General features: G+C 64.6%; 51 protein-coding genes and 1 pseudogene (1 of these 52 only partly in view). 24 read left to right on the top strand and 28 right to left on the bottom strand.

Annotated elements, in window-relative coordinates; all coding sequences use genetic code 11:
• Positions 1-207 (top strand): gamma-glutamyl-gamma-aminobutyrate hydrolase family protein (locus NDO48_RS22980; RefSeq protein WP_267322418.1); only part of this gene is annotated, 207 nt, incomplete at its 5' end.
• A 132-nt stretch (positions 208-339) separates the two neighbouring features.
• Here the strand turns inward: NDO48_RS22980 and NDO48_RS22985 are convergent.
• The 4 genes and pseudogenes from NDO48_RS22985 to NDO48_RS23000 form a co-directional block, all read right to left on the bottom strand.
• Positions 340-1,374, bottom strand: a complete 1,035-nt coding sequence (locus NDO48_RS22985; protein ID WP_018429432.1) for a LacI family DNA-binding transcriptional regulator — start codon at positions 1,372-1,374, stop codon at positions 340-342.
• Between the two features lie 64 nt (positions 1,375-1,438).
• Positions 1,439-2,378, bottom strand: a pseudogene (locus NDO48_RS22990) (DMT family transporter).
• Between the two features lie 179 nt (positions 2,379-2,557).
• Positions 2,558-3,073: a MarR family winged helix-turn-helix transcriptional regulator gene (locus NDO48_RS22995; protein WP_018429434.1), complete on the bottom strand. Its 516-nt coding sequence runs from the start codon at positions 3,071-3,073 to the stop codon at positions 2,558-2,560.
• Between the two features lie 194 nt (positions 3,074-3,267).
• Positions 3,268-3,996, bottom strand: coding sequence for an intradiol ring-cleavage dioxygenase (locus NDO48_RS23000; RefSeq protein WP_018429435.1), 729 nt, complete (start codon positions 3,994-3,996; stop codon positions 3,268-3,270).
• Between the two features lie 182 nt (positions 3,997-4,178).
• Here NDO48_RS23000 and NDO48_RS23005 point away from each other — a divergent pair, with 182 nt between their 5' ends.
• Both NDO48_RS23005 and NDO48_RS23010 read left to right on the top strand, forming a co-directional pair.
• Positions 4,179-5,288: a CobW family GTP-binding protein gene (locus NDO48_RS23005; protein WP_018429436.1), complete on the top strand. Its 1,110-nt coding sequence runs from the start codon at positions 4,179-4,181 to the stop codon at positions 5,286-5,288.
• 218 nt (positions 5,289-5,506) lie between these two features.
• Positions 5,507-6,481, top strand: a complete 975-nt coding sequence (locus NDO48_RS23010; protein WP_018429437.1) for a WD40 repeat domain-containing protein — start codon at positions 5,507-5,509, stop codon at positions 6,479-6,481.
• Between the two features lie 2 nt (positions 6,482-6,483).
• On the opposite strand, the gene NDO48_RS23015 is transcribed toward NDO48_RS23010, so the two are convergent.
• Entirely contained in the window at positions 6,484-6,936 is a 453-nt protein-coding gene (locus tag NDO48_RS23015; RefSeq protein ID WP_040456954.1) for a hypothetical protein, read from the bottom strand.
• Between the two features lie 75 nt (positions 6,937-7,011).
• Here NDO48_RS23015 and NDO48_RS23020 point away from each other — a divergent pair, with 75 nt between their 5' ends.
• A complete protein-coding gene (locus NDO48_RS23020; RefSeq protein WP_018429439.1) occupies positions 7,012-7,443 on the top strand; it encodes a MarR family winged helix-turn-helix transcriptional regulator in 432 nt (143 codons plus the stop codon).
• Positions 7,444-7,469: 26 nt separating this feature from the next.
• Here the strand turns inward: NDO48_RS23020 and NDO48_RS23025 are convergent, their stop codons facing one another.
• Positions 7,470-7,829, bottom strand: coding sequence for a hypothetical protein (locus NDO48_RS23025; protein ID WP_157632786.1), 360 nt, complete (start codon positions 7,827-7,829; stop codon positions 7,470-7,472).
• A 245-nt stretch (positions 7,830-8,074) separates the two neighbouring features.
• On the opposite strand from NDO48_RS23025, the gene NDO48_RS23030 reads away from it, so the two are divergent.
• From NDO48_RS23030 to NDO48_RS23045, 4 genes are all read left to right on the top strand, one after another.
• Positions 8,075-9,457 (top strand): aspartate aminotransferase family protein, encoded by a 1,383-nt coding sequence (locus tag NDO48_RS23030; protein WP_026227507.1) that lies wholly within the window; start codon positions 8,075-8,077, stop codon positions 9,455-9,457.
• A gap of 30 nt (positions 9,458-9,487) precedes the next feature.
• Positions 9,488-10,876: a glutamine synthetase family protein gene (locus NDO48_RS23035; protein ID WP_267322419.1), complete on the top strand. Its 1,389-nt coding sequence runs from the start codon at positions 9,488-9,490 to the stop codon at positions 10,874-10,876.
• Between the two features lie 113 nt (positions 10,877-10,989).
• A complete protein-coding gene (locus NDO48_RS23040; RefSeq protein ID WP_018429443.1) occupies positions 10,990-12,228 on the top strand; it encodes a putative DNA modification/repair radical SAM protein in 1,239 nt (412 codons plus the stop codon).
• Positions 12,225-13,676, top strand: coding sequence for a UdgX family uracil-DNA binding protein (locus tag NDO48_RS23045; RefSeq protein ID WP_018429444.1), 1,452 nt, complete (start codon positions 12,225-12,227; stop codon positions 13,674-13,676). Before NDO48_RS23040 ends, NDO48_RS23045 begins: the two co-directional genes overlap by 4 nt.
• Before the next feature lie 92 nt (positions 13,677-13,768).
• Here the strand turns inward: NDO48_RS23045 and NDO48_RS23050 are convergent, their stop codons facing one another.
• From NDO48_RS23050 to NDO48_RS23065, 4 genes are all read right to left on the bottom strand, one after another.
• Positions 13,769-15,034 carry a glycerate kinase type-2 family protein gene (locus tag NDO48_RS23050; protein ID WP_018429445.1) on the bottom strand — a complete coding sequence of 422 codons (1,266 nt, stop codon included), beginning with the start codon at positions 15,032-15,034 and terminating at the stop codon, positions 13,769-13,771.
• Positions 15,035-15,201: 167 nt separating this feature from the next.
• Positions 15,202-15,699: a heme-degrading domain-containing protein gene (locus tag NDO48_RS23055; RefSeq protein WP_018429446.1), complete on the bottom strand. Its 498-nt coding sequence runs from the start codon at positions 15,697-15,699 to the stop codon at positions 15,202-15,204.
• A gap of 58 nt (positions 15,700-15,757) precedes the next feature.
• Positions 15,758-17,077, bottom strand: coding sequence for a guanine deaminase (gene guaD, locus NDO48_RS23060; protein ID WP_267322420.1), 1,320 nt, complete (start codon positions 17,075-17,077; stop codon positions 15,758-15,760).
• Between the two features lie 87 nt (positions 17,078-17,164).
• On the bottom strand, positions 17,165-18,388 hold the full coding sequence (locus NDO48_RS23065; RefSeq protein WP_018429448.1) for a urate hydroxylase PuuD: 1,224 nt from the start codon (positions 18,386-18,388) through the stop codon (positions 17,165-17,167).
• A 145-nt stretch (positions 18,389-18,533) separates the two neighbouring features.
• Between NDO48_RS23065 and NDO48_RS23070 the strand changes: the two genes are divergently transcribed.
• The gene (locus NDO48_RS23070) at positions 18,534-19,454 is read left to right on the top strand and encodes a LysR family transcriptional regulator (RefSeq protein WP_018429449.1); all 921 of its coding nucleotides are present in this window, start codon (positions 18,534-18,536) and stop codon (positions 19,452-19,454) included.
• 17 nt (positions 19,455-19,471) lie between these two features.
• On the opposite strand, the gene NDO48_RS23075 is transcribed toward NDO48_RS23070, so the two are convergent.
• Positions 19,472-20,809: a serine hydrolase domain-containing protein gene (locus NDO48_RS23075; protein ID WP_198292865.1), complete on the bottom strand. Its 1,338-nt coding sequence runs from the start codon at positions 20,807-20,809 to the stop codon at positions 19,472-19,474.
• A 128-nt stretch (positions 20,810-20,937) separates the two neighbouring features.
• Between NDO48_RS23075 and NDO48_RS23080 the strand changes: the two genes are divergently transcribed.
• Positions 20,938-21,453, top strand: coding sequence for a winged helix-turn-helix transcriptional regulator (locus tag NDO48_RS23080; RefSeq protein ID WP_018429451.1), 516 nt, complete (start codon positions 20,938-20,940; stop codon positions 21,451-21,453).
• A gap of 121 nt (positions 21,454-21,574) precedes the next feature.
• Complete coding sequence (gene dps, locus NDO48_RS23085) at positions 21,575-22,063, top strand: DNA starvation/stationary phase protection protein Dps (RefSeq protein ID WP_267322421.1); 489 nt, start codon at positions 21,575-21,577, stop codon at positions 22,061-22,063.
• Between the two features lie 12 nt (positions 22,064-22,075).
• Here dps and xdhC read toward each other — a convergent pair whose 3' ends face one another.
• Genes xdhC through uraH form a run of 4 tightly spaced genes read right to left on the bottom strand, consistent with a single transcriptional unit; the run spans position 22,076 to position 27,178 of the window.
• Positions 22,076-22,969: a xanthine dehydrogenase accessory protein XdhC gene (xdhC, locus tag NDO48_RS23090; protein WP_018429453.1), complete on the bottom strand. Its 894-nt coding sequence runs from the start codon at positions 22,967-22,969 to the stop codon at positions 22,076-22,078.
• Entirely contained in the window at positions 22,966-25,326 is a 2,361-nt protein-coding gene (gene xdhB, locus NDO48_RS23095; RefSeq protein WP_018429454.1) for a xanthine dehydrogenase molybdopterin binding subunit, read from the bottom strand. Before xdhB ends, xdhC begins: the two co-directional genes overlap by 4 nt.
• A 1-nt stretch (position 25,327) precedes the next feature.
• Positions 25,328-26,809: a xanthine dehydrogenase small subunit gene (gene xdhA / locus NDO48_RS23100; protein WP_018429455.1), complete on the bottom strand. Its 1,482-nt coding sequence runs from the start codon at positions 26,807-26,809 to the stop codon at positions 25,328-25,330.
• 3 nt (positions 26,810-26,812) lie between these two features.
• A complete protein-coding gene (gene uraH, locus NDO48_RS23105; protein ID WP_018429456.1) occupies positions 26,813-27,178 on the bottom strand; it encodes a hydroxyisourate hydrolase in 366 nt (121 codons plus the stop codon).
• A gap of 179 nt (positions 27,179-27,357) precedes the next feature.
• Here uraH and puuE point away from each other — a divergent pair, with 179 nt between their 5' ends.
• From puuE to NDO48_RS23150, 9 genes are all read left to right on the top strand, one after another.
• Positions 27,358-28,791, top strand: a complete 1,434-nt coding sequence (gene puuE / locus NDO48_RS23110) for an allantoinase PuuE (RefSeq protein ID WP_026227509.1) — start codon at positions 27,358-27,360, stop codon at positions 28,789-28,791.
• A 17-nt stretch (positions 28,792-28,808) separates the two neighbouring features.
• On the top strand, positions 28,809-29,654 hold the full coding sequence (locus tag NDO48_RS23115; RefSeq protein ID WP_018429458.1) for a bifunctional allantoicase/(S)-ureidoglycine aminohydrolase: 846 nt from the start codon (positions 28,809-28,811) through the stop codon (positions 29,652-29,654).
• Positions 29,655-29,675: 21 nt separating this feature from the next.
• Positions 29,676-30,176, top strand: coding sequence for an ureidoglycolate lyase (locus NDO48_RS23120; protein ID WP_026227510.1), 501 nt, complete (start codon positions 29,676-29,678; stop codon positions 30,174-30,176).
• A 3-nt stretch (positions 30,177-30,179) separates the two neighbouring features.
• Entirely contained in the window at positions 30,180-30,773 is a 594-nt protein-coding gene (locus NDO48_RS23125) for a nucleoside deaminase (protein ID WP_018429460.1), read from the top strand.
• 190 nt (positions 30,774-30,963) lie between these two features.
• Positions 30,964-32,964, top strand: coding sequence for a CocE/NonD family hydrolase (locus NDO48_RS23130; RefSeq protein WP_018429461.1), 2,001 nt, complete (start codon positions 30,964-30,966; stop codon positions 32,962-32,964).
• 140 nt (positions 32,965-33,104) lie between these two features.
• Complete coding sequence (locus NDO48_RS23135) at positions 33,105-34,688, top strand: ABC transporter substrate-binding protein (protein WP_018429462.1); 1,584 nt, start codon at positions 33,105-33,107, stop codon at positions 34,686-34,688.
• 16 nt (positions 34,689-34,704) lie between these two features.
• A complete protein-coding gene (locus NDO48_RS23140; RefSeq protein ID WP_267322422.1) occupies positions 34,705-35,664 on the top strand; it encodes an ABC transporter permease in 960 nt (319 codons plus the stop codon).
• Between the two features lie 9 nt (positions 35,665-35,673).
• Entirely contained in the window at positions 35,674-36,504 is an 831-nt protein-coding gene (locus tag NDO48_RS23145) for an ABC transporter permease (protein WP_018429464.1), read from the top strand.
• Positions 36,497-38,179, top strand: coding sequence for an ABC transporter ATP-binding protein (locus tag NDO48_RS23150; RefSeq protein ID WP_026227511.1), 1,683 nt, complete (start codon positions 36,497-36,499; stop codon positions 38,177-38,179). Before NDO48_RS23145 ends, NDO48_RS23150 begins: the two co-directional genes overlap by 8 nt.
• Before the next feature lie 314 nt (positions 38,180-38,493).
• Here the strand turns inward: NDO48_RS23150 and NDO48_RS23155 are convergent, their stop codons facing one another.
• From NDO48_RS23155 to NDO48_RS23180, 6 genes are all read right to left on the bottom strand, one after another.
• Positions 38,494-39,435: an alpha/beta hydrolase gene (locus NDO48_RS23155; protein WP_267322423.1), complete on the bottom strand. Its 942-nt coding sequence runs from the start codon at positions 39,433-39,435 to the stop codon at positions 38,494-38,496.
• A 262-nt stretch (positions 39,436-39,697) separates the two neighbouring features.
• Positions 39,698-40,480: a carnitinyl-CoA dehydratase gene (locus tag NDO48_RS23160; RefSeq protein WP_267322424.1), complete on the bottom strand. Its 783-nt coding sequence runs from the start codon at positions 40,478-40,480 to the stop codon at positions 39,698-39,700.
• A 114-nt stretch (positions 40,481-40,594) separates the two neighbouring features.
• Complete coding sequence (locus NDO48_RS23165) at positions 40,595-42,781, bottom strand: acetate--CoA ligase family protein (RefSeq protein WP_267322425.1); 2,187 nt, start codon at positions 42,779-42,781, stop codon at positions 40,595-40,597.
• Between the two features lie 81 nt (positions 42,782-42,862).
• A complete protein-coding gene (locus NDO48_RS23170) occupies positions 42,863-44,026 on the bottom strand; it encodes an acyl-CoA dehydrogenase family protein (protein ID WP_018429470.1) in 1,164 nt (387 codons plus the stop codon).
• Between the two features lie 3 nt (positions 44,027-44,029).
• Positions 44,030-45,121, bottom strand: coding sequence for a carnitine 3-dehydrogenase (locus NDO48_RS23175; protein WP_267322426.1), 1,092 nt, complete (start codon positions 45,119-45,121; stop codon positions 44,030-44,032).
• Positions 45,122-45,152: 31 nt separating this feature from the next.
• Entirely contained in the window at positions 45,153-46,070 is a 918-nt protein-coding gene (locus tag NDO48_RS23180; RefSeq protein ID WP_267322427.1) for a 3-keto-5-aminohexanoate cleavage protein, read from the bottom strand.
• 78 nt (positions 46,071-46,148) lie between these two features.
• Between NDO48_RS23180 and NDO48_RS23185 the strand changes: the two genes are divergently transcribed.
• Positions 46,149-47,129, top strand: coding sequence for a GlxA family transcriptional regulator (locus NDO48_RS23185; protein WP_267322428.1), 981 nt, complete (start codon positions 46,149-46,151; stop codon positions 47,127-47,129).
• On the opposite strand, the gene NDO48_RS23190 is transcribed toward NDO48_RS23185, so the two are convergent.
• The 4 genes from NDO48_RS23190 to xylA form a co-directional block, all read right to left on the bottom strand.
• Entirely contained in the window at positions 47,126-47,896 is a 771-nt protein-coding gene (locus NDO48_RS23190) for a TIGR01458 family HAD-type hydrolase (protein WP_267322429.1), read from the bottom strand. The two genes, NDO48_RS23185 and NDO48_RS23190, sit on opposite strands and share 4 nt — an antisense overlap.
• Positions 47,897-47,946: 50 nt before the next feature.
• Positions 47,947-48,177 carry a hypothetical protein gene (locus NDO48_RS23195; RefSeq protein WP_267322430.1) on the bottom strand — a complete coding sequence of 77 codons (231 nt, stop codon included), beginning with the start codon at positions 48,175-48,177 and terminating at the stop codon, positions 47,947-47,949.
• A 112-nt stretch (positions 48,178-48,289) separates the two neighbouring features.
• Positions 48,290-48,775 carry a GNAT family N-acetyltransferase gene (locus NDO48_RS23200; RefSeq protein WP_267322431.1) on the bottom strand — a complete coding sequence of 162 codons (486 nt, stop codon included), beginning with the start codon at positions 48,773-48,775 and terminating at the stop codon, positions 48,290-48,292.
• A 124-nt stretch (positions 48,776-48,899) separates the two neighbouring features.
• Positions 48,900-50,225 (bottom strand): xylose isomerase, encoded by a 1,326-nt coding sequence (gene xylA, locus NDO48_RS23205; RefSeq protein WP_267322432.1) that lies wholly within the window; start codon positions 50,223-50,225, stop codon positions 48,900-48,902.
• A gap of 151 nt (positions 50,226-50,376) precedes the next feature.
• Here xylA and NDO48_RS23210 point away from each other — a divergent pair, with 151 nt between their 5' ends.
• On the top strand, positions 50,377-50,736 hold the full coding sequence (locus NDO48_RS23210; RefSeq protein WP_267322433.1) for a nuclear transport factor 2 family protein: 360 nt from the start codon (positions 50,377-50,379) through the stop codon (positions 50,734-50,736).
• Positions 50,737-50,750: 14 nt separating this feature from the next.
• On the opposite strand, the gene xylB is transcribed toward NDO48_RS23210, so the two are convergent.
• The 3 genes from xylB to NDO48_RS23225 all read right to left on the bottom strand — a co-directional run bounded on the left by xylB (position 50,751) and on the right by NDO48_RS23225 (position 54,377).
• Positions 50,751-52,202, bottom strand: a complete 1,452-nt coding sequence (gene xylB / locus NDO48_RS23215) for a xylulokinase (protein WP_267322434.1) — start codon at positions 52,200-52,202, stop codon at positions 50,751-50,753.
• 216 nt (positions 52,203-52,418) lie between these two features.
• A complete protein-coding gene (locus NDO48_RS23220) occupies positions 52,419-53,738 on the bottom strand; it encodes a tetratricopeptide repeat protein (protein WP_267322443.1) in 1,320 nt (439 codons plus the stop codon).
• 15 nt (positions 53,739-53,753) lie between these two features.
• Entirely contained in the window at positions 53,754-54,377 is a 624-nt protein-coding gene (locus tag NDO48_RS23225; RefSeq protein ID WP_267322435.1) for a LysE family translocator, read from the bottom strand.
• Positions 54,378-54,603: 226 nt separating this feature from the next.
• On the opposite strand from NDO48_RS23225, the gene NDO48_RS23230 reads away from it, so the two are divergent.
• Entirely contained in the window at positions 54,604-55,299 is a 696-nt protein-coding gene (locus NDO48_RS23230; protein ID WP_081623568.1) for a L,D-transpeptidase, read from the top strand.
• A gap of 122 nt (positions 55,300-55,421) precedes the next feature.
• A protein-coding gene (locus NDO48_RS23235; protein ID WP_267322436.1) for a diphosphate--fructose-6-phosphate 1-phosphotransferase crosses the window boundary here: on the top strand, positions 55,422-56,295 show its 5' portion. It continues 293 nt past the right edge of the window; the window shows 874 of its 1,167 coding nt (coding positions 1-874); its start codon is at positions 55,422-55,424; the stop codon falls past the right edge of the window.

Raw genomic sequence — 56,295 nt, forward strand, 5'->3', positions numbered from 1 at the left:
AAGCTGCAGGTCGAGGCCATCGCGCCCGACGGCACGGTCGAAGCCGTGTCGGTGCGCGATTCCAGGGCCTTTGCCGTCGGCGTGCAGTGGCACCCCGAATATTGGGTCAAGTCGGACGATATCTCGCAGCGCATCTTCAAGGCGTTTGGCGATGCCGTGCGGGCGCATGCGGTGGCGCGTCAGGCGGCAAGGGCTGCTGCGGAGTAGTATCCGCGTGTTGCCAATGCGGCCTCCGCTTTGGCAACTCTCCTCTCCGGTTCTCTGCGCGAACCACCCCTCCCCATTTCGCGGGGCGAGGAACCCAAGCGCTACGAACCCAAGCGCTACAAGGCCGCTGACCTATGCTCGTTCCCTAGGCTTGCCCGTCGACTGGCGGACATGCAGTTCCGGCTTGATGAGCTCCTGCGAGGGGCGCACCTGCTGACCATTGAGTTTGTCGAGCAGGGCGCTTGCCGCACGGCGGCCGACCTCGCGCTGACCGTTCCAGACGGTGGTCAGCGCCGGCGTTGCGATCTCGGCTTCCTCGAGGTCGTCATAGCCGGTGACGGAAACGTCGATGCCCGGCACCAGACCGGCACGGGCGATGCCGTTCATCAGGCCGATGGCGACGAGATCGTTCCAGCAACAGGCAGCCGTCGGCTTGTCCTTGAGCGCCAGGAACTGCCCCGCCGCCTCGAACCCGCCCTGCTTGGTGCGCGGGCCGGCGATGCGCCATGACGGCAGCACTTCGAGCCCGGCTGCCTCCATCGCATTGAGATAGCCCTGATAACGATGGCGGCCGGTCGAGGTCTGGTCGGTGCCGCCGATCATGGCGATGCGCTTATGGCCGAGCGAGATCAGATGATTGGTGGCGAGCGCGGTGCCATAGGCATCGTCGCCGCGGAAGACAGGAACCTCGGCGCCCTCGACGGAGCGCGCGATCAGCACCGCCGGCAGTCCGTTCTCCTCGGCCATGATGATGTCCTCGGGCGGCGTGCCGATGGCCGGCGACATGATCACGCCATCGGCGCCGAGTTGCAGCAGCGTGTCGACGAAGGTGCGCTGCTTTTCAAGATCGTCATAGTGATTCGACAGGATGAAGGTCTGCCGGCTGCGGTCCAGCTCGCTCTCGATCGAGCGCAGGATCTCGGCATAGAACGGGTTCATGATGTCGTGCACGACGACCCCGACGATGCCGGAGCGCGAGGTGCGCAGGCTGGCTGCACGGCGGTTGTAGATGTAACCGATCTCGCGGGCGTGCTGCTTGATGCGGTCACGGGTGACGTCGGCAACAAGCGGGCTGTCGCGCAAGGCGAGCGACACAGTCGCGGTCGAGACTCCGAGTGCGTCGGCAATCGTCGAAAGCTTGATCTTCTGAGCCAGCGGGCCCTCCATCCGCAAGCGTGAACGGACGGTCTTTTAAACCGTTTAAAGCCCTATGCCATTGTTCAACGGCAAATCAAAGCTTTTTTGCCAGCTCCTCGGCCTCGGCATTGAGTGCCGCACGGTTACGGACCCCGCAGCGTGTGCTCGCGATGGACTATATAGAGGCCGCTGCCGACGATGATCGTAGCCCCGGCAAGGGTCCAGCGGTCGGGTAGCTGGTCGAACACCAGCCAGCCCAGAATGATCATCCACACCATCTGCAGATAGGGATAGGGCGCAAGTGCCGTGGCAGTGGCACGCATGTAGGCCTTGATCAGCAGCCAATGGCCGAAGCCGCCGAAAACGCCGAGCCCGAACAGTACCAGCCAGTCATAGAGATGGGCGGGCATCGAGCCTGCCAGCGGCAGCGCCGGCAGCATGAAGATGGCCGGCACGACCGCCGAATAGAGGATCAGGCTTTCAGCCGTTTCGGTACCGCCCATCTTGCGGGTCAGGATGTTGTAGAGCGACGAGCTCAGCATCGCGCAGATCGAAAACAGGTGACCGATGCCGAAGCCGCCAAAACCCGGCCGGGTGATGACGATGACGCCGAGGAAGCCGACGCCGACAGCAAGCCAGCGCCGCCAGCCGGCCCATTCGCCCAGCATCGGGCCGGCGAGTGCGGTGATGACCATGGGACTGGCGAAATTGATCGACACAGTCTCGGCCAGTTGCAGCGTCTGCAGGGCGGCAAAGTTGAAGATCGTCGAGCCGAACATGAAGACGGCGCGCAGGATCTGCATTGACAGGCTCTGAGGCACCAACCGCTCCGGCCGCCGCCAGGCCTTGAACAGCACGAGCACCAGCACGGCATGGACGGCGAAGCGCACCCAGGTGACGAAAGGTGCGGCCAGGCCCGAGGTGACCAGGTGCTTGGCACTGGTATCGAGGAAGGAGAAGACCAGGCCCGAGGCGAATATCAGCAGGATCGCCGAGGTCGGCGTTGCGGTTTCTGCTGGTTTTTGGGAGGTCACGCTGGCGGGCCGGAAAATGGGACGGAGGTCATCAGGCTAGCGCATCGGCCAGGAAGGCACGATGCGCCGATTCAACAAGTTGGAACGTCCTTAGCGCGTCCTTTCCGACGCCCGGCGCTCTAATGCGCCAATGACCGCCGCCCGGCAAGGCAAAACTGGTGGTCCAATCGAGAAACGGCCTATTCGGCCGCTTCGGCCTCGACTTCGTGCTCGGCTTCGGCAGCCGGCTCAGCGTCGCTGCCGGTGACCTCGTCGTCAATGATGGCGAGATCCGACAGATTGGCCTCGATACGCAGCAACAGCTTGGTCAGTTGCTTCACGTCCTTCTTGTCCAGGCCCCTGAGCGCCTGCTTCTCGGTCTTCTTGACCGACTTCTCGACGGCACGGATGGCGTCCCTGCCGGTATCGGTCAGGTAGATGTGGGCCTGGCGCGCATCGGTGTCGGAGGCGCGCTTTTCGAGAAAGCCCTGCGCCTGCAGCCGGTTGATGGTCTTGGTGATGGTCGGCGGACGAACGCCGAGGCGCGAGGCGAGCTGGCCGGGCGTCTGGCCGTCCTCGTCGTGCAGCGACAGCATGATCTGGTCCTGGCCAGCGTAGAAACCATGCGTGAGCAGCCGCGCAGCGAGCGTCGTGCGCGCCAGCCGGGCCACATGGTGAAGCCGGTTCATCGCCGCGCCTTTGTTGGACTTGGACATCCGCATCTCCTGCGCCACGCCTCGCACCGTGATGGTCGAGAATAGTTACCGCGCGGCCGTTGGCAATCACCTTCGCGTGCGATCGTTGCCATGTCGCTTTGCCGGCAACCAACCACCTGCGAGCGCGTCTTGCCAGACGGATGTTACAGTTCGATGACAGGAATGCTTCGCCGGCAAATTTCCGGCAAAAAGACTTAGCCGGCGCGCTTCACCGCAATGATCATCAGCGCCTCGTAGGCGGCATCGACTTCACGCACGGCACTCTGCACGCCCTGCCCGGCCCGGCGCAGGATGCCGTCGTCGACATTCATGGTGTCGCGCACGCCCTGCCGCTCGTTGTAGGGCGGAGCGGTCATGTAGATGTGTTCGCTGAGATCGTCGGGGAAGAACATCTGCCCGGTCAGCACCTCGCCGTCCCTGGGCACCGCCTTGAAGTGGATATGGGTGGTGCGGCCGCGATACCAGCCGGGATAGATCGTCCTGAAGGCGACGATGCCGTCCTTGCCGGTGCTTTGCCAGCCGCGCAGGAATTTTTCGCCCGACGTGTCGACATCGCGCTTGTCGCCCTGGCCGGGATAGCCGGAATAATGCCCCTTGGCATCGCAATGCCAGAGGTCGACGCGGGCGCTCTCGATCGGCCGGCAGTCCTGGTCGACCACCTGCAGCCGCACCATCAGGTCGATGCCCTTGCGTCCTTCGGTGATGTCGGCGCGCTCAAGCGCCGGATCGAAATAATACGGACCTTCCGTCGTCTCGGGCGTCAGCATGCAGACACCCGCCCCGGGCATGAGCAGCGACGTGCCTGCCTGCGGCGAGGCCTGCTGGGCAAAGGCGCGCGCCGACAGCAAGGCACTGCCGCCAGCCGTTACCGCGATCAGGCCAAGCGCCCGGCGGCGCGAAAGATTGACAGGTTTTTCAGGCATGGGCGCCCGGCTCCTTTGTTGGGGTCGGTGCCCCCGCCCCGTGAGGCAATCTAGGAACGGCCGGGCCGCGGGCCTAATGAATTTTCGGTAATCTCTCTGGCCGAAACTCTACTGCCGTTTGAGACGTGCAAAAGCCTCTCCGGCATCCTATATGGAGCCTCTATTCGACCCCGAGGACGACCATGACCGAAGCTCAGACCCAAATCCCCGTCACCGTGCTGACCGGCTATCTCGGCTCCGGCAAGACGACCCTGCTCAACCGCATCCTGTCCGAGAACCACGGCAAGCGTTATGCGGTCATCGTCAACGAATTCGGCGAGATCGGCATCGACAACGACCTGATCGTGGAATCCGACGAGGAAATCTACGAGATGAACAATGGCTGCGTCTGCTGCACCGTGCGCGGCGACCTGATCCGCGTCGTCGAAGGCCTGATGCGCCGGCCCGGCCGTTTCGACGCCATCGTCGTCGAGACCACCGGCCTTGCCGACCCGGTACCGGTTGCCCAGACCTTCTTCATGGACGACGACGTCCGCTCCAAGACCAAGCTCGACGCCGTTGTCGCCCTGGTCGACGCCAAGCACCTGCCGCTGCGCCTGAAAGATTCTCGCGAGGCCGAGGACCAGATCGCCTTCGCCGACGTCGTCGTTCTCAACAAGACCGACCTCGTCAACGAGGACGAGCTGCGCCAGGTCGAGGCAACCATCCGCGCCATCAACCCGACGGCCAAGATCCATCGCACCACCCGCGCCGGCGTGGCGCTCGACCAGGTGCTCGACCGCGGCGCCTTCGATCTGCAGCGCGTCCTGGCCGACGATCCGCATTTCCTCGACGCGCACGATCACGACCATGACCACGATCATGAATGTGGCCCGAACTGCGACCACGACCATCATCACCACCACGATCATGATCACCACCACCATGATCACCACCACCATGATCATGACCATGACCACGATCACGACCATGGCGCGGTGTCGCCGATCCACGATGTGACGGTGAAGTCGGTGTCGCTGCGCGGCGGCGACATGGACCCCAAGAAGTTCTTCCCCTGGATCGAAAAGATCACCCAGATGGAAGGCCCCAACATCCTGCGCCTCAAGGGTATCATCGCTATCAAGGACGATCCGGACCGCTATGTGCTCCAGGGCGTCCACATGATCATCGAGGGCGACCACCAGCGTGCCTGGAAGGATGGCGAGAAGCGCGAGAGCCGGCTGGTGTTCATCGGCCGCGAACTCGACGCCGAGCGCCTGACGCGTAGCTTCGAGGCCTGCCAGGCGGCGTAAGCTGCCCTCAATCCTTGCTAGCGCTGACGAGGTCGAGTAAGGCCCCCTCACCGGGTCGCTACGCTCGCCACCTCTCCCCCCATTTCGTGAGGGCGAGGAATCGCTGCTTCGGCGATTGGCGTTTTCTCTCCCCCGGGCAGGGGGGAGAGGTGGCGAGCGCAGCGACCCGGTGAGGGGTGCTTGCAAGTACCCGCAACCCGACCGGACGTTACAAAATCATGCCGACAGTCGCCCCGTTTGATCTCGAAGGCCATTGCGTTGCTGCAGCCTTCCTCGACAACATCCCCTTCTTCGCGCTCGCCGACGGCATGGTGCACTGGCTCGACCACGGCCAGAAGTCGCTGAAGCTGCATGACGGGCTGCTGGCGGCGACCACGACAGCCAGGAACGACCTGCTGATCACGGGCGGCGAGGACGGCAAGGTGATGTCGCTTTCGTCAGCGGGATCAGCCGAAGAGCTGGCCAGCGCCGGCCGCAAATGGGTGACGTCGGTGGCTTCAGGCCCGCAGGGTGCGGTCGCCTATGCCAGCGGCCGCAATGCCTGGGTTCGCTTCGCCGACGGCAAGATCAAGGAATATGCCCACCCGCGCTCTGCCGAAGGCATCGCTTTTTCGCCCAAGGGCATGCGCATCGGCGTCGCCCGCTACAATGGCGCGACCCTGCATTTCCCGGCCGCCGAGGGCGCACCTACCGAGCTGCAGTGGGACGGCGCACACACCGGCATCACCTTTTCGCCCGACGGCGCCTATGTCGTGACATCAATGCAGGAAAACGCGCTGCATGGCTGGAAGCTCGCCGACGGCAAGCACATGCGCATGACCGGCTATCCCGCCAAGGTGAAGAGCCTGTCGTGGAGCGCCAAGGGCAAGTGGCTGGCGAGCTCCGGCGCGCCGGCGGCCATCGTCTGGCCATTCACAGGCAAGGACGGCCCGATGGGCAAGGCGCCTCTGGAACTCGGCACCCGCGCCAACGCCATGGTGACCACGGTCTCGTGCCATCCGAGCGAAGACATCGTCGCAGTCGGCTTCGACGACGGCATGGTGCTGGCGGTGCGTTTGGCCGACTCCAAGGAGGTGCTTTTGCGCCGCCCCGGCAAGGGCGCCATCACCTCCATGGCCTGGGACAAGGACGAACGCCGCATCGCCTTCGGCAGTGCCGCCGGCGATTGCGGCGTCATCGATATCGCGGGCTGATCTCAACCATAGCGAACCGCCCGCGGCGGCGTGCGGCGCAATGCCAGGCCGTCGCGCATGTTGAGCGACAACAGCGCGATGTTGACGGCTCCGGCCGCAAGCTCCAGCACCTGCACGGTGACGAAGGCCGCGTCGAAGCGGCCCTCCCCCGCCCAGCCGGCCAGCACGTAGGCCGACGGCAGCAGCACCAGAATGCCGTTGGCAGCAACGATGCGCATGCGACGCTTCTTGCGCTGCACCCCCGGGCTCTTCCATCCCTTCGCCAACGAAAAGCCGGAGGCGCCGGCCACGATCATCAGCGGGATGAGCACCGCCATGCCGGCGAGTATGCCCGCCTTGGCCATAGCTACGGTTTCGAGATTGCCGGACAGCTCGGTGGCAACGGTGGCCAGCCAGAAGCTGCCGACGACGAGCAGGGCCGCGGCACCAGCCGCGGCATGGACTTTGGCTTTCATCGTCATGCCTCGCCGATTTCAATAGCAAGCTATATATCATTGCATAGCATGCTATTCAATGGCTATTTCTAAGCCATGACCTTCCAGAAAGACCGCTCAGCCGGCTATCTCGCCAACCAGATGGCGCGGCTCTTCGCCAAAGGCCTGCAACAGCGCATCCGCCCGCTCGGCCTTGCGCCGGCGCAGTTCATGACCCTGCTGGCCCTGTGGGACGAGGACGGGCTGACCCAGAGCGAACTGGTGCGCCGGCTCGACGTCGAGCAGGCGACCATGGCCAACACGCTGACACGGATGGAGCGCGACGGGCTGATCGAGCGGCGCACCCGGCCCGACGATGGCCGCTCGCAGTCCGTTCACCTGACCCCGAGAGCCGTGGCGCTGCGTGGACCCGCGACCGAGGCGGCGCGGGCGCAAAATGAGGCAGCGCTCGCCGCCTTCAGTGAAGACGAACGCCGTACATTCCTCGCTTTGATGCGGCGCGCTATCGCAGCCATGCACCAGGACTGATCACGCGAAGTTTGCCAAGCGCGAGCCTATTCCACCAGGCAGGTCGCCCGGCCGGTAAAGTTGAAGGTCTTGCCTTCGCCGCCTGATGTGCCGTCCGTGTCGTAGGTGGTGACCGCGTACTGGCCGATGTAGTCGCCATCGTCGCCCGACCTGGTCTTGACCATGACCTCAACATAGCCGTGCGGCTTGCCGGCCTCACGCTCGCGATAGACGATCAGCCTGAGTTCCTCGCCGTCGAGCCAGTATTGCGCCAGATGCGAACCGTCGAAGCTGATCTTGCGCAGGTCTTCGGCAACGCTCTTGTCGAGGATTTCGATCTCGCCCCGGAAATTGAAAACGGGGCTCCCCATGCCACGAGTGACACCACTCTCGATGGTCAGTTTCACTGCCTCATCCTTGGCACCGCATGACAGCCCGCCAGAGGCAACGGCCGGGCCTGCCACAAGCAGGATCGACATGGTGATACTATAACACGCACCGTCCCCTGCCCCCAAAGCACAGTGTCATGATCGTTGCCGGCGATTACGGCCCGGAAGGCGGCGCTGAGCCAACAGAGACCTGCACAACGGCCAGTTGCCGTTTGTAGGGGCGGCTGGCTAGAGTGGCGCCCGTCTGTCCAATGGGAGCCATGATGAACCGCATCGAACGACCCGAAACCACCGAAGGCGGCGTGCCGCTGTCGCGCATCGCAGAGCTTGCAGCGACGGAGGCGGAAATCTTCCGCCACGCCCGGCCCAAATCGGAGGCCGCATTGGGCAACGGCATGGCAGGGTTCTTCAACGGCGTCCCGATGCACTGGATGAAAGACTGGCCGACGCCCTTCCCCATCCTGGTCGACAAGGCGAGCGGTGCCACCATCACCGACGTCGACGGCAACAAGCTGGCCGACTTCTGCCTCGGCGACACCGGCTCGATGTTCGGCCATTCGCCGGCGCCCGTCGCCCGTGCCATCCGCCGGCAGGCTGCCCGCGGCCTGACCTATATGCTGCCGTCGGAGGATTCGCTCACGCTTGGCCTGCTCTTGGCAAAACGCTTCGGCCTGCCGCACTGGCAGATCGCGACGACGGCGACCGACGCAAATCGCTTTGCGCTGCGCGTCGCCCGCGCCGTCACCGGCCGCGACAAGATCCTCGTTTTCAACGGCTGCTACCACGGCGCGGTCGACGAGACGATGGTGCGGCTCGACGATGGCAAGCCGATCAACCGTCCTGGCCTCGCCGGCGAGTTCCGCGACCTCACCCAGCGCACGCGTATTGTCGAGTTCAACGATCTCGAGGCGCTGGAGAAGGCGCTGAGCCATGGCGACGTCGCCTGCGTCATCACTGAGCCTGTATTGACCAACTCCTGCATGGTGCTGCCCGAGCCCGGCTTCCTCGAAGGCGTGCGCGCGCTGACGCGGCAGGCCGGCACGCTGCTTCTGATCGATGAGACCCACACCATCTCGACCGGCCCGGGCGGCTACACCAGAAAGCACAATCTCGAGCCCGACCTGTTCGTGCTCGGCAAGCCTGTTGCCGGCGGTGTGCCGGCGAGCGTGTGGGGCATGAGCGAAGATCTCGCGGCCCGCTACGCTGCCTACAATGCCACCAAGGAGCCGGGCTATTCCGGCATGGGCACGACGCTGTCGGCCAATCCCCTCCAGTTCGCGGCGATGCGCGCAACGCTCGAAGAGGTCATGACCGAGGAAAACTACGCCCACATGGAGACGCTGGCCGAACGGCTGGCAACCGGCCTCGACAAGGCGATCCGAAAACGGAAACTGCCCTGGCACGTGATGCGTGTCGGCGCCCGTGTCGAGTTCATATGCGCCCCCGGCCCGCTCCGCAATGGCGGCGAGGCCGAGCACGCACATGCCTCCCGACTGGAGGCTGCCGTGCATGTGGCGCTGGTCAATCGCGGCGTGCTGATCGCGCCGTTCCACAACATGATGCTGGTCTCTCCGGTGACGACAGCGCGGCAGGTCGACAGACTGGTTGCAGCTTTCGGCGATATTGCCGCCCGTCTTACGGCATGAGACAAGGCACAAGGACAATTGAGTGACATCATGACATCACCTTCCGGCTCGACCATCGAAGAGGCCAGAGCCTTCCTCGACGCGAACCCTGATATCGAAGCCTTCGACATCGTTCTGACAGACGCCAATGGCGTCGGCCGCGGCAAGATCATTCGCCGCCATGAACTGATGGGACTGTACGAAGGCGGACGCCACCTGCCGATCTCGATCCTCGGCCTCGACATCACAGGCGAGGACGTCCACGAAACCGGCCTGATCTGGGATTCCGGCGACGGTGACCTGCGTGCATGGCCGATCCCGGGCACGCTGAAGCCGTTGCATGGCACCAGCCCGGCCCGCGGCCAGGTGCTGATGTCGATGTTCCATCTCGACGGCGCACCGATGACCTCGGACCCCCGCCTGGCGCTGAAGCGCCAGGTCGACAGGCTGGCCGAAAAGGGTCTTTACCCCGCCGGCGCCTTCGAGCTCGAATTCTTCCTGCTCGCCAACGACCGCGACGGCGACGGCAAGGTCCAGCCGGCCCGCGCAGTGCTGGATGGTCGTGCCTCGGGCAAGACCGAAGTCTATTCGGTCGACCATCTGCACGGCATGGAGCCTTTGTTCTCCGACATCTATGCTGCCGCAAAAGTGCAAGGCATCCCGGCCGAGACGGTCATCTCGGAATACGCGCCGGGCCAATACGAGCTCACTTTGCGCTACCGCAAGGACGTGATGCAGGCGGCTGACGACCTGCTGATGCTGAAGCGGCTGGTGCGCGCCCAGGCTCGCCGCCACGGGGTGACTGCCTGCTTCATGGCCAAGCCGATCGAGAAATATGCCGGCTCGGGCATGCATTTCCACGTCTCGCTGCTCGACCGCGACGGTCGCAATGTCTTCACTGAAGCCGAGGAAGGCACCTGGGAGCCGAAGCTGCTGCACGCGCTCGGCGGCCTCGCCGACACGATGGCGGAATCGATGCTGGTGTTTGCCCCGCACGCCAACTCGTGGCGCCGCTTCGTGTCACAGTCCTATGCACCGGTGGCGCCGACCTGGGGCGTCAACAACCGCTCGGTGGCGCTGCGCGTGCCGGCGGGCGACGCCAAGAACCGCCGCATCGAGCACCGCCCCTCGGGCGTCGACGCCAACCCCTACCTTGTCGCCGCGACCATCCTCGCCGGCATCTCGAAGGGACTGGAGGAACAACTCGATCCCGGCCCGGAAACCTCAGGCAACGGCTACGAACAGGCTGAAGGCACCGAAAGCGTGATGCCGCCGGACTGGCGCTCGGCCATCGAGGCCGCCAAGGCCTCGGAATTCCTGCGCACCGCACTCGGCCACGACCTGCACCGCACGTTCACGGCGATCAAGGAAAGCGAATATTTCCGCGTCGCCCGCACGGTCAGCGAGCTGGACTACCACCTCTATCTACACGAGGTGTGATCCCCCGGGGATGGCGGACAATCGCCCGCCATCCCTCCCCAGCTTCGATCACATTTCGCCGCACGCCGACGAAGCCTCTGGTCTCGTCAGTCAAAAGAACATATCATGAACAAATGGCAGTTCTTTCGACCCGCGAGAAACTCGCGATCCTTTCCGACGCCGCGAAATATGACGCCTCCTGCGCCTCGTCGGGTGCCGGCGGGCGCGACTCGCTCAAGTCCGGCGGCATCGGCTCGACCGAGGGCATGGGCATCTGTCACTCTTACGCGCCCGACGGCCGCTGCATCTCTCTGCTCAAGATCCTGCTGACCAATTTCTGCATCTACGACTGCAGCTACTGCATCAATCGCTCCTCCTCCAATGTCCGCCGCGCCCGCTTCACGGTCGATGAGGTGGTGCGGCTGACCATGGACTTCTACAAGCGCAACTACATCGAGGGGCTGTTCCTGTCGTCGGGCGTCGTCCGTTCGCCCGACAACACCATGGGAGAGATGGTGGAGGTGGCACGACGGCTCAGGCTCGACGAGAAATTCGGCGGCTACATTCATCTCAAGACCATCCCCGAGGCGTCCGCCGAGTTGATCGAGAAGGCCGGCCTCTATGCTGATCGCCTGTCGATCAATGTCGAGCTGCCGACCGACGAGGGCGTGAAGCGGCTGGCGCCGGAGAAACGGCCGGAGACGATCCGTGTCTCGATGGCAAAGCTGCGCTCGAAGATCGAGGAGAAGGCGGAGCCGACGCTACGGACGAAGACGCGTGAGCGCTTTGCCCCGGGAGGCCAGTCGACGCAGATGATCGTCGGCGCCGACGCCACGCCGGATGCCGGCATCCTCAAGACCAGCGCCCGGCTCTATGGCAGCTACCAGCTGCGACGCGTCTACTATTCGGCCTTCAGCCCGATCCCCGACGCCTCCTCCGCCCTGCCCCTCAGGAAGCCGCCGCTGATGCGCGAGCACCGGCTCTACCAGGCCGACTGGCTGATGCGTTTCTACGGCTTTGACCAGGGCGAAATCCTCGACGGCCAGCCAGACGGCATGCTCGACCTGGAAATCGACCCCAAGCTTGCCTGGGCGCTGCGCAACCGTGCCTCGTTCCCTGTCGACGTCAACCGCGCCGACAAGGAGAGGCTGCTGCGCATCCCGGGTTTCGGCACGCGCGCCGTCGAGCGCATCATCGAGACGCGCCGCTTCAAGCGGTTGCGCTTGGAAGATGTCGGCCGTCTCTGCCAATCCATCGCCAAGGTGCGCCCGTTCATCGTCGCCGACGGCTGGTCACCGGGTGCCGCCACCGACGCGGCACGGCTGCGCGAGACGATCGCACCGAAGCCGCAGCAGCTCGAGCTGTTCCGATGACCGGCCAGCCCGCTTTGTCACTGGCCGCCTATGCGGTGCACCTCGCCGGCCCGACCGACTTCGATGGCTGGCGCGATGCCGCGCGCAGGCTGAGCACCAACGAGGTGAAGCCCGAGGACATCGAGTGGCATGTCGGCGGCGAAGGCGACGAACTGCCGGCGCCGACGCCGGGCGTCGAACTCAGGGTCTCCCGAGAATTCGTCGAGCGTGCCACCATCGTCGCATGCCACAGCGACAGCGAGCGGTTCGCCCTGCTCTACCGGTTGCTGTGGCGGCAGCGCAGCGAACCGCATTTGCTCCGGATCGCCTCCGACCCGGACGTGCGCCGTTTCGAGACGATGGAGAAATCGGTCCGGCGCGACGAGCACAAGATGCACGCCTTCGTCCGCTTCCGAAAGATCGGCGATGGAAACGACGAGCGTTTCGTCGCCTGGTTCGAGCCCGATCATTTCATCCTCGAACTGGCCGCCCCGTTCTTCGTGCGCCGCTTCACCGGCATGCATTGGGCAATCCTGACGCCCCGTGGCTCGACCGAGTGGGACCGCGAAAGACTGGCGTTCGGCCCCGGTGCCTCTAGGAACGACGCGCCCACCGCCGACCAGTCGGAGGAGATGTGGCGGACCTATTTCGCCAACATCTTCAACCCAGCCCGCCTGAAGGTGAAGGCGATGCAATCGGAGATGCCCAAGAAATACTGGCGGAACCTGCCGGAGGCCTCGCTCATTCCGAATCTGATCGCTGGCGCCGACGAGGCGGCCCGCGAGATGATCGCGAGGATGCCGACCATGCCCGCAGCGCATCACCAGGCGATACAGGCCAGGCACTGGCCCTCAGCCGAAGCTGTTACCGAGACCGCGGCTCGATCTATCGACGCTTTGCGCCAGCAGGCAAGCCAGTGCCGGCGCTGCCCGCTGTGGAGCGAAGCGACGCAGACGGTGTTCGGCGAAGGCCCTGACATTGCCGAACTGGTGTTCGTCGGCGAGCAGCCCGGCGACCAGGAAGACCTGCAGGGCCGGCCCTTCGTCGGCCCGGCCGGCAGGATCTTCGACGCGGTGCTCGGCGAAGCCGGCATCGACCGCACGGCGGTCTATGTCACCAACGCGGTCAAGCACTTCAAGTTCGAGCCGCGCGGCAAGCGCCGTATCCACAGCAAGCCCAATGCCGGCGAGGTGCAGGCCTGCCGCTGGTGGCTGGCGCAGGAGTTGACGCTGCTGAAGCCGAAGCTGGTGGTGGCGCTCGGCGCGACCGCGGCCCAGTCGCTGCTGGAGGCGCCGGTGGCGATCACCCGGCAACGCGGCCAGACCATCGAACGCGACGACGGGCTCGCGGTGTTCCTGACGATTCACCCGTCCTACATCCTGCGACTCCGCGACCCGCAGGAGGCGGCAGCCGAGCGTACCCGCTTCGCCGAGGACATGAGGGCCGTTCGGGCGATGATGGCCGCGTAGCGCCGAGCCAAGCGGAGCCGGGCCAGATCATATCAGGACGAGCCGCCGGCTCGGAGAAACGCCCTCTCGTTCAGACGAAGGGCGGAAGCTTTCTACCGGATGAGGATCGCCCTGAGGTCGTTGACGTTGGTGCCGGTTGGCCCAGGGACGAAAAGATCGCCCACCGAGTTGAACGCCGTCCAAGCATTGTTGCCGGCGAGCATCGCCTTGGCGTCGACGTCAACGCCATGCATGCGCGAGACGGTCGAGCCGTCGGCAAAGGCGCCGGCATTGTCTTCGGAGCCGTCGATGCCGTCGGTGTCGGCGGCCAGCGCGTCGATGCCCTCAAGACCGTCGATACCGATGGCGAAGGCGAGCAGGAATTCGCTGTTGCGGCCACCCTTGCCCTTGGCACGGAGCGTCACGGTCGTCTCGCCGCCGGACAGGATCAGCACAGGCTTGCTGAATGGCCGGTTGCGGGTAGCGACCTCGCGGGCGATGGCCGCATGTACGCCGCCGACCTCGCGCGCCTCGCCTTCGATGGCGTCGGAGAGGATGACGGTTTCAACGCCCCGCTTGCGTGCTGCCTCGGCGGCGGCGTCGAGCGACACGGCGGCGGAAGCGATGACATGCACCTCGTTGCGGGCAAAACGCGGGTCGGTCGGCTGTGGCGCATCGGCGGCAGCCGAGTTGATGTGGGCTATGACATTGGCGGGCAGCGCGATGCGGTAGGTTTCGATCAGGCGAAGCGCGTCGGCGCGGGACGCCTCGTCGGGCACGGTCGGCCCAGAGGCGACGAGCGCCGGGTTGTCGCCGGGAATGTCGGAGACGACCAGCGAGACGACGCGCGCCGGCCAAGCGGCGGCCGCCAGCCGGCCTCCTTTGATGCCCGAAATGTGCTTGCGGATGGTGTTCATCGCCGAGATCGGCGCGCCGGAGGCGAGCAGCGCCTCGTTGACGGCAATCTCGTCGGCAAGCGTCAGGCTGCCGGCCGGCGACGGCAGCAGCGCAGAGCCGCCGCCCGAGACCAGCGCAACGACGAGATCGTCCTCGGTCAGGCCGGAAACCGTCTGGAGCAGAAGCTTCGCCGCCTCAAGGCCGTTGGCGTCCGGCACCGGGTGCGAGGCCTCGACGATCCTGATGCGCTCGCAAGGGGCGGCAAAGCCGTAGCGGGTGACCACCACGCCTTCCAGCGGCCCCTGCCAGGCTTTTTCGAATGCGGCCGCCATCTGGGCCGAGCCTTTGCCGGCGCCGATGACGATGGTCCGGCCCTTGGGCTTTTCCGGCAGGTGGCGGCGGATGGTGAGCTCCGGATCGGCAGCAGCGACGGCCGCTTCGAAGATGCTAGTCAGAAACTGCTTGGGGTCGGTCATGGCCATCCGGACTCTCACTATCAGTCGCTTTGTCTGTTCATGTCGCGCCGCCACTCGTCCCGTCCTGAGCTTGTCGAAGGGCCGGCACCTAAGGCGCAAGCGGCTACGTTGACGCCCCCTCGCCCCGCCGTTCACGAGGAGAAGGTAAAGGTGGCGGCAACGCTGTATTCAAATCATACCGGCCCGAGCGCCACTTCCTGCCTCGGAACACCCAGATGGTCGGCGATTGCCGCCACGACTACCTCGTGGTCCTGCCGCTCCGGCAGGCCGGACACGGCAACGACGCCGATAACGCCGACGCCCTTGATCCGGATCGGGAATCCACCGCCGGCGAGCACATAGTCCTCGATCGGCAGGGCCTCGCCCACCGGGAAGGTGCGATCTTCGCGCGCCTTGGTCAGCACCATGCGGTAGCTGCTGCGATGGAACATCTTGACCACATTGATCTTGCGGCGCGTCCACTCGGAATTGCTCGATGTCGAGCCAGGCAGCGCGCAGTAGAACAGCGTCCGGTCCCACAGCTTGATATCAACCACGATCGGGAACTTCTCGGTGAGCCCGCGGGTGCGGATGGCCGAGCCGATCTCGTAGGCTGTCGCCTCGTCGAAGCCATCGAAGACCAGCCGGGTCTCCTGCTCGGCGATCTTCTTCACATCATCGGCAGTTGCCATCGTCCGCTCCTCCTTCAGACCAGAGGTCACATGGCAGACGCAGGCCAATGACGCAAGGTCAGGCCGTCTTGTCCATCACCGACTTTGCCGGCGCGCCCGCGACATAGACCTCGACCACGGCACGGTCGTCGCCCATCGTCTGCAGCAGGAACAGCTCTTCGGCCAGCGTGCCGCAGCGCTCCATCCTGAGCCGCATGCCCGGCGTGGCGCGCGAATCGAGCACGACGATGTCGGCGTCGGTGCCGACGTCGAGCGTACCAACCTTGTCGGAGATCGACAGCGCCTCGGCGTTGCCGCGCGTCAGCTGCCAATAGGACGCCAGCGGGTTGAGCTTCTCGCCGTTGAGCGCGATGACCTTGTAGGCTTCGTCCATGGTGCGCAGCATCGAATAGCTGGTGCCGCCGCCGACGTCGGTCGCAGTCGCGATGCGCAACGGCTTCTCACGCCGGCGATAGCGCTGGTAGTCGAAGAGGCCCGAGCCAAGGAACAGGTTGGAGGTCGGGCAGAACACGGCGATCGAGCCATGTTCGGAGATCGCGTCGGATTCGCGCTCGCCGAGATGGATGCAATGGCCGAGCAGCGTGCGCTGACCGAGCAGGCCGTAGTGGTCGTAGATGTCGGTGTAGTCGCGCGACCAGGGGTAAAGTTCCTGGGTGAAGGCAATCTCGGCGTGGTTCTCCGACAGATGCGTCTGGATGTGCAAGCCGGGATGCTCCTTCGCCAGCTGCCCCGCCATCTCCATCTGCTCGGGCGTCGATGTGATGGCGAAGCGCGGGGTGATCGCATAGTGCTGGCGACCCTTGCCGTGCCACTCCGCAATCAGCGCCTTGGTGTCGTCATAGCTCGCCTGCGGCGTGTCGAGCACGCCATCGGGCGCATTGCGGTCCATCATCACCTTGCCGGCGATATTGAGCATGTTGCGGTCATGCGATTCGGCGAAGAACGCCTCGGCCGACTGCTTGTGAACGGAGCAATAGGCGGCGACCGTCGTCGTGCCCTGGCGCACCACCTCGTCGAGGAACAGGCGCGCGATGCGACGGCCGTGCTGGGCGTCGATGAACTTGGTCTCTTCCGGAAAGGTATATTTGTTCAGCCATTCCAGCAGCTCGGCGCCGTAGGCGGCGATGATCTGCATCTGCGGCACATGCACATGCGCGTCGATAAATCCTGGGAGGATGAGATGCGGGCGATGATCGATGAGCTGGACATTGCTGCCGGCCTGGGCCGCGACCTGGGCGTAACCGCCGACCGCGGCGATCTTGCCGTCCCGCATCAGCACCGCGCCGTCTTCCTCATAGGCGTAGGCGGCATGGTCGTCGGCACTGTCGGGCCAGCGCCGGAACGACAGGGTGCGGCCGCGGAGAAGGGTCGTGGTCATGGCAAATCCAGCTTTCAGTTCGGGCCAGCTTGGGTGTGGCCGGCCTCAAGGTCTGCGAACGGCCGCTAGCCGGTCAGTTCCGGGCCGTCAGTTCTTGCGGGCCTGTTCGTACCAGGCGACGAGCAGTGCCCGCTCCTCCGGTGTGATCTGGGTCACGTTTCCGGGCGGCATGGCGTGGCTGCGGCCGGCCTGCAGATAGATCTCGCGGGCATGCTCGGCAATGGCGCCGTCGGTCTCGAGAATAACACCCTTCGGCGCGTGGTAGATGCCCTCATAGGATGGTTCGGCGGCGTGGCACATGGCGCACCGGCCGAGCACGGTGTCGCGCACCTTCGGGAACTCGGCCGACGCGACGAAAGGTGTGGTGGTGACGGCGGCGTTCTTGTCCTCGCCGGTCAGAACCTTGGGCACCGTCGACAGCCACATGATGATGATGAACAGCAAGGTGGCGGCCAGCCAGGTCCAGTGCGGGTTGCCGGCGCGCTTGTGGATGGTGTTGAAGTAGTGGCGGATCAGCACGCCGATGATGAAGATCAGCGAGGCGATGACCCAGTTGAACTGCGTGCCGAACGCCAGCGGGTAGTGGTTCGACAGCATCAGGAACACGACCGGCAGGGTCAGGTAGTTGTTGTGCGTCGAGCGTGTCTTGGCGATCTTGCCGTATTTCGGGTCGGGCTTGCGGCCGGCGATGAGGTCCGCGACGACGATCTTCTGGTTCGGGATGATGACCATGAAGACGTTGGCCGACATGATCGTCGCCGTGAAGGCGCCGAGATGCAGGAAGGCGGCGCGGCCGGTGAACAGCTGCGTGTAGCCCCAGCTCATGAACACCACCACCGCATAGAGGATGATCATCAGAAGCGTGTCGTGGTCGCCGAGCTTCGACTTGCAGAGCAGGTCGTAGATGATCCAGCCGAGGCCGATCGAAGCCAGCGAGATGGCGATGGCGATGGGCGCAGACACGTCGAGCACGTTGCGGTCGATCAGGAACAGTTCGGCGCCGCCGTAATAGACCAGGCAGAGCAGCGTGAAGCCCGACAGCCAGGTGGCGTAGGACTCCCACTTGAACCATGTCAGGTGCTCCGGCATCTGCGCCGGCGCGACCAGGTATTTCTGAATGTGGTAGAAGCCGCCGCCGTGGACCTGCCACTCCTCGCCATGGGCGCCCACGGGCAAGGCGTCATGCTTGCGCAGCCCGAGATCGAGCGCGATGAAATAGAATGATGAGCCGATCCAGGCCATCGCAGTGATGACATGCAGCCACCGCACGGCGAAGCTCGCCCACTCCATGAAAAACGCCAAGTCGTACATCCGCCGTCCCTTTTCGCAGCATCAGCGATCTTACGATGCCTGATGCCTCGCGGAAGAGGAAGGATTCGCGATGACTTTCAAAAAAATCTGGAAAATACTAACGTGGTATTGCGCGGCATAAGCCGGCTATGGAACCGGGGCACGCATGGCATACCTTGATAACATCGCTGTCTTCGTTCGCGTCGTGGAACTCGGCAATCTTTCCGCCGCGGGCCGCGACATGCGCATTTCGCCTGCCGTCGCGTCCAACAGAATCAAGGAGTTGGAAAAGCATCTCGGCGTGCGCCTGTTCAACCGCACGACGCGCCAGCTGATGCCGACCGAGCACGGCAACGTCTTTTACACCGGCGCCAAGCAGGTGCTGGACGCCATCACCGAGGCGGAGGCCGCGGTCGCAGCTCTTTCCGGCCAGCCGCGCGGCACCATCCGTGTCACAGCACCCCTCGGCCTCGGCCGGCGGCTGGTTGCCTCGGGCATTCCTGAATTCCACGACAAGTACCCTGATATCGAGGTCAGGCTCCGCTTGTCCGACCACAATGTAGACATCCTCAAGGAAGGCCTCGACGTGGCCTTCCGGCTTGGCGTGATCGAGGATTCCAGCCTCCGGATGCGCGGCATCATGGAGTGCGAGCGCGTTCTGGTCGCCTCGCCGAAATATCTGGAGCGGCGCGGAGAGCCGCAGAGCCCGCACGAACTAATCGGCAAGAAGCACGACTGCCTGATGCTGCGTTATCCCGGCGCGCGCGAGTTCTTCTGGACCCTGGAGACACCGGGCGGGCCGACGAAGTTCGAAGTGCACGGGCCCTTCGATTCGGACGACGGGGACGTGCTGACCGGCTGGGCCCTTGCCGGCCGCGGCATCATCAACAAACCTCGTTTCGAGGTCGAGCCCTTCATCCGTGACCAGCGGCTCAAGGTCATCCTGCCGCAGACGCCGCCGACGCCGGTGCAGTTCGCCGCGGTCTATCCGCACAAGAAGCTGCAGGACCCGAAGGTCCGGCTGCTTCTCGACTTCATGGCGGAGCGCTGCCACAAGCTGATCAAGGACATCCTTGCCGGCAAGTAGGCTAGCCGCGTCAACACTTAGACGACGGCCTGATAGGCCGAGGTCCAGAAGTCGGTGTAATGCGCTGGCGCCTGCGGCGAATCCATCAGCCGTTGGGTGAGCAGGATGCCAGCCAGATCCTCGACCGGATCGGCATAGGCAGAGGTGCCATAGCCGCCGTCCCAGCCGAAACGCCCCGGTGACATCCAGAGATTGTCACGCTTGAGGGCCACCGACATGCCGAGCCCCCAGCCCGAACTGCCGTTGAAGAACATAGCCGCGCTGTCCTTCTGCTCTGCTGTCAGCTGGTCGGTGGTCATCAGTTCGACCGATGCGCGCGACAGGATGCGCTCGCTGCCGAGCTGCCCTTTGCCGAGCAGCATCCGCTGGAAGGCGAGATAGTCTTCGGCAGTCGAGACCAGGCCGCCGCCGCCGGATTCGAACGTGACTGGCTTGGCAAACCGGCCGCCCGATGCCTCGTCATAGACGCCGAGCTTGCCGGTCTGGAAGTCGCGCGAATAGGCAGTGGCGAGCCGACCGATCTTGTCGGCAGGCACATGGAAACCGGTGTCCTTCATGCCGAGCGGCGCGAAGATACGCTCCTGCATGAAGGTGGACAGCGGTTGGTCCGCGGCGCGCGTGACCAGCACACCGGCCACGTCGAGCCCGGTGTGGTAGAGCCAACCCTCACCGGGCTGGTGGGCGAGCGGCAGGCTGCCCACAGCCTTCATGAAGGCGTCGGGTGAACCCTTGAACAGGTCGGCGCTCGGGGCGATGCCAGCCTCTTCCATCGCAAACTGCAGCGGATAGGCGAAGGGATAGACCATGATCGCGCCCAGACCGAAGCGCAAGGTGAGCAGGTCGCGTAGCGTGACCGGGCGGCTGGCCGGCACGGTATCGGTGAGCTGACCGCCGACCGTCTTCAGCACCTTGCGGTCGGCTAGTTCCGGCAGCCACTTGTCGACGGGGTCGTCGAGCCTGAGGCGGCTTTCCTCGACCAGGATCATGGCCGCTGTCGCGGTGACCGGCTTGGTCAGCGAAGCGATGCGGAAGATGGTGTCGCTGCGCATCGGCTTGCCGTCGTTGAGCGAAAGCGTGCCGGCAGCCTCGATATGGGTCTCGCCGCCACGGTTCACCGCCCACACCAGTCCGGGCACATCACCGCTTTCGACATGCCCAGCCATCACCTTGCGCATCCACTCGAGCCGGTCGGCGGAGAAATTGCCCGTCGTCATCGTCGTTATCCCTGATTTTGCAGTCACGGTCGCCACGCCCGCGTCCGACTGCTCCTGCTGTGCCGATGCCATTGTGGGGACCAGAAGCGCCGAAAGGGCGGCACCTTTCATCACCGTACGGCGATCCATTCCCGTGTTCATCCTCGCCTCCTTGGGGCGCAGTACAAGATCACCGGCGAACCGCCGGTCAAAACCGATTGCATTTACTAATCAGTTGCAAGATAGGGCGACCGATTTTACATTGCAACTGGTTTTCTGGAGCATCTGTCATGAGCGAGCATCACCGGTCGGGTTGTCCGATCAACCTCACCCTTGAGGTGGTCGGCGACAAATGGAGCCTGATCGTCCTGCGCGACATGATGTTCGGCAACCGCAGGCATTTCCGCGAGTTGCTCACCCAGTCGGAGGAAGGCATCGCCTCCAACATCCTCGCCGACCGGCTGAAGCGGCTGGTGGCCGAGGGCTTGATCAGCAAGGCTGACGACCCCAGCCACAAGCAAAAGGCAATCTACAGCCTGACCGAGATGGCCATCGAGTTGCTGCCCGTCTTTGCCGCCATTGCCGCCTGGGGCCGCAAATGGCTGCCGGTCAGCGAAGAGCTCAGCATCCGCGCCGAGCTTCTTGAAACGGGCGGCCCCGAAATGTGGGAGCGCTTCATGGAGGAGTTGCGCACCGACCACCTCGGCGTGCCGCTGTCGGAAGCAGCGCAGAAGCGGCTGCCGGTGCGCCAGGAATTGCAGGCCGCCTATCTGGAAGTCGTCGCCCGCAACGCCGCCGCTGGCTGAAAATCGACTGGGCCAGGCCGGAACCGAACTGTCATGAGGCTGTTGTAGCCTGCGTACGCTGCCGGACCCTCCGTGCGGCGCCACCGGTCTTTTCCGACCCACCCAGACCAAGGAGCAGCCGATGATATCCCACCCCACGCGCAACGATCTCAAGTCCAACGCCAAGAAGGTTTCGATCGAACTGCTCAACGCCAGGCTGGCCGACGCGATCGATCTGGCGCTGCTGACCAAGCAGGCGCACTGGAACATCAAGGGACCGCAATTCATCGCCGTGCACGAAATGATCGACGGCTTCCGCACCGAACTCGACGGCCATGTCGACACCATCGCCGAGCGCGCCGTACAGCTTGGCGGCACAGCCCTTGGCACCTCGCAGGTGGTGGCCGAGGCCAGCAAGCTGAAGCCCTACCCCACCGACATCTACAAGACCAAGGACCACCTCGCGGCCCTCATCGACCGTTATGCCGACGCAGCACATTCGGCGCGCACGGCCATCGATGAAGCAGGCGAAGCGGGCGACGCCGACACTGCCGACATCTTCACGGCCTATTCGCGCGCGCTCGACAAGTCGCTGTGGTTCCTTGAAGCCCACACCCAGGAAAACGAATAATCTGGAAGGTCGTCAGGCCGGCTTGACCGCAAGCGCGGTCATGATCTCGGCTGCGGCGAGTGCAGCAATCACGGCGGGGCGCTTGTCTTTCACCGCCTCGCCGCCGATCGGGCAGACGAGCCGGGCGAACTGCTCCTCGCTGCCGCCGGCGGTCTTGAGGAACCAGCTCCTGAACGTCGCCTTCTTGGTCTTGGAGCCGATCATGCCGACATAACCGGTGTCGTCGCGCTTCAGCGCCTCGGCAACGATCAGGAAGTCGAGCGCGTGGTCGTGGGTCAAGACGACGAAGGCAGATCCTGACGGCGCCTCGCGCACCATTTCCTCCGGCATTGGCGTCAGCCTGGTGTCGATACCCGCGGGCATGCCGTCGAGCGCATCGGCGCGGGTTTCGACCACCACCACGTTCAACGGCAGCAATGCGAAGGCCGAGGCCAGCGCATGGCCGACATGGCCACCGCCGAACACCAGCACATGCGGCAGGGCAGCGTCCGACATCTCGGCCGAAGCCATCAGATCGGCGGCAATCGCCTCGTCGACATGGCGAACGGCCACTTCGACGCGGCCGCCGCAGCACTGGCCAATCTCAGGCCCGAGCGGAATGTCGAGCGTGACGCCCTTGTCGCCCTCATGCGGCGGTTCCAGATAGCGCGCCGGGATCGGATCGCCGGTCACGTGCTCCATCACGGCGCTGCGCTTGGAATTGCCATTGAGCATCGCGCGTGCGGTGTCGATGGCCATGTATTCGAGCTGGCCGCCTCCGATGGTGCCGAAGATGCGCTCCGGTGACACCAGCATCCACGCGCCCTTTTCGCGTGGGGTAGAGCCCTTGGCCTCGGTCACCTCGACCAGCGCCGCCGAAGGCGCTGTCTTGAGGAATGCCCGCAGGCTCTTGGCGGTCTTGCTCACTTGACCTGGGCCGCCTCGGCCCGGAGGCGTTCGATCGCCATCAGCACCCGCTCCGGCGTCGCCGGCGCGTCCAGACGCGGACTGATCTTGTGGTCGGCGACACTGGCGACAGCATCGGACAGCGACTGAAGCACCGCGATGCCAAGCGGCAGCGGCGGCTCGCCGACGGCCTTCGAGCGATGGATCGTCGGCTCGTAGGCTTCCGACCAGTCGGTCAGCGCCACATTGAAGATCTTGGGCCGGTCGGAAGCGAGCGGGATCTTGTAGGTCGACGGCGCATGGGTGCGCAGCCGGCCCTTGCCATCCCACCACAGCTCCTCCGTCGTCAGCCAGCCGGTGCCCTGGACGAAGCCGCCCTCGACCTGACCGATGTCGATGGCCCGGTTCAGCGACCGGCCGGTGTCGTGCAGGATGTCGGCACGTTCGATAACATATTCGCCGGTCAACGTGTCGACGGACACCTCCGCGCAGGCCGCACCATAGGCGTAATAATAGAAGGCGTGGCCCCTGCCCTTGCTGCGGTCCCAATGAATCTTGGGCGTCTTGTAGTGGCCCGCGGCCGACAGCTGGATGCGGTTGAGATAGGCCTGCTTGACCAGGTCGTTGAAGGCGATCTCCTGGTTGCCGACGCGAACGCGGTTAGGCAGGAATACCACCTGGTCGGCAGGCACCTGGTATTTGTCGGCGGCAAAGGCGGTCAGGCGCTTGCGGATCTGCCGCGCCGCGTCCTGTGCCGCCATGCCGTTGAGATCGGCGCCCGAGGACGCTGCCGTCGGCGCCGTGTTCGGCACCTTGGCCGTGGTCGTAGCCGTGATCTTCACCCTGTCGAGATCGATCTGGAATTCTTCGGCAACCACCTGCGCCACCTTGAGATGCAGGCCCTGCCCCATCTCGGTGCCGCCATGGTTCATGTGCACCGAACCGTCGGAATAGACATGCACCAGCGCGCCGGCCTGGTTGGACTCGGTCTTGGTGAAGGAGATGCCGAACTTGACCGGCGTCAGCGCCAGGCCGCGCTTGACGAAGCGGCTGTTGGCGTTGAAGGCGGCGATCTCGCGCCGGCGGCGGGCGTAGGACGCACTCTGCTCCAGTTCCGCCACGATGCGGTGGATGATGTTGTCTTCGACCTTCTGGTGATAGGGCGTCAGGTTGCGGTCGCCCGCCTCGCCCATCGCGTCGTAGAAATTCAGCTTGCGGATTTCGAGCGGGTCCTTGCCGACCGCAAACGCCACTTCCTCGATGACGCGCTCGGCACCGACCATGCCTTGCGGGCCGCCGAAGCCGCGGAACGCCGTGTTCGACACCGTGTTGGTGTAGAGCGGCGCCGACTTTGCGTGCACGTTCGGATAAAAATAGGCGTTGTCGCAGTGAAACAGCGCGCGGTCGCCAACCGGGCCCGACAGGTCGGCCGAGAAGCCGGCGTTGAGCGCGAACATGAAGTCGACGCCAAGAATGCGGCCCTCGTCGTCGAAGCCGACCTCGTAGTCGATGGCGAAGTCGTGGCGCTTGCCGGTGGCGGTCATGTCCTCGTCGCGGTCGAGGCGGACCTTGACGGCGCGCTTGTGCTTCTTGGCAGCGATCGCGGCGATCGCGGCGCACTGGTTGGCCTGGGTTTCCTTGCCGCCGAAGCCGCCGCCCATGCGCCGCACCTCGACCTGCACCGCGTGGCTCGGCACGCCGAGCACATGGGAGACGAGATGCTGGGTCTCGCTCGGTCCTTGCGTCGAGCAATAAATGGTGACCTCGTCGTCTTCGCCGGGCACTGCCAGCGACACCTGGCCTTCGAGATAAAAATGGTCCTGGCCGCCGAGCTTCATCCGCGCCTTCACCTTGCGCGGGGCCGTGGCGATGGCAGCCGCCGCATCGCCGCGCTTCAGCGTCAGTGGCGTCGTCACCTGCCTGTCGTTTTCGGGATCGAGGTCCCAGATGCTGATGATCGCCGGCAGCTCTTCATATTCGATCTTGGCAAGGCGTGCCGCCCGGCGAGCCTGCTCGCGGGTCTTGGCGACCACGGCGAAGATCGGCTGGCCGTGAAACTGCACCTTGCCTTCGGCCAGCACCGGATCGTCATGCATGCCGCTCGGCGACACGTCGTTTTCGCCGGGCACGTCAGCATAGGTCAGCACGTCGACGACGCCGGGCGCGGCACGAACGGCCGACAGGTCGACACTCTTCAATGTGGCATGGGTAACGTTGGACAGGCCAAGACCGATATGCAGCGTGCCTGCGGGTTCGGGCATGTCGTCGATGTAGATCGCTTCGCCGGCGACATGCTTGTGCGCGGAATCGTGGCGCTGGTCGGAATGCACGCCACCCTTGATCTTGGCAGCCTTGAGGTTCGGTTGATGCTGGGTCATGTCACGCAGCCTCGTATCTCGACACCGTGAAAGGCGCCTTGGTGCCGGTGGTTTCCGCGTAGAAGCGCAGGAGCAGGTTCTTGGCCACCAGCGCACGGTATTCGGCGGTGGCGCGCATGTCGGTCAGCGGCGTGAAGTCTTCGGCATACTTGGCCATCGCCGCGTCCACGGTCGCTTCGGTCCAGGGCTGGCCGATCAGCGCCTTCTCCACCGCGCTGGCGCGCTTCGGCGTCGCCGCCATGCCGCCATAGGTGATGCGCACATCGGCCACCGTGCCATCCTTGGCAAGTTGCAGCCAAAACGCGCCGAGCGAGGCGGTGATGTCCTCGTCGCGGCGCTTGGTGACCTTGTAGACGGCGAAGTGGTCGTCTTTGTCGGGCACTGGCACATGCACGGCAGCGACGAATTCGCCCGGTGCGCGGTCCTGCTTGCCATAGGCGATGAAGAAGTCCTGCAACAAGATGGTGCGGCTCTCCTTGCCCTTTCGCAGCGTAAGCTGCGCGCCGAGCGAAATCAGCGCCGGCGGCGTGTCGCCGATGGGCGAGCCGTTGGCGACGTTGCCACCGATGGTGCCCATGTTGCGCACCTGTTGGCCGCCGATGCGGTCGATGAGCGGCCCGAGTGCTGGAATGCGCTTCGACAGCGTCTCGAATGCTTCGGTGTAGGTGACGCCGGCGCCGATGGAGATGACGCCCTTGTCTTCATCAAGTTTATGCAGGCCGTCGATATTGGCGATGAAGACGGCCGGCGAGATGTTGCGCATGTGCTTGGTGACCCACAGGCCGACGTCGGTCGAGCCGGCGACGACGGTCGCGGTCGGCTCTGCCTCGAGCACGTCGGCGAGGTCGTCGACGCTGGCCGGGATGACGAAGCGGTTCTTGCCCTCGCCGACCTCGACGCGGGTGCCGTCCTTGAAGGCTTCGAGGCGGGCTGTGACCGCCTTGCGCTCGACCAGCAGCGGATCCTTTGCCACTTTGCCGTAGTCGGAAATGGCGCGCGCCGCGCGCATGATCGCCTCATAGCCGGTGCAGCGGCAGAGATTGCCCTGCAGTGCCTTTTCGATCGCCTGGTCGGAGGGATTGGGGGTCTCCATCCACAGGCCGTAGAGCGACATGACGAAGCCGGGTGTGCAGAAACCGCACTGCGAGCCATGGAAATCGACCATGGCCTGCTGCACCGGATGCAGCTTGTCGCCACCCCCAGTGAGATGCTCGATGGTCACGACATGGCAGCCATCCAGCGAGCCGACAAAGCGGATGCAGGCATTGACGCTTTCATAGACCAGCTTGCCGCCGGACAACCGTCCGACCAGCACCGTGCAGGCGCCGCAGTCGCCCTCGGCGCAGCCTTCCTTGGTGCCGCGCAGGGAGCGGCGCAGACGCAGATGGTCGAGCAGCGTCTCGTCGGGCGCGACATCGGCAAGCTTGATATCCTCGCCGTTGAGGATGAAGCGGATATGGTTGCGTGTCTTGACCGTCGCCATGGCTCAGCTGCCCCGGTAGGTGGAATAGCCGTAGGGGGAAATCAGCAAGGGCACATGATAATGCGTCCGCTCGGCCATGCCAAAGCGGATCGGCACAACGTCGAGGAAAGCCGGCTTCGGCAGTTCCGTGCCCTGGCGGCGCAGGTAGTCGCCGGCCTCGAAAACGAGCTCGTATTCGCCGGTCCGGAAGTCGTCGCCTGCGAGCAGCGGCACATCGCAGCGCCCGTCGGAATTGGTGGCGACCTTCTTCAGCAAGCTGCGCGCACTGCCTTCGATGTGGAACAGGGAGATCGACAGCCCCTCGGCAGGCTTGCCGGTTGCAGTATCAAGGACATGGGTGGTGAGGCGTCCGCCTTCAGCCTTTGTCATTCGCTCTCCCTACTGGCGACATGCGCCATCTCGATAGATTTTGCGCCATTTAAGGGCATTGCATAAGGTGCGGTCGAGAAGACTGCTACAAAAAGACTTTCAAAATTTTTCGAGGGAATGTCTGACGTACCTTCCGCTATCCTGCTCAAGTGGCAGTAATAGACCGCTTTCGAGGGACCATGCGTTACGTAAGAGATATGCGCGGCTATGGCGCGAACCCACCAGATCCGAAATGGCCCGGTGGGGCCAATGTCTGCGTGCAATTCGTGGTCAACTACGAAGAGGGCGGCGAAAACAACATTCTGCATGGCGACGCGGCGTCGGAAGCTTTCCTCTCCGAGGTCGTCGGCGCGGCGCAGTGGCCGGGCAAGCGCCACTGGAACATGGAATCGATCTACGAATACGGCGCCCGCGCCGGCTTCTGGCGGCTCCACCGCATGTTCACCGAAACCAATGTACCGGTGACCGTCTATGGCGTCGCTTCCGCGCTCGCCCGCTCGCCCGACCAGCTGGCGGCGATGCAGGAGGCCGACTGGGAAATCGCATCACATGGCCTGCGCTGGATCGACTATCGCGACCATGCCGAAGCCGACGAGCGCGCCGATCTGATCGAAGCCATCCGGCTGCACACCGAAGTCGTCGGCGAACGCCCGACCGGCCTCTATCTCGGCCGTACCTCGGTCTATTCGGTGCGCCTCGCTGCCGCCGAAGGCGGTTTCGATTGGATTTCCGACACCTATGACGACGAGCTGCCTTACTGGCTCGACCATGACGGCCACGGCAACGCCATTCCCCCGCAGCTGGTCATTCCCTACACGCTCGACGCCAACGACATGCGTTTTGCAACCGCTCAAGGCTTCAACTCGGGCGACCAGTTCTACGCTTACCTGAAGGACAGCTTCGACACGCTCTATCGCGAAGGTGCCGCCGGCCGGCCACGCATGATGAGCATCGGCCTGCACTGCCGTCTCGTCGGCCGCCCCGGCCGTGCCGAAGCACTGCGCCGCTTTGTCGAATATGTGCAGAGCCACGACAAGGTCTGGGTCGCCCGCCGCACCGACATTGCCAGGCACTGGCGCGAAAACCATCCCTACCAGCCGCAGGCGCTGCGCCCCTCTCGCATGGAGCGCCAGGAGTTCGTCCAGCGCTTCGGCTCGATCTTCGAGCACTCGCCCTGGGTCGCCGAACGCGCCTTCGATCTCGAGCTCGGACCCGCTCATGACAGCGCCGGTGGGCTGCACAACGCGCTCTGCCGCGCCTTCCGCACTGGCACCGATGCCGAGCGACTTGGCGTGCTGACCGCCCACCCTGACCTTGCCGGCAAGCTGGCCCAGGCCAAGCGGCTGACCGAGGAGTCGACCAAGGAGCAGGCATCCGCCGGCCTCGACGCGCTCACCGACGCCGAGCGCAGCCGCTTCACCGAGCTCAATGCCACCTATGTCCAGAAATTCGGCTTCCCCTTCATCATCGCCGTGCGAGACAACGACAAGGCGAGCATCCTGAAGGCATTCGAGACCCGGATCGCCAACGACCGTGACCAGGAATTCGCCACCGCCTGCAAGCAGGTGGAGCGCATCGCCTGGTATCGCCTCAACGACATCCTTCCCCGCTAAGACCCACGCTAAGACAGATGACAAAACGCTCCTATTATGCGCCGAAAGGCGGCCTGCCTCCCCAGACGGACCTGATCACCGACCGCGCCGTCTTCACCGAAGCCTATGCGGTGATCCCGAAGCGCGAGTTCTCTGACATCGTCACCAGCTTTCTGCCCAACTGGGACAAGACCCGGCTGTGGATCATCGCTCGTCCGCTGTCGGGCTTTGCTGAGACCTTCTCGCAATACATCATGGAGGTGCAGCCCGGCGGCGGCAGCGACCGGCCCGAACCCGATGCAGGCGCCGAGGGCGTGTTCTTCGTCGTCGAAGGCGAAGTGACCGTGACCATATCAGGCAAAAGCCATGTGCTAACCCCTGGTGGTTATGCCTACCTGCCGCCGGCAAGCGGCTGGACGATGCGCAATGCAGGCCAGGAAACCGCACGCTTCCACTGGGTTCGCAAGGCCTATGAATATGTAGACGGTCTCGACGCGCCCGATCCGCTGTTCCTCAACGACAACGACATCGAGCCGAACGCCATGCCGGACACCAACGGCACCTGGGCGACGACACGCTTTGTCGATCCCAACGACCTGCGCCACGACATGCATGTCACGATCGTGACCTTCGAGCCGGGCGGCGTCATCCCCTTCCCCGAAACCCATGTCATGGAGCACGGCCTCTACGTGCTCGAAGGCAAGGCCGTCTACCGGCTGAACAACGACTGGGTCGAGGTCGAGGCCGGCGACTTCATGTGGCTGCGCGCCTTCTGCCCGCAGGCCTGTTATGCTGGCGGCCCTGGCCGCTTCCGCTACCTGCTCTACAAGGACGTCAACCGCCACGCGCAGCTCGGCGCCTTCAACGCCACGCGCCGTCGCTGAGGATCAGTCATGTCGGGTGAGATGAAGCGGATCGTCGCAAAACCGCTGACGCGGGAAAACTTCGCCGAGTTCGGCGAGGTCATCGACACCAACTGCGACAGTCACTACCCGATCAATGCAGGCAAATGCGAGCGCTTCCATGCGCTCGCCCGCGCCGAGGCAGCCGGCCCCGACGGCCATGTCATCATCAACATCTTCAAGGGAACGCCCTACGACTTCCCGCTGAAGCTTTCGATGGTCGAACGACACCCCTTCGGCAGCCAGGCGTTCATTCCGCTGACCCCGCGCCCCTATCTCGTCGTCGTCTGCCACGACATCGGCGACGGCCCGGGCGAACCACACGCCTTCGTCACGGCGCCCGGCCAGGGCGTCAACTACCCACGCAACCTCTGGCATGCGGTGCTGACGCCAATCGGCGAAAACCAGGACTTCGTCGTCGTCGACCGCGGCGGCACAGGCCCCAATCTCGAAGAGTTCCACTTCTCGCACCCTTACGAAATCACCCTTCCGGAAGGTTTCTGACACATGGCCGAACTCTCGCTCATCGAACGCCTCTTCGACGTCATCGAACACGACATCGTGCCCAAGACTGCCGAAGGCGTGAAGAAGGGCAACAAGCTTTTCGGCGCCGCCTTGCTTGCCAAGGACGACCGCTCGCTTGTCGTCGCCGAGACCAACAACGAGCTCGAAAATCCGCTCTGGCACGGCGAGATGCATTGCCTGAAACGCTTCTACGAAATGCCCAAGGCGACCCGCGCCGAAACCAAGGACCTGATCTTCCTGTCGACCCACGAGCCCTGCTCGCTGTGCCTGTCGGCTATCACCTGGGCCGGCTTCGACAATTTCTACTACCTCTTCAGCCACGAGGATTCGCGCGACAGCTTCGCCATCCCGCACGACCTGAAGATCCTGAAAGAGGTCTTCACCCTGGAGCCGGGCGGCTACAACGCCGAGAACGCCTACTGGAAGAGCTTCTCCCTGCGCAAGCTGGTGCGCGAACTGCCCGAAGCCGACCGCAAGCGGCTGGAAGAGCGCGTCGCCAGGATCTCCAGGCGCTACGACGAGATGTCGGAGACCTATCAGGAAAGCAAGGGCGACAACGACATCCCGCTGAACTGACGCGAATTGGCCAGTGAATTCCGTTCGCTGGCCCACGCTTAGCCCTTGCTTCGGCCACCCTGCGCCGTGTGCATGCCCCAAAATCGAGGTCGATTTTCGGCCAAGGATCATGCACAGACTTAAGTGCTACAGCGTCCTTTGCGCGTCGACAGGACGCGCGGCGCTGTAGTGATGGCGCAGGGAGCCAAGCATGAAAACCATCACCGAGTTTCCGCGCGACATCGTCGAATTTCCTGACATGGGCATCGTCATGCCCGATGGCACCAGGCTGTCGGCCCGGGTGTGGATGCCGGCGGATGCCGACCAGGACCCGGTGCCGGCGATCCTAGAACACCTGCCCTATCGCAAGCGCGACGGCACCACGACGCGCGACTGCCTGACCCATCCCTACTTCGCTGGCCACGGCTATGCCTCGATCCGCGTAGACATGCGCGGCAACGGCGATTCCGAAGGGCTGATGGACGACGAATACTCCGACCAGGAGTGGCAGGATGCATGCGACGTCATCGCCTGGGCCGCAAGCCAACCCTGGTGCAACGGCAAGGTCGGCATGATGGGCATCTCCTGGGGTGGCTTCAACGGCCTGCAGGTCGCGGCCCTTCAGCCCAAGGCGCTGAAGGCGATCATCACGTTGTGCTCGACCGACGACCGCTACGCCGACGACATCCACTACAAGGGCGGCCTGCTGCTCAACGAGAACATGGGATGGGGCGCGACCATGCTGTCCTATTCGTCGCGACCGCCGGATCCGGCACTGGTCGGCGACGCCTGGCGCGACATGTGGCTTGACCGGCTTGAGCACGAGCCCTTCCTGCCCGCCGTCTGGCTGAACCACCAGCGCCGCGACGCCTATTGGAAGCGTGGTTCGGTCAACGAAAACTATTCAGCCATCAAGGCTGCGGTGCTCGCCATCGGCGGCTGGGGCGATTCCTACAAGAACACCGTCTCGCGCCTGGTCAGCAACCTCAAGGCGCCGGTCAAGGGCATCGCCGGCCCATGGGTGCACAAGTACCCACATTTCGCCGTACCGAAGCCGGCCATCGGTTTCCTGCAGGAGGCGCTGCGCTGGTGGGACCACTGGCTCAAGGGCAAGGAAACCGGCGTCGAGGACGACCCGGCAATGCGGCTCTACGTCATGAATTCCGAACCGCCGCGCGAATGGTATCTCGAGCGCCAGGGACGCTGGATCGCGGAACAGCAATGGCCTTCGCCCGACATCGCCATCAAGACCCTGGCCCTCGGCGCGAACGGCACGCTTGCCGAGGGTGGCAAGCTGGACTCAACCGTATCGATCAACTCGCCGCAGGATTGCGGCATGGACGGCGGCGAATATTGCGCCATCTGGCTTGGACCGGAACTGCCGGGAGACCAGCGCACCGACGACGCCAAATCGGCCTGCTTCGATGGTGCCGTGCTCGACGCCCCGCTCGACGTCGTCGGCAGCCCGGTCATCAGGCTGAAGCTGGCGGCCAATCGCAGGCGGGCGATGGTCGCCGTGCGCCTCTGCGACGTCCAGCCGGACGGCGCTTCGACGCGCATCACCTATGGCGTGCTCAATCTCTGTCATCGCAACAGCCACGAATTCCCGGAGGACGTGGTGCCGGGCAAGGCGATGGATATCGCCTTCAAGCTCGACGACATCGCCTACCGCGCAGCCGCGGGCAATCGCTTGCGTGTCTCCATCTCTTCGACCTACTGGCCGCTGGTGTGGCCATCACCGGAAGAGGTGACGCTGACGATCCACGATGGCGCCATCGATCTGCCGGTGCGTCCCTCGGGCGAAGTTAACGAATGGACGTTCGAGGAACCGGAGGGTGCCACCCCCTGGCAGATCGAGACGATCCGCGAGGACAGCCACAGCCGCAAGATCGAGCGCACGGACGGCAAGGTCACGCTCAGCATCGTCGACGACTTCGGCGAGACCCGCGATCTCGACCACGGACTGGCGGTCGGCGAGGTCGCCCGCGAGGCCTGGACCATCGATCCTGCCGACCCTCTGGCGGCCTACGGCGAGACCCATTGGACCCAGACGTTGAAACGCGACAGCTGGTCGGTCAGGACCGAAGCCTTCACCACCATGCGCGCGGACGGCGAGAATTTCCATCTCACCGGCCGCATCGAGGCCTATGAGGGAGAAAAACTGGTTTTCGAGCGCGATTTCACCGAAATCGTCGCCCGCGACCACATCTGACGCAGAAGATTTTGGTCCAAATGCGACACGTGGATTGCGCCACCTGATGTCGCATTCGGCCTTGCCGATGCCCTTACGTTACGGTCAATATTGCCATCAGAAGTCGAGCAATAACCGACCGCCAGAGTGAGGAGCTTCCAATGTCCAATGAACTTGAATTCCTGAGCAGCCGTGTCGCCAAAGGCAAGTTGAACCGGCGCGACTTTCTGGGTCGCGCCGCAGCCCTCGGTGTCTCCGCAGCCTTCGCCAATACGCTGCTTTCCAATGCCGCCAGGGCCGAAGGCCCTGTCAAGGGCGGCACCCTTCGCGCCGGCATGCAAGGGGGTGCTGCCACCGACAGCCTCGACCCGGCATCCTGGTCGAGCCAGGTGCCTTATTTCTTCGGCCGCCAGTGGGGCGAGCAGCTCGTGCAGATTTCGCCGACCGGCGAAGTGCACCCTGCCCTTGCAGAAGAATGGGGCGCATCCGACGACGCCAAGACCTGGACCTTCAAGATCCGCAAGGGCGTGCAGTTCCACAACGGCAAGGAGATGACGCCTGACGACGTGGTGGCGACCATGGAGCGCCATTCCGACGAGAAGGCGAAATCAGGTGCACTCGGCCTGATGGGCGGCATCGCCTCGGTCAAGAAGGACGGCCAGAACGTCGTCTTCGAGCTGAAGGACGCCAATGCCGACCTGCCCTTCCTGCTCGACGACTACCATCTGATGATCCAGCCGAACGGCGGCAAGGACAAGCCAGATGCCGGCATCGGCACCGGGCCCTACAAGGTCACCGTCAACGAGGCCGGCGTGCGCCTTGGCGGCGAGAAGTTCGCCAACTACTGGCGCGACGACCGCGGCTTCGCCGACCAGATCGAGATCATCGTCATCAACGACGCTACGGCCCGTACCTCTGCCTTGCAGGGCGGCCAGGTCGACATTATCAACCGCGTCGAACCGAAGATCGTCGAGCTGATCAAGCGCGTGCCCGGCGTTGTCATCCGCAACGTCGCCGGCCGCGGCCACTATGTCTTCATCGCCCACTGCAACACCGCGCCTTTCGACAACAACGATCTCAGGTTGGCGCTGAAATATGCGCTCGACCGCGAGGAGATGCTGCAGAAGATCCTGATGGGCTACGGCTCGGTCGGCAACGACACCCCGATCAACAAGGCTTATCCGCTGTTCACCGAGATGGAGCAGCGCAAGTACGATCCCGACAAGGCCGCCTTCCATTACAAGAAATCCGGCCATTCCGGCTCGGTGCTGCTGCGCACCTCCGACGTCGCCTTCCCCGGCGCCGTGGATGCCGCCCAGCTCTACCAGCAGAGTGCCGCCAAGGCGGGCATCACGCTCGAGGTCAAGCGCGAGCCGGGCGACGGCTACTGGTCGGAAGTTTGGAACAAGCAGCCCTTCTCGGCCTCCTACTGGGGCGGGCGCCCGACGCAGGACCAGATGTATTCCACCGCCTACTACTCCAAGGCCGACTGGAACGACACGCGCTTCTTCCGCGAGGACTTCGACAAGATGCTGTTTGCAGCACGCGCCGAACTCGACAAGGACAAGCGCAAGAAGCTCTATGCCGACATGGGCCAGATCGTCCGCGACGAAGGCGGGGTCATCACGCCGATGTTCAATGACTTCATCGACGCCACCAGCGGCAAGGTCGGCGGCTGGGTCGATGACGGCAACCAGGAGATGATGGGCGGCTACGCGCTGTCGAAGTGCTGGCTGAACGCCTGAGCAAGGCGCCGGCGGCATGTCCAACCCGATCTTGAAACTGATCGCCCAGCGCATTGCGCTGGGCCTTCTCCTGCTTCTGGCCGTTTCGGTCCTGATCTTCGCCGGCACCCAGATCCTGCCCGGCGACGTCGCCCAATCCATTCTCGGCCAGTCGGCCACGCCCCAGGCGCTCGCCAACCTCAGGGAGTCCCTCGGGCTCAACGACCCGGCCTATATCAGGTACTTCAGGTGGCTCGGCGGCGTGCTGACGGGCGACCTCGGCACGGCCCTGTCGAGCCGGCAGGACATCGCCGCCTCCATCGGCCCGCGCCTTTGGAACACCCTGTTCCTCGCCTTCTGGGCGGCCGTCGTGTCCGTGCCGCTGGCCATCCTGCTCGGGCTGCTTGCGGTGCGCTACCGCAACGGTTTCATCGACAAGACCATCTCCGGCCTGGCGCTTGCCTCGACCTCGTTGCCGGAATTCTTCGTCGGTTACCTGCTCGTCTATTTCTTCGCCGTGAAGTGGCAGATCTTCCCCGGCATCTCCACCGTCTATGACGGCATGCCCTTCCTCGAGCGCATGAAGGCGATCGCCCTGCCGGCAACGGCGCTCACGCTCGTCGTGCTCGCCCACATGATGCGCATGACGCGCGCAGCGATCCTGAACGTCATGCAGTCGGCCTATATCGAGACGGCCGAGCTCAAAGGCTTGTCGCCCTTCGACATCATCCGCAAGCACGCCTTCCCCAATGCCATTGCGCCGATCATCAACGTGGTCATGCTCAACCTCGCCTTCCTCATCGTCGGCGTCGTCGTGATCGAAGTCATCTTCGTCTATCCCGGCATGGGGCAATATCTCGTCGACCATGTCGCCAAGCGCGACGTGCCCGTGGTGCAGGCGGTGGGGCTGATCTTCGCTGCGGTCTATGTCGCTCTCAACATGGTCGCCGACATTGCCGCCATCATCGCCAACCCGCGCCTCCGGCACCCGAAATAGGACGGCGCCATGCTCGATTTCAAACGCATCTCCCTCGGCGCCTGGATCGGACTGGTCCTTACCGCCTGCTTCCTGTTCGCGGCCCTGTTCGCACCCTGGGTTGCGCCCTACGGCAAGGCCGAAATCGTCGGCGACGTCTGGGCGCCGTCAAGCGCGCAGTTCTGGCTCGGCACAGACAATCTCGGCCGCGACCTGCTCTCACGCATGATCTATGGCGCCCGCACGACGATCTTCATCGCCGTGATGGCAACCGCGCTGTCGTTCTCACTCGGTTCGATCCTCGGCTTTACCGCAGCCACCGTCGGCGGCTGGCTCGACACCACCATGTCGCGCTTCGTCGACCTGCTGATGGCAATCCCGACGCTGATCTTCGCGCTCGTCGTGCTGTCGGTCCTGCCTTCGACCTTGCTCACGCTGATCCTGGTCATGGGTATCCTCGACGCCACCCGTGTCTACCGCCTGTCGCGGGCGGTGGCGGTCGACATCAACGTGATGGACTTTGTCGAGGCGGCCAAGCTGCGCGGCGAAGGCAAGGCCTGGATCATCTTCCGCGAGATCCTGCCCAACGCGCTGTCGCCGCTGGTCTCCGAACTCGGCCTGCGCTTCATCTATGCCGTGCTGTTCCTCTCTGCGCTGTCCTTCCTCGGCCTCGGCGTGCAGCCGCCGGATGCCGACTGGGGCGGCATGGTCAAGGAAAACAAGGACGGCATCGTCTTTGGCATTCCCGCAGCCCTGATCCCCGCCGCCGCGATTGCAGCCCTTGCAATCTCGGTCAACCTCGTCGCCGACTGGGTGCTCAACCGCACCACCGATCTCAAGGGAGGACGCGGCAATGGCTGATGCCAAAATGGAGGCCAAGGCAAAACCCGGCACCAACGGCTCCGACACGCTGCTCGACATCCGCAACCTCAGGATCGAGGCCAAGGTGTTCCCGCCCGGCGAGGCGCCGCGCACCATTACGCTTGTCCACGACGTGTCGCTCAGCCTCAAGCGCGGCCAGGTGCTCGGCTTGATCGGCGAGTCCGGTGCGGGCAAGTCGACCATCGGCCTGTCGTCCATGGCTTATGGCCGCGGCGGCGTGCGCATCACCGGCGGCGAGGTCGTGTTCAACGGCCGCGACATCCTCAAGGCCGGCACGCAAGGCGTGCGCGCCCTGCGTGGCCGTGAGGTCTGCTATGTTGCGCAATCGGCGGCGGCGGCCTTCAACCCGGCCCATCGCCTGATGGACCAGGTGGTGGAAGCCTCGATCCTGCATGGGGTTACGACCCGCGAGGAGGCCGAGAAACGCGCCGTGGCGCTGTTCAGGAAGCTCAGTCTTCCCGACCCCGAGAATATCGGCAAGCGCTTCCCGCACCAGGTTTCCGGCGGCCAGCTGCAGCGCGTCATGACAGCCATGGCGCTGTGCTCCGAGCCCGACCTGATCGTCTTCGACGAGCCGACGACGGCGCTTGATGTCACCACCCAGATCGACGTGCTGGCGGCGATCAAGGAGGCCATCCGCGACACCGGCGTGGCAGCGCTCTACATCAGCCACGACCTAGCCGTCGTCGCCCAGGTATCGGACGAGATCATGGTGCTGCGCCATGGCCGGCTGGTCGAATGGGGCGGCACGCGCCAGATCATCAAGGAGCCCCGCCAGGAATACACCTCGGCACTCGTCTCCGTGCACGAGATCGAGCATCAGGAAAAGAAACCGGGCGCGGCCCCCTTCCTCTCGGTCAGAGACGTGACGGCTGCCTATGGCGGCGGCAAGATCAAGGTGCTCAAGAACGTCTCGGTCGACATCCTGCCCGGCCAGACGCTGGCCGTCGTCGGCGAATCCGGCTCTGGCAAGTCGACGCTTGCGCGCGCCATCACGGGCCTGTTGCCGCCCGAGCAGGGCAGCATTACCTTTGCCGGCCGTACCCTGTCCAATCGCCTCGCCGACCGCACCCGCGACGACCTGCGCGAGCTGCAGATGATCTACCAGATGGCCGACGTGGCGATGAACCCGCGCCAGACTGTGGGCACGATCATCGGCCGGCCGCTGGAATTCTATTTCGGCATGAGCGGCAAGGAGCGCGATGCCAGGGTCGCCGAACTGCTCGACAAGATCGAGATGGGCCGCGGTTTCATCGACCGATATCCGGCCGAACTGTCAGGCGGCCAGAAGCAGCGTGTCTGCATCGCGCGAGCGCTCGCGGCCAAGCCGAGGCTGATCATCTGCGACGAGGTGACGAGCGCTCTGGATCCGCTGGTCGCCAACGGCATCCTCAAGCTGCTGCTCGGACTGCAGGCCGAGGAAGGCGTCGCCTATCTGTTCATCACCCACGATCTGGCGACGGTGAAGTCCATCGCCGACTCCATCGCCGTCATGTATCGCGGCGAGGTGGTACGCTACGGCCCGAAGTCGGAAGTGCTGAAGCCGCCCTTCGACGCCTACACGGACCTGCTGCTGTCGTCGGTGCCCGAAATGGAGATCGGCTGGCTGGAAAAGGCCATCGGCGGCCGCAGGATGGCGAGTGCCGGGAATTGAGGCAGCAGAAGTAGTGCGTCTTTCGAGACTGGCCTTTGGGGCAGGCACCTCAGGATGAGGACGGTTGCATTCCTTCGCGCCCCTCTCTGGCCTGCCGGCCATCTCCCCCGCAGGGGTGGAAGATCATGCCTTCATAGGCCCGGGCGGCCAATCACAGAAGTATGCCCTCGTCGACTTGCTGCCGGCCGCGAAAGTCGCAAGCAGGCGGTGTTGGTCAGCAGATTGGACGCAGGTGGCGACGTGACCAATCTGCCCCCTTGCGGGGAAGATGGCCGGCAGGCCAGAGAGGGGCAAGGAACGCCAACGTCCAACCGTCACCAGCTCCACTCACCCCGCCCCAGCGCCGCCGCCGCATCGACGATGCGCGTGAAGCTGGCGCGGGCGCGGCGGACGGTGTGGCGGGCGCGCAGGTAGCCGTGGACGAGTCCCGGCTCCTCGAACCAGAAGGCTTTGCCGCCGGCAGCGACTATGCGTTCGCCGTAGGCCTCGCCATCTGATGACAGCGGGTCGCATTCGGCCGTGATGACGACTGTTGGCGGCAGATTGGCGAAATCGGCGTCTGCCAGCGGCGACAGCGTGATGTCGCCGGTACGGTCCTCGCCGCCGGTGCGGATGTCCTTGTAGAATTCGAGGTCGCGCATGGTCAGCATCGGCGCCTCGGCATGGACGATGTAGGATCCGCGCATCCGATCCCCGCCAAGGCCCGGATAGATCAGCACTTGCCCGACCGGGCGCCTGGCGTGCCCGCGCGTGGCATGACTGACGGCGGCCGCGATGTTGCCGCCGGCGCTGTCGCCGGCGAGCACGATGGGCTGGCCGTATCTGGTCGCGGCCCATTCGAAGGCGGCCATGGCATCGTCGAAGGCAGCCGGATGCTTGTGCTCGGGCGCCAGCCTGTAGTCGACCGACACGACTTCGTAGCCGGTGCGCCCGCACAGCTCGGCGCAGACGTCATCATGGCTGTCGAGCCCGCCGAGGATGAAACCGCCGCCGTGGAAATAGAGCACCATCGCCTGCGGGGCCTTATCGGCAAGGCGGTAGATGCGGATCGGCACGTCCCGCCCAGACGCAGGAATGGCGGTCGTCTCGGCCGTCACGCCATCGGGGTAGCCGGCGAAGAACTCCCGGCACATGCGGTCGTAGATCTCGCGCTGCTGGGCGATGGTGTAGTCGATGGTGTCAGGCGGATAGTAGGAATTGGTCCGCTCGATGAAGGTCCAGGTCTCGGCGTCGATGAGCGTGCCGTAGTCGGTCATTGGAGGGCACCTCGGCAAAGGCCGCGCCCTCTCGCGGACCCCTTTGGCCTACCGGCCATCTCCCCCACAAGGGGGGAGATCAGGCTTTCACCGGCGCCTCGCCCAACCTTCGGTGGCAGAACAGTGCGGCCCAGTCGGCCAATGCGTCCGAGGTTACTGCAGGAGACAGCTCGGCGCCAACGTGAATGATCTCCTCCCTCATGGGGGAGATGGCCGGCAGGCCAGAAAGGGGCGCGAAGAAACTCCATCATGCCTCCTATCCCTACTTCCCCTTCCACACCGGATCACGCTTCTCGGCAAACGCCTTGAAGCCCTCGAGATTGTCCTCCGATGCGTAGAGCTCGTCCACGGTCGCGAATTGCCGCTTGGTGATGCGGTTCATCGTTTCCTGGAAGCCCATCACCTCGGCGGCGCGGGCCACCTCCTTGATGGCAGCGAAGACCAGCGGCGGGCCGCCGGCGAGCAGGCGGGCGATCTCCCAGACGCGCTCCTCCAGCTTGTCGGCCGGCAGCACCTCGTTGACCAGGCCCCAACGATGCGCCTCGGCCACGTCCATCCAGCGGCCGGTGAGCAGAAGATCCATCGCCACGTGATAGGGAATGCGCTTGGGCAACTTGATCGTCGCAGCATCAGCCAGCGTGCCCGCGCGGATCTCGGGCAGTGCGAAGCTCGAATGCTCGGAGGCGTAGATCAGGTCGCAGGATAGCGCCAGTTCGAAGCCGCCGCCGACCGCCATGCCGTTGACGCAGGCGATCACGGGCTTGTTGAGGTCACGCAACTCCTGCAACCCGCCGAAGCCGCCGACGCCATAGTCGCCGTCGACCGCGTCGCCGCTGGCCGCCGCCTTCAGGTCCCAGCCGGCGGAAAAGAACTTCTCGCCCGCCGTCTTCACGATGGCGATACGCAGGCTGTCATCGTCACGGAAGGCCTTGAACGTCTCGCCCAGCAGCCGCGAGGTCGCAAGGTCGATGGCATTGGCCTTGGGCCGGTCGAGCGTGACCTCGAGGACCACACCTTCCCTGCGGGTTTTCACGACGTCGGACATTTTTTCCTCCATTGCCCTTGCCCAGGCCTATGCCTGGGCAAGCCTTTCAAAGCCGTGGGCGGGATAGCCCCTCGCCCTTGCCCTCTCCCCGTGAAGAATGGGACGAAGGAGGCGTCAACGTTGCGGCCGGCTTGCCTCTTCCCGTCCTTCACCGAAAGAAAGTCCGGCAGAGGGGCCATTCACGACCAGCAGCGCGTCCGCGATCCAGGCTCCCTGCCCTTCGCCGCAGACGATCAGCGGGTTGATGTCGAGTTCCTCGATTGCCTCGACATAATTGGACACGAAGCCGGCGATCGCCATGATCGCATCAACGGCAGCACCAACATCCGCCCTCGCGCCGCCGCGATAGCCGTCGAGCAGCGGATACATCTTCAGCCCCTGCAGCGCCGCCGCCACCTCGCTGCGCGAGGCCGGTAAGTGCAGCGTCGCGCTGTCCTTGATGAGTTCGACCAGCACGCCGCCGGTACCGATGGTCATGACAGGGCCGAACAGCGGATCACTGGTGACGCCGACGATCAGCTCGGCGACACCGCCCGAGACCATCTTTTCGACATAGAGGCCGGAGCCGAGCGGCAGCAGGGCTGCCGCTGCCGTGCCGACATCTTCGGCGGTTTTCAGATTCAGCCTGACGGCACCGAGTTCGCTCTTGTGGGCAACGCCGAGTGCCTTGAGCGCCACGGGATATCCCAGCGCCTCGGCGGCTGAGATGGCCTCGGTCACGCTTGCCGCGCGTCGGCCCGCCGGTACAGCAAGGCCGGCGTCGCGCAACAGGAATTTGGCGGCGGCTTCGTCGAAGGTGGCTCGGGAAACGTCCCCCTTTGGCCTGCCGGAGAGAGGTGTGCAGGTGCCACCGCCAATCGATGCTGCAATCGGCCTGGCCCAGGCCTCGCCAATCGCCGCCGCCGCCTCCGCCGCGTCCATTGCCTCTGATATCCCCTGCAAGGGCACGATCCCGCGCGAAAACAGGTCGGCGGCATGCTCCTCGGTCAGGTTCTCCGACATCGACGCCACCACGGCGCCGCGCGCGCCATTGGCCTTCAGCGCAGCCTCGAAAGCGCGCACGGTCGGCCACCAGTCGGCATCCGAGCAGCGGTCGTTGCGTGGGAAGTCGAGCACCAGCATGTTGAGGTCGAAGCCGCCGGACGCCATCGCCGTGAAGGTGGCCGTCATCGCCGGTTCGTCGTTCCAGATGAAGGTGTGGTAGTCGAGCGGATTGGCGACCGCCACGAAGGCGCCGAGCGTCGACTTGACCCTCGCATAGTGCTCAGGCGTCAGTGCAGGGAAACGCAGCCGTCGCTCCTCGGCGCTGTCGGCCATGACGGAGGCTTCGCCGCCCGAGCAACTCATCGACGACAGCGCGAAGCCGGGCAGCGGGCCAATCGCGTGCAGCAGCTTCAGCGTTTCGAGCAGCGACGGGATGGTGTCGACGCGGGCGATGCCGAGCCGCCTGAGGAAGGCATCCGATGCGGCGTCGGAGCCTGCGAGCGACGCGGTGTGCGAGATCGTCGCCTTGCGCGCCTGTTCGGAGCGGCCGACCTTCATGGCGACGATCGGCTTATTCAGTTCGCGCGCCCGCGCCGCCAACCGCTCGAAGCCGTCGACGGTATCGAACCCCTCGATGTGCAGCCCGAGGCACGACACGCGCTCGTCCTCGATCAGCCCAAGCGCCATCTCGGAGAGGCCGGTCTGCGCCTGGTTACCGGCCGTCATCAGGAAGGCCACCGGCAGGCCACGCTTCTGCATGGTCAGGTTGCAGGCGATATTGGACGACTGCGTTATGATGGCAACGCCGCGCCCGCCAGTCGCGAGCCTCCGGCCGCCATGCTGGTCGGGCCACAACAATGCGCCGTCGGCATAGTTGATCAGGCCGTAGCAATTGGGTCCGATGACGGGCATGCCACCGGCCGCCGCCACCAGCTCGACCTGCAGCCGCTCGCCGTCGGCATCGTCGTTGCCAGCCTCGAGGAAGCCCGAGGCAAAGCAGATCGCCCCGCCTGCGCCGCGTGCGGAGAGTTGTGAGATCACCTCGATGGTCAGGAAGCGGTTGACGCCGACGAAGGCGGCGTCGGGGGCACCGGGCAGCTCTGCGACCGAGCGGTAAGTCCTGATGCCCTCGACCTCGTCCTTAGTCGGATGCACCGGCCAGATGTCACCGGCAAACCCCATCTTCAGGCATTGCTTGACCACCGCCGCCGCCTGCGAGCCGCCGAACACGGCGATCGACTTCGGCCGTAGCAGGCGCTCGAGCCGCGTTCGCCCTGAAGGCTTCGGGGTGGAGGTGGTCAAAGTCGAGCTACTCATTTCCACCCCCACCCGGCCCTGCGGGCCACCCTGCCCCGAAGAGCAAGGTCAAACTTGTCTGCCGCTTCCGCAGCCTCAAAATCATCCGCCCACCGCTCTGAGCAGCGCGCGCGAAATGATGTGTCGCTGGATTTCCGACGTGCCTTCCCAGATGCGCTCGACGCGGGCGTCGCGCCAGATGCGCTCCAGCGGCAGGTCGTCCATCAGGCCCATGCCGCCATGGATCTGGATCGCCTCGTCGGCGACGAAGGCCAGCATCTCGGTGGCCTTGAGCTTGGCCATCGCCATGTCCTGGTCGGTGACCGTGCCCTGGTCGTATTTCCAGCCGGCCTCCATGACCATCAGTTCGGCCGCCTTGAGCTCGGTTGCCATGTCGGCGAGCTTGAAGGACACGCCCTGGAACTTGCCGATCTGCTGGCCGAACTGTTCGCGTTGGGCGGCATATTCGATGGCATGGCCAAGCGCGCGTTCGGCACGGCCGAGACAGGTTGCACCGACCTGCAGGCGGGTGGCCCCCAGCCAGGAGTTCGCGACCTCGAACCCCTTGTGCACCTCGCCAAGGATCTGGCTCGCCGGCAACCGGCAGTCGTCGAACTCCAGCACCGAATTGGTGTAGCCGCGATGCGAGACGTTGCGGTAGCCCTCCCGCACGGTGAAGCCGGGGGTGCCCTTGTCGACGAAGAAGGCGGTGATCTTCTTGCGTTTGCCACGGGGACTGTCCTCCTCGCCCGAGGCCATGAAGACGATGGCGAAATCGGCAATATCGGCGTGGGAGATGAAATGCTTGGTGCCGTTGAGCACCCAGTCGCCGCCCTGTTCGACGGCGCTCGCCTTCATGCCGCGCAAGTCCGAACCGGCGCCCGGCTCGGTCATGGCGAGACAGTCCGATTTTTCGCCGCGGATACAGGGGAAAAGGTACTTTTCGCGCTGCTCCGCCGTACCGGCGAGAAGGATGTTCGAAGGGCGCGCCACGCAGGTCCAATGCAGCGCATAGTTGGCGCGGCCGAGCTCCTTCTCGTAGAGCAGCCAGGTCAGCGTATCGAGCCCGGCGCCACCGACATCTGATGGCATGTTGGCTGCATAGAGCCCGGCAGATATCGCCTTTCCCTTGATCTCCTCGATCAGCTCGCGCCTGAGATGGCCCGTGCGCTCGACCTCCTGCTCATGCGGATAAAGCTCGTTCTCGACGAAGGCGCGCGTCGTGTCGACGATCAGCTGCTGTTCTTCGGACAGACCGAAATGCATGGCTTAGCCCTTCTTCTTGGCCGAAGCCTTTTTCGCCGCCTTCTTCACCGGCTTGCTCGCCTTGGCCTTTTCAGCAGCTTTCGAAACCTTGGGTTTGGCCTGGGAGGCGAGCTGCTTGGTGTAGTCCTTGTAGAGCGCACCGGCGCCCCAGCCCTTGCCCTTGTTCTGCTTCGACAGCGCATCCATGATTGCGACCAGATTGTCGTCGCGGATCTTTTCCAGCTCGCGGATCGACCATTTCGACGACTGGTCGTCGGACTGGCCGGCGATCAAGTCGACCAGCTCGTCGTTGAACTCCGGCACATCCATCAGCTTGGTCCATGGCCACTCCAGGCACGGGCCGAACTGGGCCATGAAGTGGCGCATGCCCGCCTCGCCACCGGCGATGCGGTAGACCTGGAACATGCCCATCTGGGCCCAGCGCAGGCCGAAGCCGTAGCGCATGATGTCGTCGAGCTCTTCGACCGAGCAGATGCCGTCCTTGATCAGCCACAAAGCCTCGCGCCAGGCCGCTTCCAGCAGGCGGTCGCCGACAAAGGCCTCGATCTCCTTGCGGATGACCACGGGCTTCATGCCGATGGAGGAATAGATCTCCTTGGCCACCTCGATGGCCTCGGGGAAGGTCTTGCTACCACCGACGATCTCGACGATGGGCAGGAGATAGACCGGGTTGAACGGATGGCCGACCACCAGCCTTTCAGGGTGCTTCTTCATCGCCACCTGCATGTGGGACGGCTTGATACCCGAGGTGGACGAGCCGATGATCGCATTGGCCGGCGCGTGCATGTCGATCTCGGCCAGCACCTTGTGCTTGAGGTCGAGCCTCTCAGGCACGCTTTCCTGGATGAAGTCGGCGTCGGCCACGGCCTCGGCAATGGTCTTGGCGTAGGTCAGCTTGCCTTCCTTGGGCAGGCCGCCTGGCACCATCTGCCTGTAGGCGCGCCGCGCGCCCTTCATCACCTCGCCGACCTTGCGTGAGGCCTCCGGATCGGGATCGAAGATCGACACGTCGATACCGTTGAGCAAAAGCCGCGCCACCCAGCCCGCGCCGATCACCCCGCCGCCAATGGCGGCTGCTTTGGAAATTGTGTTCATGAGCATGCCCCTCCCGGCAGATTGTCAGCGATCAGACCGCCAGCGGCGCGCGCTTGACGAGGTTGAGCTTCTTGCGCACCTCTTCGGGCCCGATGACCCTGGCACCCAGGGTCTCGACGACTGTAACCGCCTTCTCGACCAGCTGCGCATTGGTGGCGAGCACGCCCTTGTCGAGCCAGAGATTGTCCTCGAGGCCGACGCGCACATTGCCGCCGGCGAGCACCGCGGCCGCCGCATAGGCCATCTGGTTGCGGCCCAGCGAGAAGGCCGAGAAGGTCCAGCTCTTCGGCACGTTGTTGACCATCGCCATGAAGGTGTTGAGATCGTCCGGCGCACCCCACGGCACGCCCATGCACAGCTGCACCAGCGCGTCGGGCGCCAGCACGCCCTCCTCCACCAGCTGCTTGGCAAACCACAGATGGCCGGTGTCGAAGGCCTCGATCTCCGGCTTCACGCCCATCGCGGTCATCATGCCGCCCATGGCGCGCAGCATGCCCGGTGTGTTGGTCATGACATAGTCGGCCTCGGCGAAGTTCATCGTGCCGCAGTCGAGCGTACAGATCTCGGGCAGACACTGGCGCACATGCTCGACGCGGTTCGTGGCACCTCCCATGTCGGTGCCGGCCTGCTTCAGCGGCAGCGGGCTTTCGACGTCGCCGAACACCATGTCGCCACCCATGCCGGCGGTCAGGTTCAGCACCACGTCGACGTCTGCCTCGCGGATGCGCTCGGTCACCTCACGGTAGAGATGGATGTCTCGGCGCGGCTTGCCGGTCTCGGGGTCGCGGACATGGCAATGGACGATGGCCGCCCCCGCCTTGGCCGCCTCGATGGCCGAGTCGGCGATTTCCTTGGGCGAACGCGGCACCAGCCGGCTGCGATCCTGCGTGCCGCCGGACCCGGTCACAGCACAGGTAATGAAGACCTCGCGGTTCATTTCGAGCGGCATCGCATTCCTCCCAGCAGCAATTCCGAACGTATGATTGCGCTGCTTGCGCTGGCTTGTTTTGCGTTTTACGAAAGGCAAATGGCAAAAAGCGAAAAGCCGACAATCTTTCGCGAAGAACGTACACCGCTCAAGGTGACGATGCTGGTCTTCTCCGGCGCGTCCATCATGTGCGTGGCGTCGGCCGTCGACCCGCTGCGCGCCGCCAACCGTGTCTCGGGCGAAACCCTGTTCGACTACCGGCTGGTGTCGAGCACCGGCGAGCCGCCCATCACCACCTGCGGCCTGCCGGTGGCAGTCTCCGGTGCCTTCGACCCCGACGGGGCCTGCGACGTGCTGATGGTCATCGCCGGCTTCGGAACGCAAGGCTACGCCACGTCGAAGCTGCTCGGCGGCATAAGGCGCTGCGCCCGCAAGGCGCGTGCCGCAGGCGGCATCGAGGCCGGCACGTGGCTGGTCGCTCGCGCCGGGCTCTTGGAAGGCCGCGCCGCCACCACCCATTGGGAAGACATGGAGGATTTTGCCTCTGCCTTTCCCGACGTCGAGGTTCGCCCCGACCGCTACATCATCGACGGCCCGGTCTTCACCTCGGGCGGCGCCGCCCCCACTTTCGACCTGATGCTGCATCTGGTGCGTTCGCGATTGGGCATGGCGACCGCGCTCGATGTCGCCAGCGTCTTCATTTACGACCAGTCGCGCGCCGCCACCGACGCACAGCCGCTGGTCTCGCTCGGCCGGCTCGACGGCTACGACCCGCGCCTCGCCCAGGCGATCCGGCTGATGGAAGCGCATGTTGACCAGCCGCTGACGATTGCCGCGATTGCAAAACGCGCCGGCGTGACGGCGCGCACGCTCGAAAGCATCTTCCGCGCCTCGATTGGCGAGACGCCGGGGGCCTATTATCTCAGGCTGAGATTGAGCGCCGCGCGCCGGCTCGTGGTCGACACGCGCGTCAGCATGGCCGAGGTTGCGGAGCGCACTGGATTTTCATCAGCCGCGGCCTTCTCCCGCAGCTTTTCGAAAGCCTTCGGCACCGCACCGGTGAGGATGCGCAAGGGCTAACCTCGACGGGCGAGGATCCACTCGACCGCCGCCTCGAGATCGTCGACAACGGCGGTCGGATGCGGTGCGTGGCGGCTTTCGTCACCAGCGCGGTACTTGCCGGTTCGCACCAGAAGGGCTGTTCCGATCCCCGCCTTCAAGGCACCGGACACGTCGCTTTCGGCGTCATCGCCGACCATCACGGCCTGACCAGGCGGGCAATCCAACCCGGCCAGTGCGGCATGGAAGAAGTCGCGAGACGGCTTGCCCAGCACCGTCGCCTGCTTGCCGGCAGCGAATTCCAGTGCTGCGACGAAAGCCCCGGCATCGAGACTGAGCCCGCCATCGGCATCCTTGAAGGTGCGATTGACCGCAAGCGCGAGGAATTCGGCACCGTCGATCAGTTGCCGGAAGACGGCGTTCATCGCCGCATAGGTGAAGGCCTCGGCAGCATCGCCGACCACCACCGCCCTCCTGTCACCAAACTTGTTGCCGGCGAATTCGGGCACGAGATCGGGATGCACCAGGAGATGCGCCCTGCAGCCTTCGCGTGCGAGCCAATCGACCGCGGCACGCGCCGGGGTGAACAGCTCGTCGCGGTCGACTGCAACACCAAGGCTCGCGAGCTGGGCAACGATCGCCCGGTGCGGCGACCGTGTCGTGTTGCTGACGAAGCGGATCGGCAGGCCCTCGGCGCGAAGCCGCCCGATGGCCGCGACAGCACCCGGGATCGGTCTATCGCCGTCATAAACGACGCCCGAGAGGTCGAGCAGAACCGCGCGTATCATGCGAGGAGCATGGCGGTCCCCGCCCCCTCAGTCAAACCACTCTGTCGGGATCAGGCCACGGCGCGACCATCGGTATCGATATGCGCGCGCATGCTCTGCGCCAGCACGGCCTCAAGCCGCGTCGTCACGGCCCGGGTCCACTCGTCGGACAGTTCAGGCTCCAGTGGCGGCGGCAACGCCATCAGCCTGTCGACGAACGAAATATCCCCTGATGTGTTCAGCAGGGCATCGATCGCCGGGTCATGGATATCTTTGGTGAAAGTCTTTTGTTCCCGTCTCATGGGACGCTAAGTCACTGATTCGACGGGCCTCTTAAGGGCGAGAAAGAGGCAATTCAGGGGCATGCGTGTGCGCCGCCGCCGGGCTCAATCAGGCCGAGTCCTGGCCGGTTCCTCAGCCCGTAACCAGCGGTTTTTCAAACAATATGGTGGTCAGCCCGCTGTCCCACTCCTCGTCGGGATAACGCGCCATCTCGACATAACCCATGGCGCGGTAGAAGGTCTGGCTCTGCTGGTTGAAGGTGTCGGTTTCAAGCCGCACTTTTTCCAAGCCGGCCTTGCCGATCTCCTGCTCTGCCCGCGCCAGAAGCTGCCGGCCGAGGCCAAGGCGCTGATAGGCCCCCGCAACATGCAGCGCCTCTATGAAGTCGCCGCTCCAGTGGACCATGCCGGCGACACGACCGTCGACTTCGGCCACCCAGAAGGCGAGACCATTTTGATCGACATAACGGCCGCCGATATCGGATGAGAGATAGCGCCCGGCCGACGCCGCGCTGATTTCCGGCCGCCAGGTGCTTTCGAACGTGTCGGCCAACACCTGCTTCACCTGGGCGAAATCAGCTGTCTTCGCCGGCCGCACCAGGATGTTACGCTTGTCCATGCTGTCGCTCCTGCTCTTGAGGCGCCCGTCTAGCATCGGCCCTGCCTTTGAACATCGGACAGCGTGTACAAAAAATGGCGCCAGCCCTGGGGCCGGCGCCATCATTCATCGCGGTTCGAAGCCGTCAGACGTAGCGGTTGACGACGTTCTCCAGATACTCCTGCCGGCCCGACTTCGGCTGCGGCTCGATGCCATCGGCGACCACGCGCGCGGCGATCTGTTCGAGGCTGCGTTCGCCCGCAAGCATCGCCTTGGCCTCCGTCGAGTTCCAGCCGGCGTAGCGGGCGTCGAGCGGACCTGACAGAGCCTTGTCCTCGATCATCCTGGCAGCTGCCTTGAGGCCACGGGCGCAAGCGTCCATGCCGCCGATATGGGCGACCAGCAGGTCCTCAGGGTCAAGCGACTGGCGGCGCAGCTTGGCGTCGAAATTGGTGCCGCCCGTCTTGAAGCCGCCGCCCAGCAGCACCTGGTAATAGGCCAGCGCCATCTCGGGCACGTTGTTGGGGAACTGATCGGTGTCCCAGCCCGACTGATAGTCGTTGCGGTTCATGTCGATGGAGCCGAAGATGCCGAGCGCATTGGCGGTCGCCAGCTCGTGTTCGAAGGAGTGGCCGGCCAGGATCGCGTGACCCTGCTCGATGTTGACCTTCACCTCCTTCTCCAGCCCGTACTTCCTCAGGAAGCCGTAGACGGTGGCGACGTCGTAATCATACTGGTGCTTGGTCGGCTCCTGCGGCTTCGGCTCGATCAGGATGGTGCCGGTGAAGCCGCTTCTGTGCTTGTAGTCGACGACAAGGTTGAGGAAACGGCCGAGCTGGTCGAGCTCGCGGCCCATGTCGGTGTTGAGCAGTGTCTCATAGCCCTCGCGGCCGCCCCACAGCACGTAGTTCTCGCCCTTGAGGTGTTTGGTGACGTCGATGCAGTGCTTCACCGTCGCTGCCGCATAGGCAAAGACGTCGGGATCGGGGTTGGTCGCGGCGCCAGCCATGAAGCGGCGGTTGGAGAACAGATTGGCAGTGCCCCAGAGCAGCTTGACGCCGGTCTTGGCCATCTTGGCTTCGAAATGGTCGGCGATCTCGTCGAGGCGCTTTGCGCTCTCGGTAAAGTTGGCACCCTCGGGCCGCACGTCGGCGTCGTGGAAGCAGTAATAGGGAACGCCGAGCAGCGAGAACAGCTCGAAGGCCACGTCAGCCTTCAGCTTGGCGTTCTCCATCGTCTCGCCGAACCCAGTCTTTGCAAACCAGGGCCGCTCGAAGGTCTGGCCGCCGAACGGATCGCCGCCCGGCCAGGCGAATGTGTGCCAATAGGCGACGGCGAAGCGCAGATGGTCTTCCAGCCTTTTGCCCAGCACCACCTCGTCGGCGTTGTAGTGGCGATAGGCCAGCGGATTGGTGCTGTCGGGGCCTTCGTAGCGGACAGGCTTGATGTCGCCGAAATAGCCGGTGCTCATGTGAGAACTCCTTTCAGTGAGTACGCATGACCGCCCCTCACGGGGCAGTCGCCGAATTTCCGTATTCGATTACCTGAGACGTAATTGGTTTCAGTCGTAGCTGCTGCGAAAAGGGTCGCGTTGTCAAAGACGAACCTGACGGAGAGCAGAAATGACCGACTACAACGCCATCGCCGAAGCCTACTTCGCCGCCTGGAACGAAACCGATGCGGCCGCCCGCAAGGCGCTTGTCGACGCTGCCTTCACCCCGGGCGTGAGCTATCGCGACCCGATCATGCAGGGCGACGGCCACGCTGGCATCGATACGCTGATCGCGGGCGTGCACAGCCAATTCCCCGGCTTCCGCTTCAAGCTGAAGGGCAAGGCCGATGGCTTCGGCGACAACATCCGCTTTTCCTGGTGCCTCGGCCCTGACGGCGCGGAAGCCGTGATCGAAGGCTCCGACTTCGCCACCCTGAAGGACGGGCGCCTGAGCCTCATCACCGGCTTCCTCGACAAGGTGCCGGGCTGATCTGGCCTGGGCGTTCACATCGTCCCCCGGATCGCCGGATAGAGCTTGCGGTAACGCTGGTAGGCCTCGTCATAGGCGCCTGCCAGCGCCGCCACCGGCTCGATGGTTTCGGCAGTTGCAGGCGGCGTGCAGACCTGGTGCGGGTCGGCGCCTTCGGCTGCGATGAGACCGAGGCGCGCGGCCCCGAAGGCCGCGCCGAAATCGCCGTCGGCAGGTATGTCGACTGGCAGGCCGAGTGCGGTGGCGATCGACTTCAGCCAGTAACGCGAACGCGAGCCGCCGCCAATGGCGGTCACGCGTGTCAGCGTCGTTCCGGCCGTGGCCAGGGCTTCGAGGCTGTCACGGAAAGCAAAGGCCACACCTTCGAGCACGGCCTGGGTCAAGCCCGCGCGGTCGATCTCATGGGCGAGACCAGTGAAGGAGCCACGGATCGCCGCATCGTTGTGCGGGGTTCGCTCGCCTGAGAGATAGGGCAGGAAGCTCACGCCCGAGGGCGCGCGCAGATCGTCGCCGAGTTCGCGTGTCAGCTCGGCCGCGTCCTTGCCCGTGATGGTGCTCAGCCAGTTGAGCGAATCCGTCGCCGACAGGATGACGCCCATCTGATGCCAAGCATTTGGCAGCGCGTGACAGAAGGTGTGCACGGCACTTTCCGGATTGGGCAGATAGGCGCCGTTGGCGGCAAACAGCACACCAGAAGTGCCCAATGACACGAAGGCAGCACCTGGCTTGACCGTGCCCATGCCGCAGGCTGAAGCCGCATTGTCGCCGGCACCGCCTGCGATCGCCACGCCCTGCCCCATGCCCCATTTCGCCGCCAGTTCGCTGCGCAACGTGCCTGCCTTCTCGGTGCCCTCGACCAGCGACGGCATGTGCTCGATACCGAGGTCGGTGGCGGCCAGAAGCGCCGGAGACCAGCGCCGCACTGCCACGTCGAGCCAGGACGTACCGGCGGAGTCGGACATCTCGGAAATGTATTCGCCCGACAGCCAGAACCGCAGGTAGTCCTTGGGCAGCAGCACTTTCGCCACCCCTGCAAAAATTTCGGGCTCGTGGGCCTTCACCCAGGCAAGCTTGGGGGCAGTGAAGCCGGGGAAAACGATGTTGCCGGTGACCTTGCGAAATCGCGGATCGGCATCGAGGCTGGCCGCCGCGGCAAAGCTGCGCGTGTCGTTCCAGAGGATGCAGGGGCGCAGCACCTTGCCCGCGACATCGAGCAGCGTCGCGCCATGCATCTGGCCCGACAGGCCGATGCCGCGCACAGCGGCCATTTCCCGCGGATGTGCCGCCTTGAGCTCGGCGATTGCCTCCTCGGTGGCGCGGATCCAGTCGGCGGGATCCTGCTCGGACCAGCCGTGATGCGGCCTGGAGACATCGAGCGAACCGTGGCCGGAACCTGATATCTTCTGGTCGGCGTCCATCAGCAGCGCCTTCACGCCTGACGTGCCGAGATCAAGCCCGAGATACATGCCATTCCTCCCGAATGAGCGACGCGGACGCTGGTTGCGCCCATCCTCTCACGCACTGGCCGGCCTTCATCACCAACAGGTGAAAACGGCTAAGCCAACATCCCGTTCCTCCGACGGACGCTGCTTATTAGCAAACATTGCGGGGTCGGGTCGATATTTATTTCGGAACTCGTAAAAAATAAATCGAACGCCTCGCTGGCGCGCTTTCGACCTCAGTCAGCCATGCGCCAGAAGTGCAGCGCGCTGGACGAACAGGCCTGACAGCGGGCTTGCCGGCCGCGCCTGGTTGCGCGCGGAGGCGAGCTTCACGGCAAGCGCATCGTTGCCGTCGCGCAATGCCGCCACGATCAGCGTCAGATCGATCACGTCGCGCTGGGCGTGGCTGCCGCCAAAGCGGTGGGCGATGGCCCTCACCGGCTCTAGCAGCCGGACGGTCTCGCCATAGCGCCCTTCACCAAAGGCCTTGATCGCCAGTGAAACGGGATGGCCAACATCCCTTGTGAAGGCGGCATTGTCGTCATCGCGGGCGATCGCCTCGCGCTGGGCATAAAGCATCGCCTTCGCAGGCGCTTCGAGCCCGGCGCCGACAAAGGCCATCATCGCATGCGCATCGTTGAAGGCGTAGTTGCCGGCGGCCGCCTTGGGTGCCCAATTCGCGGCAAGACTGGCCCAGCGGCCGCCGACATCGACGCCGCTGAGATTGAGCCGCCACAGGATCGCCGAGGCGTCGACCATGTTGAGCGCCAGCTTCGACTGCGCGCCGTAGATCGGCCCGTCATAAAGCGCCAGCACCTCGCCCGTCTCGCCGAGGTCGTAGTGAAACAACGCCAGGTGCCACCAGTTGTGAACCTGAAGAAAGCTATCCTTCGTCCAGGCTTCGGTGTTGCCGCGCATCCAGGCGATGCCATCGCGCTGGCGGCTCTGCATCTCCATCACATGCGCCACCGCATGCTGGGCCCAGCCGTCGCGCGGTTCCAGCCCGACCGCCTCGCGCCCCAGCGCTTCGGCACGCGCATAATCGCCCATCTCCTCGAAGCCGAAGGCCTGCATGCCAAGGATGGCGTGATAGCCGGGCATGCCGCTGTCCCACGCGGGCATCGCCCTGGCGATACGGTCGCGCAGCATCGGGGCATTGCCGGTGAAGAAGTCGATCTGGTGTCCGGCCTGCAGCGCCAGGGCATCGGTGGGATGCTCCGCCGTCAATTCTGCGAGGATATGGCCTGCATCGTGCCAGTGCCCGTCGGCAAGACGGCCGAGGGCCGCGACATGCGCCTGTTCGCGGGCCGTTGCCGCGAGCCCGGCAGCGACTGCATGGCAGTCCCGCGCGATCGCCATCGCCTCGCGTTCGGTGGACAGGCCATAGAGCCAGCCCTTCAGCACATGCGCCATGACGAAGTCGGGCGCGTCAGCAATCGCCTTGTCAGCCGAGCCGACCGGATCGCCTACGAAGCGCTGGAGTTCGCTTACCCCGCGCTCGTAATGGGCGGCGGCAGTCTCGTCCGCCCCTGAAAGCGTGAGCCCGAGCCGATCCTTCATCACGGCCAATAATCCTCAGTGCCCCGAGCGCGCGGCAGCCGCGGCAATGCCCGCGCCGACCAGCAGCGTGCCCCCGGTGCGGTTGAAGATGCGGATCGCACGCGGATTGGACACCACGCTGCGGGCACGAGCTGCCACCAGCGCGTAGCCGAAGGCATTGGCAAAGGCGAGCGTCAGGAAGGTCAGCTCAAAGATCAGCATCTGCGTCCAGAAATCGCCGTTGCGGTCAAGGAACTGCGGCAGGAACGCGACGAAGAAGGTGATGCTCTTGGGGTTCAGCGCCGTGACGATCCAGGCATGCGCCATCATCTTGACGGCGGACGCGGCATCGGTGCGCGGCTTGGCGTCGAGCGTGCCGCCGGCGCGGAACAGCTTGATGCCGAGATAGATAAGGTAGGCCGCACCGATCCACTTGACGATTGTGAAGACTGTTGCCGAGGCTGCAAGCAGCGCGCCGATGCCCAGCATCGAAAGCGTCATGGCGGTGAAATCGCCCAGCGCCACGCCGACGGCCATCGGTAACGCCGTGCGCCAGCCCTGGCCGAGCGCATAGGATACGACCAGCAGGATCGTGGGGCCAGGAATGACGAGAAGCACCGCGGACGCAGCAGCGAAGGCGGCCCAGCTTTCAAACGACATGACAACTCTCCTTCATTGGAAGCGGGATCAAGCTCCGGCTCCGCGCGCTTGTAAAGCCCTTAACGGGCGGCACGTCATATTCACTCTTTCTCAACCATGAATGGTGAAAATGCCGCCTATTGGTCGGACTTCGCCATGCATCCGATCCCTGTACAACGAGTGGAATTGTGCCGTGTCGAAATCGCCTGCTTCGCCGGTCTCCGGCCCGAACGACCGCCCCGAACCCATGATCGCATCACGCCGCAAGGTGCTGTTCGGCCTCGGCGCCGCCGGCCTGCTCGCCGGTTGCAGCCGCAGCATGGATTTCGAACTTCCGGCCATGGGCCTGGACACCACGTCAACCGGTTCGATCCGTCCGCAGATCAGCGTCGACAAGCAGGTCACCGGCCCCGAGGTGATGTATGCCTCGTTCACCGACGAGGGCTTCACCTTGCCTGAGGTGCCCTACAAGAAGGTCGATCCCAAATATCGCCGCCAGATCGTGGTCGATCCGACTGGCGAGGCTCCTGGTACCATCGTCGTCAAGCTCGACGAACGTTTCCTCTATCTCGTCCAGCCCGGTGGCGAGGCCATCCGCTACGGCGTCGGCATCGGCCGCGACGGCTTCCGCTGGTCCGGCCGCGCCAACATCCAGTACGGCAAGAAGTGGCCGACCTGGACACCGCCGCGCGAGATGATCGCGCGCAAGCCGGAGCTCGTGAAGTGGGCCGGCGGCCAGCCCGGCGGCCTCGACAATCCGCTGGGTGCGCGTGCGCTCTACATCTTCCAGAACGGCCAGGACACCGGCTACCGCGTCCACGGCTCACCGGAATGGTGGAGCATCGGCCAGGCCATGTCTTCGGGCTGCGTGCGCCTGATCAACCAGGACATCATCGACCTCTACAGCCGCGTCAACGGCAAGACCCCTGTCGTCGTCGGCTGAGCCTGTGCCGGGAAATCCGTTTCCCGGCGTAACAGCTTCAATCTAGCTCGATCTGCCCATTGCGTCCTGAGATAAGAAGGGCGAATGTGCCGAAAAACGGCACCCTTGGGAGGACGACCACCATGCCCTCGACATTCGTGATAGCCCAGGGCGGCGGGCCTACCGCTGTCATCAACCAGACGATGGCGGGCGCGGTGCTCGAAATCCGTCGCCGCCACCCCAAGGCGCGCATACTGGGCTCTCGCCACGGCGTCCGCGGCATTCGCGACGGCGATTATGTCGACCTCACCGACATTGCCGAGGAGCAGCTCCTGCGCATCGCTGCAACCCCGAGTGCCGCGCTCGGCAGCACCCGCGACAAGCCCGACGCCGCCTATTGCGACGTGATCCTCGAAGGCCTCAAGAAGGCCGACGCGCAGGCCTTCATCTATATCGGCGGCAACGACACCGCCGGCACCCAGCAGATCCTGAGCGATGCTGCCCAAGGCAGCATCGCCTTCGTGCATGCGCCCAAGACCATCGACAACGACCTTGAGGAAAACGACCACGTGCCGGGCTTTATCTCGGCCGCCGAATTCGTCGCCGGGGCCTTCCTGTCGGTCGACCTCGATTTCCGCGCCCTGCCCGGCATCTATGTCGGCATCGTCATGGGCCGCCATGCCGGTTTCCTCACCGCCGCCGCCGCTGCCTGGCGCCAGGATGACGATGACGGCCCGCACCTCGTCTACGTGCCCGAGCGCGCCTTCTCTGTGCCGCGCTTCATCGACGACGTGAAGGCATCGCTCGCCCGCCACCGCCGCTGCGTCGTTGCCGTCTCTGAAGGCGTTACGACAGAGGACGGCCGCGCGCTGGTCGAGAGCATCGTGCCGGCGGACAAGCTGGAACGCGACGCCCACGGCAATATCAAGCTGTCGGGCAGCGATCTGCCGCGTGCTTTCGAACAGGCGCTGGCCGAAGGCCTGCCCGGCAAGCGCGCCCGCGTCGATGCGCTGGGCT

The sequence above is a fragment of the Aminobacter sp. MET-1 genome (assembly GCF_026521175.1).
GTDB lineage: Bacteria > Pseudomonadota > Alphaproteobacteria > Rhizobiales > Rhizobiaceae > Aminobacter.

What these genes read in the sequence shown, in the direction of transcription:
- NDO48_RS22985 (WP_018429432.1), bottom strand. Translation starts at nt 1,374, where the DNA reads ATGGAGGGCCCGCTGGCTCAGAAGATCAAGCTTTCGACGATTGCCGAC.
- NDO48_RS22995 (WP_018429434.1), bottom strand. Translation starts at nt 3,073, where the DNA reads ATGTCCAAGTCCAACAAAGGCGCGGCGATGAACCGGCTTCACCATGTG.
- NDO48_RS23000 (WP_018429435.1), bottom strand. Translation starts at nt 3,996, where the DNA reads ATGCCTGAAAAACCTGTCAATCTTTCGCGCCGCCGGGCGCTTGGCCTG.
- NDO48_RS23005 (WP_018429436.1), top strand. Translation starts at nt 4,179, where the DNA reads ATGACCGAAGCTCAGACCCAAATCCCCGTCACCGTGCTGACCGGCTAT.
- NDO48_RS23010 (WP_018429437.1), top strand. Translation starts at nt 5,507, where the DNA reads ATGCCGACAGTCGCCCCGTTTGATCTCGAAGGCCATTGCGTTGCTGCA.
- NDO48_RS23015 (WP_040456954.1), bottom strand. Translation starts at nt 6,936, where the DNA reads ATGAAAGCCAAAGTCCATGCCGCGGCTGGTGCCGCGGCCCTGCTCGTC.
- NDO48_RS23020 (WP_018429439.1), top strand. Translation starts at nt 7,012, where the DNA reads ATGACCTTCCAGAAAGACCGCTCAGCCGGCTATCTCGCCAACCAGATG.
- NDO48_RS23030 (WP_026227507.1), top strand. Translation starts at nt 8,075, where the DNA reads ATGAACCGCATCGAACGACCCGAAACCACCGAAGGCGGCGTGCCGCTG.
- NDO48_RS23035 (WP_267322419.1), top strand. Translation starts at nt 9,488, where the DNA reads ATGACATCACCTTCCGGCTCGACCATCGAAGAGGCCAGAGCCTTCCTC.
- NDO48_RS23040 (WP_018429443.1), top strand. Translation starts at nt 10,990, where the DNA reads ATGGCAGTTCTTTCGACCCGCGAGAAACTCGCGATCCTTTCCGACGCC.
- NDO48_RS23045 (WP_018429444.1), top strand. Translation starts at nt 12,225, where the DNA reads ATGACCGGCCAGCCCGCTTTGTCACTGGCCGCCTATGCGGTGCACCTC.
- NDO48_RS23050 (WP_018429445.1), bottom strand. Translation starts at nt 15,034, where the DNA reads ATGGCCATGACCGACCCCAAGCAGTTTCTGACTAGCATCTTCGAAGCG.
- NDO48_RS23055 (WP_018429446.1), bottom strand. Translation starts at nt 15,699, where the DNA reads ATGGCAACTGCCGATGATGTGAAGAAGATCGCCGAGCAGGAGACCCGG.
- guaD (WP_267322420.1), bottom strand. Translation starts at nt 17,077, where the DNA reads ATGACCACGACCCTTCTCCGCGGCCGCACCCTGTCGTTCCGGCGCTGG.
- NDO48_RS23065 (WP_018429448.1), bottom strand. Translation starts at nt 18,388, where the DNA reads ATGTACGACTTGGCGTTTTTCATGGAGTGGGCGAGCTTCGCCGTGCGG.
- NDO48_RS23070 (WP_018429449.1), top strand. Translation starts at nt 18,534, where the DNA reads ATGGCATACCTTGATAACATCGCTGTCTTCGTTCGCGTCGTGGAACTC.
- NDO48_RS23075 (WP_198292865.1), bottom strand. Translation starts at nt 20,809, where the DNA reads ATGAACACGGGAATGGATCGCCGTACGGTGATGAAAGGTGCCGCCCTT.
- NDO48_RS23080 (WP_018429451.1), top strand. Translation starts at nt 20,938, where the DNA reads ATGAGCGAGCATCACCGGTCGGGTTGTCCGATCAACCTCACCCTTGAG.
- dps (WP_267322421.1), top strand. Translation starts at nt 21,575, where the DNA reads ATGATATCCCACCCCACGCGCAACGATCTCAAGTCCAACGCCAAGAAG.
- xdhB (WP_018429454.1), bottom strand. Translation starts at nt 25,326, where the DNA reads ATGACCCAGCATCAACCGAACCTCAAGGCTGCCAAGATCAAGGGTGGC.
- xdhA (WP_018429455.1), bottom strand. Translation starts at nt 26,809, where the DNA reads ATGGCGACGGTCAAGACACGCAACCATATCCGCTTCATCCTCAACGGC.
- uraH (WP_018429456.1), bottom strand. Translation starts at nt 27,178, where the DNA reads ATGACAAAGGCTGAAGGCGGACGCCTCACCACCCATGTCCTTGATACT.
- puuE (WP_026227509.1), top strand. Translation starts at nt 27,358, where the DNA reads ATGCGTTACGTAAGAGATATGCGCGGCTATGGCGCGAACCCACCAGAT.
- NDO48_RS23115 (WP_018429458.1), top strand. Translation starts at nt 28,809, where the DNA reads ATGACAAAACGCTCCTATTATGCGCCGAAAGGCGGCCTGCCTCCCCAG.
- NDO48_RS23120 (WP_026227510.1), top strand. Translation starts at nt 29,676, where the DNA reads ATGAAGCGGATCGTCGCAAAACCGCTGACGCGGGAAAACTTCGCCGAG.
- NDO48_RS23125 (WP_018429460.1), top strand. Translation starts at nt 30,180, where the DNA reads ATGGCCGAACTCTCGCTCATCGAACGCCTCTTCGACGTCATCGAACAC.
- NDO48_RS23130 (WP_018429461.1), top strand. Translation starts at nt 30,964, where the DNA reads ATGAAAACCATCACCGAGTTTCCGCGCGACATCGTCGAATTTCCTGAC.
- NDO48_RS23135 (WP_018429462.1), top strand. Translation starts at nt 33,105, where the DNA reads ATGTCCAATGAACTTGAATTCCTGAGCAGCCGTGTCGCCAAAGGCAAG.
- NDO48_RS23140 (WP_267322422.1), top strand. Translation starts at nt 34,705, where the DNA reads ATGTCCAACCCGATCTTGAAACTGATCGCCCAGCGCATTGCGCTGGGC.
- NDO48_RS23145 (WP_018429464.1), top strand. Translation starts at nt 35,674, where the DNA reads ATGCTCGATTTCAAACGCATCTCCCTCGGCGCCTGGATCGGACTGGTC.
- NDO48_RS23150 (WP_026227511.1), top strand. Translation starts at nt 36,497, where the DNA reads ATGGCTGATGCCAAAATGGAGGCCAAGGCAAAACCCGGCACCAACGGC.
- NDO48_RS23155 (WP_267322423.1), bottom strand. Translation starts at nt 39,435, where the DNA reads ATGACCGACTACGGCACGCTCATCGACGCCGAGACCTGGACCTTCATC.
- NDO48_RS23160 (WP_267322424.1), bottom strand. Translation starts at nt 40,480, where the DNA reads ATGTCCGACGTCGTGAAAACCCGCAGGGAAGGTGTGGTCCTCGAGGTC.
- NDO48_RS23165 (WP_267322425.1), bottom strand. Translation starts at nt 42,781, where the DNA reads ATGAGTAGCTCGACTTTGACCACCTCCACCCCGAAGCCTTCAGGGCGA.
- NDO48_RS23170 (WP_018429470.1), bottom strand. Translation starts at nt 44,026, where the DNA reads ATGCATTTCGGTCTGTCCGAAGAACAGCAGCTGATCGTCGACACGACG.
- NDO48_RS23175 (WP_267322426.1), bottom strand. Translation starts at nt 45,121, where the DNA reads ATGAACACAATTTCCAAAGCAGCCGCCATTGGCGGCGGGGTGATCGGC.
- NDO48_RS23180 (WP_267322427.1), bottom strand. Translation starts at nt 46,070, where the DNA reads ATGCCGCTCGAAATGAACCGCGAGGTCTTCATTACCTGTGCTGTGACC.
- NDO48_RS23185 (WP_267322428.1), top strand. Translation starts at nt 46,149, where the DNA reads ATGGCAAAAAGCGAAAAGCCGACAATCTTTCGCGAAGAACGTACACCG.
- NDO48_RS23190 (WP_267322429.1), bottom strand. Translation starts at nt 47,896, where the DNA reads ATGATACGCGCGGTTCTGCTCGACCTCTCGGGCGTCGTTTATGACGGC.
- NDO48_RS23195 (WP_267322430.1), bottom strand. Translation starts at nt 48,177, where the DNA reads ATGAGACGGGAACAAAAGACTTTCACCAAAGATATCCATGACCCGGCG.
- NDO48_RS23200 (WP_267322431.1), bottom strand. Translation starts at nt 48,775, where the DNA reads ATGGACAAGCGTAACATCCTGGTGCGGCCGGCGAAGACAGCTGATTTC.
- xylA (WP_267322432.1), bottom strand. Translation starts at nt 50,225, where the DNA reads ATGAGCACCGGCTATTTCGGCGACATCAAGCCTGTCCGCTACGAAGGC.
- NDO48_RS23210 (WP_267322433.1), top strand. Translation starts at nt 50,377, where the DNA reads ATGACCGACTACAACGCCATCGCCGAAGCCTACTTCGCCGCCTGGAAC.
- xylB (WP_267322434.1), bottom strand. Translation starts at nt 52,202, where the DNA reads ATGTATCTCGGGCTTGATCTCGGCACGTCAGGCGTGAAGGCGCTGCTG.
- NDO48_RS23220 (WP_267322443.1), bottom strand. Translation starts at nt 53,738, where the DNA reads ATGAAGGATCGGCTCGGGCTCACGCTTTCAGGGGCGGACGAGACTGCC.
- NDO48_RS23225 (WP_267322435.1), bottom strand. Translation starts at nt 54,377, where the DNA reads ATGTCGTTTGAAAGCTGGGCCGCCTTCGCTGCTGCGTCCGCGGTGCTT.
- NDO48_RS23230 (WP_081623568.1), top strand. Translation starts at nt 54,604, where the DNA reads ATGATCGCATCACGCCGCAAGGTGCTGTTCGGCCTCGGCGCCGCCGGC.